General features: G+C 65.8%; 51 protein-coding genes and 1 tRNA gene (2 of these 52 only partly in view). 28 read left to right on the top strand and 24 right to left on the bottom strand.

All coding sequences use genetic code 11. The features are described 5' to 3' along the window. On the top strand, positions 1-10 hold the 3' portion of the coding sequence (locus tag ACZYZ9_RS03380) for a PPE family protein (protein ID WP_463824772.1). 1,190 nt of this gene lie to the left of the window's left edge; the window shows 10 of its 1,200 coding nt (coding positions 1,191-1,200); the start codon falls outside the window, past its left edge; it ends in the stop codon at positions 8-10. Positions 11-106: 96 nt separating this feature from the next. Here the strand turns inward: ACZYZ9_RS03380 and ACZYZ9_RS03375 are convergent, their stop codons facing one another. Further along, positions 107-802, bottom strand: a complete 696-nt coding sequence (locus ACZYZ9_RS03375) for a GAP family protein (protein WP_463824771.1) — start codon at positions 800-802, stop codon at positions 107-109. A 486-nt stretch (positions 803-1,288) separates the two neighbouring features. On the opposite strand from ACZYZ9_RS03375, the gene ACZYZ9_RS03370 reads away from it, so the two are divergent. The 3 genes from ACZYZ9_RS03370 (at position 1,289) to ACZYZ9_RS03360 (ending at position 2,392) form a co-directional block, all read left to right on the top strand. Next, positions 1,289-1,618 carry a hypothetical protein gene (locus tag ACZYZ9_RS03370; protein WP_463824770.1) on the top strand — a complete coding sequence of 110 codons (330 nt, stop codon included), beginning with the start codon at positions 1,289-1,291 and terminating at the stop codon, positions 1,616-1,618. Positions 1,619-1,747: 129 nt separating this feature from the next. After that, the gene (locus ACZYZ9_RS03365; protein ID WP_463824769.1) at positions 1,748-2,044 is read left to right on the top strand and encodes a WXG100 family type VII secretion target; all 297 of its coding nucleotides are present in this window, start codon (positions 1,748-1,750) and stop codon (positions 2,042-2,044) included. Between the two features lie 63 nt (positions 2,045-2,107). Continuing rightward, on the top strand, positions 2,108-2,392 hold the full coding sequence (locus tag ACZYZ9_RS03360; RefSeq protein ID WP_463824768.1) for a WXG100 family type VII secretion target: 285 nt from the start codon (positions 2,108-2,110) through the stop codon (positions 2,390-2,392). Between the two features lie 111 nt (positions 2,393-2,503). Here ACZYZ9_RS03360 and ACZYZ9_RS03355 read toward each other — a convergent pair whose 3' ends face one another. Beyond that, positions 2,504-4,522 (bottom strand): TPM domain-containing protein, encoded by a 2,019-nt coding sequence (locus tag ACZYZ9_RS03355; protein WP_463824767.1) that lies wholly within the window; start codon positions 4,520-4,522, stop codon positions 2,504-2,506. Positions 4,523-4,623: 101 nt separating this feature from the next. Beyond that, the gene (locus ACZYZ9_RS03350) at positions 4,624-5,544 is read right to left on the bottom strand and encodes an esterase family protein (protein WP_463824938.1); all 921 of its coding nucleotides are present in this window, start codon (positions 5,542-5,544) and stop codon (positions 4,624-4,626) included. Positions 5,545-5,831: 287 nt separating this feature from the next. Here ACZYZ9_RS03350 and ACZYZ9_RS03345 point away from each other — a divergent pair, with 287 nt between their 5' ends. Further along, positions 5,832-7,115: a deoxyguanosinetriphosphate triphosphohydrolase gene (locus ACZYZ9_RS03345; RefSeq protein WP_463824766.1), complete on the top strand. Its 1,284-nt coding sequence runs from the start codon at positions 5,832-5,834 to the stop codon at positions 7,113-7,115. A gap of 4 nt (positions 7,116-7,119) precedes the next feature. After that, positions 7,120-9,093: a DNA primase gene (dnaG, locus tag ACZYZ9_RS03340; RefSeq protein ID WP_463824765.1), complete on the top strand. Its 1,974-nt coding sequence runs from the start codon at positions 7,120-7,122 to the stop codon at positions 9,091-9,093. Here dnaG and ACZYZ9_RS03335 read toward each other — a convergent pair. Beyond that, the gene (locus ACZYZ9_RS03335) at positions 9,083-9,355 is read right to left on the bottom strand and encodes a hypothetical protein (protein ID WP_463824764.1); all 273 of its coding nucleotides are present in this window, start codon (positions 9,353-9,355) and stop codon (positions 9,083-9,085) included. The genes dnaG and ACZYZ9_RS03335 overlap by 11 nt on opposite strands. Positions 9,356-9,507: 152 nt before the next feature. Here ACZYZ9_RS03335 and ACZYZ9_RS03330 point away from each other — a divergent pair. Further along, positions 9,508-9,580 (top strand) — tRNA-Asn (locus ACZYZ9_RS03330). 162 nt (positions 9,581-9,742) lie between these two features. On the opposite strand, the gene ACZYZ9_RS03325 is transcribed toward ACZYZ9_RS03330, so the two are convergent. From ACZYZ9_RS03325 to ACZYZ9_RS03310, 4 genes are all read right to left on the bottom strand, one after another. Further along, the gene (locus tag ACZYZ9_RS03325) at positions 9,743-11,098 is read right to left on the bottom strand and encodes a hypothetical protein (RefSeq protein ID WP_463824763.1); all 1,356 of its coding nucleotides are present in this window, start codon (positions 11,096-11,098) and stop codon (positions 9,743-9,745) included. A 23-nt stretch (positions 11,099-11,121) separates the two neighbouring features. After that, entirely contained in the window at positions 11,122-11,640 is a 519-nt protein-coding gene (locus tag ACZYZ9_RS03320) for a hypothetical protein (RefSeq protein ID WP_463824762.1), read from the bottom strand. Position 11,641: 1 nt separating this feature from the next. Further along, positions 11,642-12,898, bottom strand: coding sequence for a molybdopterin-dependent oxidoreductase (locus ACZYZ9_RS03315; RefSeq protein WP_463824937.1), 1,257 nt, complete (start codon positions 12,896-12,898; stop codon positions 11,642-11,644). Between the two features lie 99 nt (positions 12,899-12,997). Continuing rightward, complete coding sequence (locus ACZYZ9_RS03310) at positions 12,998-13,711, bottom strand: methyltransferase domain-containing protein (protein WP_463824761.1); 714 nt, start codon at positions 13,709-13,711, stop codon at positions 12,998-13,000. A 517-nt stretch (positions 13,712-14,228) separates the two neighbouring features. Here ACZYZ9_RS03310 and ACZYZ9_RS03305 point away from each other — a divergent pair. Genes ACZYZ9_RS03305 through ACZYZ9_RS03295 form a run of 3 tightly spaced genes read left to right on the top strand, consistent with a single transcriptional unit; the run spans position 14,229 to position 16,613 of the window. Continuing rightward, positions 14,229-15,293: an NAD-dependent epimerase/dehydratase family protein gene (locus ACZYZ9_RS03305; protein WP_463824760.1), complete on the top strand. Its 1,065-nt coding sequence runs from the start codon at positions 14,229-14,231 to the stop codon at positions 15,291-15,293. A gap of 4 nt (positions 15,294-15,297) precedes the next feature. Further along, entirely contained in the window at positions 15,298-15,951 is a 654-nt protein-coding gene (locus ACZYZ9_RS03300; RefSeq protein WP_463824759.1) for a glycosyltransferase family 2 protein, read from the top strand. Then, positions 15,948-16,613, top strand: a complete 666-nt coding sequence (locus tag ACZYZ9_RS03295; RefSeq protein ID WP_463824758.1) for a TIGR04282 family arsenosugar biosynthesis glycosyltransferase — start codon at positions 15,948-15,950, stop codon at positions 16,611-16,613. The genes ACZYZ9_RS03300 and ACZYZ9_RS03295 overlap by 4 nt, the downstream gene beginning before the upstream one ends. Before the next feature lie 56 nt (positions 16,614-16,669). Here ACZYZ9_RS03295 and ACZYZ9_RS03290 read toward each other — a convergent pair whose 3' ends face one another. The 11 genes from ACZYZ9_RS03290 to ACZYZ9_RS03240 form a co-directional block, all read right to left on the bottom strand. Then, positions 16,670-17,476: a methyltransferase domain-containing protein gene (locus ACZYZ9_RS03290; protein WP_463824936.1), complete on the bottom strand. Its 807-nt coding sequence runs from the start codon at positions 17,474-17,476 to the stop codon at positions 16,670-16,672. 421 nt (positions 17,477-17,897) lie between these two features. Beyond that, positions 17,898-18,458, bottom strand: a complete 561-nt coding sequence (locus tag ACZYZ9_RS03285) for a hypothetical protein (RefSeq protein WP_463824757.1) — start codon at positions 18,456-18,458, stop codon at positions 17,898-17,900. A gap of 14 nt (positions 18,459-18,472) precedes the next feature. After that, positions 18,473-19,810, bottom strand: coding sequence for an FAD-binding oxidoreductase (locus ACZYZ9_RS03280; protein ID WP_463824756.1), 1,338 nt, complete (start codon positions 19,808-19,810; stop codon positions 18,473-18,475). Beyond that, positions 19,797-22,511, bottom strand: a complete 2,715-nt coding sequence (locus ACZYZ9_RS03275) for a cytochrome b5 domain-containing protein (RefSeq protein WP_463824755.1) — start codon at positions 22,509-22,511, stop codon at positions 19,797-19,799. Before ACZYZ9_RS03275 ends, ACZYZ9_RS03280 begins: the two co-directional genes overlap by 14 nt. An 839-nt stretch (positions 22,512-23,350) precedes the next feature. After that, positions 23,351-24,526, bottom strand: a complete 1,176-nt coding sequence (locus tag ACZYZ9_RS03270; RefSeq protein WP_463824754.1) for a CaiB/BaiF CoA transferase family protein — start codon at positions 24,524-24,526, stop codon at positions 23,351-23,353. Between the two features lie 168 nt (positions 24,527-24,694). Continuing rightward, positions 24,695-25,630 carry a LysR family transcriptional regulator gene (locus ACZYZ9_RS03265; RefSeq protein WP_463824753.1) on the bottom strand — a complete coding sequence of 312 codons (936 nt, stop codon included), beginning with the start codon at positions 25,628-25,630 and terminating at the stop codon, positions 24,695-24,697. An 81-nt stretch (positions 25,631-25,711) separates the two neighbouring features. Continuing rightward, the gene (locus ACZYZ9_RS03260) at positions 25,712-26,164 is read right to left on the bottom strand and encodes a DUF4395 domain-containing protein (protein ID WP_463824752.1); all 453 of its coding nucleotides are present in this window, start codon (positions 26,162-26,164) and stop codon (positions 25,712-25,714) included. Next, a complete protein-coding gene (locus tag ACZYZ9_RS03255; protein ID WP_463824751.1) occupies positions 26,164-26,604 on the bottom strand; it encodes a thioredoxin family protein in 441 nt (146 codons plus the stop codon). Before ACZYZ9_RS03255 ends, ACZYZ9_RS03260 begins: the two co-directional genes overlap by 1 nt. A gap of 35 nt (positions 26,605-26,639) precedes the next feature. After that, on the bottom strand, positions 26,640-27,323 hold the full coding sequence (gene cysE / locus ACZYZ9_RS03250) for a serine O-acetyltransferase (RefSeq protein WP_463824750.1): 684 nt from the start codon (positions 27,321-27,323) through the stop codon (positions 26,640-26,642). Positions 27,324-27,325: 2 nt separating this feature from the next. Next, on the bottom strand, positions 27,326-28,258 hold the full coding sequence (cysK, locus tag ACZYZ9_RS03245) for a cysteine synthase A (RefSeq protein WP_463824749.1): 933 nt from the start codon (positions 28,256-28,258) through the stop codon (positions 27,326-27,328). Beyond that, complete coding sequence (locus tag ACZYZ9_RS03240) at positions 28,255-29,535, bottom strand: thioester domain-containing protein (protein ID WP_463824748.1); 1,281 nt, start codon at positions 29,533-29,535, stop codon at positions 28,255-28,257. Before ACZYZ9_RS03240 ends, cysK begins: the two co-directional genes overlap by 4 nt. Positions 29,536-29,916: 381 nt before the next feature. Between ACZYZ9_RS03240 and ACZYZ9_RS03235 the strand changes: the two genes are divergently transcribed. From ACZYZ9_RS03235 to ACZYZ9_RS03170, 14 genes are all read left to right on the top strand, one after another. Continuing rightward, a complete protein-coding gene (locus tag ACZYZ9_RS03235) occupies positions 29,917-30,864 on the top strand; it encodes a family 2A encapsulin nanocompartment shell protein (RefSeq protein ID WP_463824747.1) in 948 nt (315 codons plus the stop codon). Next, positions 30,851-32,734, top strand: a complete 1,884-nt coding sequence (locus ACZYZ9_RS03230; protein WP_463824746.1) for a family 2A encapsulin nanocompartment cargo protein cysteine desulfurase — start codon at positions 30,851-30,853, stop codon at positions 32,732-32,734. Before ACZYZ9_RS03235 ends, ACZYZ9_RS03230 begins: the two co-directional genes overlap by 14 nt. A 236-nt stretch (positions 32,735-32,970) precedes the next feature. Next, positions 32,971-33,738: an MlaE family ABC transporter permease gene (locus ACZYZ9_RS03225; protein ID WP_463824745.1), complete on the top strand. Its 768-nt coding sequence runs from the start codon at positions 32,971-32,973 to the stop codon at positions 33,736-33,738. Between the two features lie 16 nt (positions 33,739-33,754). After that, positions 33,755-34,606, top strand: coding sequence for an ABC transporter permease (locus tag ACZYZ9_RS03220; protein ID WP_463824744.1), 852 nt, complete (start codon positions 33,755-33,757; stop codon positions 34,604-34,606). A gap of 5 nt (positions 34,607-34,611) precedes the next feature. Further along, a complete protein-coding gene (locus tag ACZYZ9_RS03215; protein WP_463824743.1) occupies positions 34,612-35,880 on the top strand; it encodes an MCE family protein in 1,269 nt (422 codons plus the stop codon). Next, a complete protein-coding gene (locus tag ACZYZ9_RS03210; RefSeq protein WP_463824741.1) occupies positions 35,877-36,905 on the top strand; it encodes an MCE family protein in 1,029 nt (342 codons plus the stop codon). The genes ACZYZ9_RS03215 and ACZYZ9_RS03210 overlap by 4 nt, the downstream gene beginning before the upstream one ends. Further along, positions 36,902-38,065: a virulence factor Mce family protein gene (locus ACZYZ9_RS03205; RefSeq protein WP_463824740.1), complete on the top strand. Its 1,164-nt coding sequence runs from the start codon at positions 36,902-36,904 to the stop codon at positions 38,063-38,065. Before ACZYZ9_RS03210 ends, ACZYZ9_RS03205 begins: the two co-directional genes overlap by 4 nt. Beyond that, complete coding sequence (locus ACZYZ9_RS03200) at positions 38,062-39,375, top strand: MCE family protein (RefSeq protein WP_463824739.1); 1,314 nt, start codon at positions 38,062-38,064, stop codon at positions 39,373-39,375. Before ACZYZ9_RS03205 ends, ACZYZ9_RS03200 begins: the two co-directional genes overlap by 4 nt. 11 nt (positions 39,376-39,386) lie before the next feature. Then, positions 39,387-40,499, top strand: a complete 1,113-nt coding sequence (locus tag ACZYZ9_RS03195) for an MCE family protein (protein WP_463824738.1) — start codon at positions 39,387-39,389, stop codon at positions 40,497-40,499. Continuing rightward, the gene (locus ACZYZ9_RS03190; RefSeq protein WP_463824737.1) at positions 40,499-41,968 is read left to right on the top strand and encodes an MCE family protein; all 1,470 of its coding nucleotides are present in this window, start codon (positions 40,499-40,501) and stop codon (positions 41,966-41,968) included. The genes ACZYZ9_RS03195 and ACZYZ9_RS03190 overlap by 1 nt, the downstream gene beginning before the upstream one ends. Before the next feature lie 11 nt (positions 41,969-41,979). Further along, entirely contained in the window at positions 41,980-42,609 is a 630-nt protein-coding gene (locus ACZYZ9_RS03185) for an Mce protein (RefSeq protein WP_463824736.1), read from the top strand. Continuing rightward, positions 42,606-43,223 carry a hypothetical protein gene (locus tag ACZYZ9_RS03180; RefSeq protein ID WP_463824735.1) on the top strand — a complete coding sequence of 206 codons (618 nt, stop codon included), beginning with the start codon at positions 42,606-42,608 and terminating at the stop codon, positions 43,221-43,223. The genes ACZYZ9_RS03185 and ACZYZ9_RS03180 overlap by 4 nt, the downstream gene beginning before the upstream one ends. Then, positions 43,220-43,702, top strand: coding sequence for a CAP domain-containing protein (locus ACZYZ9_RS03175; protein WP_463824734.1), 483 nt, complete (start codon positions 43,220-43,222; stop codon positions 43,700-43,702). The genes ACZYZ9_RS03180 and ACZYZ9_RS03175 overlap by 4 nt, the downstream gene beginning before the upstream one ends. Before the next feature lie 151 nt (positions 43,703-43,853). Then, positions 43,854-45,251: an MBL fold metallo-hydrolase gene (locus tag ACZYZ9_RS03170; RefSeq protein WP_463824733.1), complete on the top strand. Its 1,398-nt coding sequence runs from the start codon at positions 43,854-43,856 to the stop codon at positions 45,249-45,251. Between the two features lie 80 nt (positions 45,252-45,331). Here ACZYZ9_RS03170 and ACZYZ9_RS03165 read toward each other — a convergent pair whose 3' ends face one another. Continuing rightward, positions 45,332-45,604, bottom strand: coding sequence for a hypothetical protein (locus ACZYZ9_RS03165; protein WP_463824732.1), 273 nt, complete (start codon positions 45,602-45,604; stop codon positions 45,332-45,334). A 115-nt stretch (positions 45,605-45,719) separates the two neighbouring features. Next, the gene (locus ACZYZ9_RS03160) at positions 45,720-49,781 is read right to left on the bottom strand and encodes a molybdopterin-dependent oxidoreductase (RefSeq protein WP_463824731.1); all 4,062 of its coding nucleotides are present in this window, start codon (positions 49,779-49,781) and stop codon (positions 45,720-45,722) included. A gap of 422 nt (positions 49,782-50,203) precedes the next feature. Between ACZYZ9_RS03160 and ACZYZ9_RS03155 the strand changes: the two genes are divergently transcribed. Next, on the top strand, positions 50,204-50,662 hold the full coding sequence (locus ACZYZ9_RS03155; RefSeq protein WP_463824935.1) for an LppP/LprE family lipoprotein: 459 nt from the start codon (positions 50,204-50,206) through the stop codon (positions 50,660-50,662). Here ACZYZ9_RS03155 and ACZYZ9_RS03150 read toward each other — a convergent pair. Continuing rightward, positions 50,659-52,599: an acyl-CoA dehydrogenase family protein gene (locus tag ACZYZ9_RS03150; RefSeq protein WP_463824730.1), complete on the bottom strand. Its 1,941-nt coding sequence runs from the start codon at positions 52,597-52,599 to the stop codon at positions 50,659-50,661. The two genes, ACZYZ9_RS03155 and ACZYZ9_RS03150, sit on opposite strands and share 4 nt — an antisense overlap. Before the next feature lie 105 nt (positions 52,600-52,704). Between ACZYZ9_RS03150 and ACZYZ9_RS03145 the strand changes: the two genes are divergently transcribed. Continuing rightward, complete coding sequence (locus ACZYZ9_RS03145) at positions 52,705-53,271, top strand: methyltransferase family protein (RefSeq protein ID WP_463824729.1); 567 nt, start codon at positions 52,705-52,707, stop codon at positions 53,269-53,271. Next, positions 53,271-54,356 (top strand): esterase-like activity of phytase family protein, encoded by a 1,086-nt coding sequence (locus ACZYZ9_RS03140; protein ID WP_463824728.1) that lies wholly within the window; start codon positions 53,271-53,273, stop codon positions 54,354-54,356. The genes ACZYZ9_RS03145 and ACZYZ9_RS03140 overlap by 1 nt, the downstream gene beginning before the upstream one ends. Here ACZYZ9_RS03140 and ACZYZ9_RS03135 read toward each other — a convergent pair. Both ACZYZ9_RS03135 and ACZYZ9_RS03130 read right to left on the bottom strand, forming a co-directional pair. Then, positions 54,328-56,877 (bottom strand): ABC transporter permease, encoded by a 2,550-nt coding sequence (locus tag ACZYZ9_RS03135; RefSeq protein WP_463824934.1) that lies wholly within the window; start codon positions 56,875-56,877, stop codon positions 54,328-54,330. The genes ACZYZ9_RS03140 and ACZYZ9_RS03135 overlap by 29 nt on opposite strands. 125 nt (positions 56,878-57,002) lie before the next feature. After that, positions 57,003-57,479, bottom strand: coding sequence for a MarR family winged helix-turn-helix transcriptional regulator (locus ACZYZ9_RS03130; RefSeq protein ID WP_463824727.1), 477 nt, complete (start codon positions 57,477-57,479; stop codon positions 57,003-57,005). Positions 57,480-57,575: 96 nt separating this feature from the next. Here ACZYZ9_RS03130 and ACZYZ9_RS03125 point away from each other — a divergent pair, with 96 nt between their 5' ends. Next, positions 57,576-57,671: the 5' end (the start) of an ATP-binding cassette domain-containing protein gene (locus tag ACZYZ9_RS03125; protein WP_463824726.1), read on the top strand. The gene runs 1,950 nt beyond the window's last position; 96 of the gene's 2,046 nt are visible here — the first part of the coding sequence; its start codon is at positions 57,576-57,578; its stop codon lies beyond the right edge, outside the window.

Here is a 57,671-nt window from a genome sequence, read left to right as displayed (position 1 = left end):
AGTCGGATAACCAACGACGTCAAAGGCGCGGGTGACGCATCGGGGGATCTGCGTCGTCCGCGCCTTTGTCAGCTCAGGGGTCAGATCGCATGTGGTGCAAGCTTATTCAGCGGTAGGCCAATCCGCGGCTCAGCAGGAACGCGCCCAGCAGTGCGATGACGACTCCGAAGAGCTGTTGCCGGCGGGCTGCTGCCCACCGGGTCACCGCCGACATCACCTGATCGGTCTTGGCGGGTGCCGCCAGCCGACCGATCAGGGGGAGTTCGACGAAGGCCAACGCCACCAGGGTGTACAACCCGGCAGCGCCGAGCTGGATGCCTGCCGCGGCGCCTGAGGCGACGATCGCGGTGAGCGCGGCAAGCAACCGGAAGTCGATCAGCATCCCGACCCCCAGGGCGAACGCCACCGCAACCGGCCGGGCGAGCAAGGCGCAGCGGGCGCGGGACGACCACCTGGCGAAGGGCGTCGGTCGGGGTGCCGTCATCGGCAACCGCGAACGCCGCGACGCCAGGCCAACCGCGGTCGCTGCAATCAGTAAGGCCACGGCGCCCATTGCCACCTGAACGTGTCCGGCGGTGGAAGTGGCAGTGGCGATCTGCAGCCGGTGCACGACGGCGACTGTGCGATCGCGCAATCCGAACAACACCCCGACCGCCATGGTGGCGCTGATCGCGACACCGCCGAGCCAGAACGCGACCAGGGGGCCAACGGCGCGGGGACGCGCCGAAAGCGCCGCGCTGACCGCGATCCGAACCGGATCGGCGGTCGCCACAAGAGCTAACACCAGCACCGTGCACCACATCTCGAAGGACGTTACAACCGGCTGCCGGGGTAGCGGAACTCGTTCGCCGGCAGTGATTTCCCGCTGCCCAGGACTGGGCCGGCCCGTCGGTCAATCCTGGCGTAGCGCTGAGAAACACGGCGCAGCGACTGAGGCGCGACCACGCCGCTGACCACGTTGGACTGGGGGACCCGCGGCCCGAATTGCAGTCGCCGACCAGCTCTTTGAGAAATCGATCAGGAATGTGGGATTGACTAAGTTTTTTCCGACGGCCGCCCCCGACGGACACGGTGGGCCGGCTTAGCAGAGGCCCGGGCGGGGGCCACCGGCCCGGGGCGGCGCACCGGTCGGCAGCAAGGCCGGAAAGTGCACGCTGCGCCAAAAATTATTCCGAGATTTTAGGGGTATAGCAGCGTGGATTGTCTTAAGATTCGAGAGCTTGGTGGTTGTGCTTGCCATTGAGTGCGTGTGTTGACATCAGTTTGGAAGTCATTGGAAGGAGACAGCGTGCTTCTGCCTCTGGGTCCGCCCCTGCCGCCCGACTCTGTGGCGGCGAAGCGGGGCGAGTCGGGCATGCTAGGCGGATTGTCAGTTCCGCTGAGCTGGGGTACCGCTGTCCCGCCGGATGACTACGACCACTGGTCGAAGGACTCCGAAGCTGGTGTCGAAGACGTCGTCGTGGTGCCTGGTGCGGTCGATCCGGAACCGATCGAACCAACTAACGACGAGTGGGATGAGTGGGGTGAGTGGAAACAGTGGGAAGCGGAGAACGCCGAACCACGTTTCGAGATGCCACGCGGTAGCAGCGTGGTCCCGCATTCGCCGGCAGCCGGATGAGAGAAGGGGTCAAGACTGTCGTTGGCTACGGGTGATTGACGGCTTCGGGACGTCACGAAGCCAGTAATCACATCGATCGAACACTGGAAATCCGAAAACACTTCCACAACCAATAAGGAGAAAAGCAACATGGCAACTCGCTTTATGACCGACCCGCACGCAATGCGGGCCATGGCGGGTCGTTTCGAGACCCACGCCCAGACCGTCGAGGACGAGGCCCGTCGCATGTACGCGTCCTCGCAGAACATCGCGGGTGCGGGCTGGAGCGGTCTGGCCTCGGCCACCTCGCTGGACACCATGGGTCAGATGAACACCGCTTTCCGCAACATCGTGAACATGTTGCACGGGGTGCGCGACGGGTTGGTTCGCGACGCGAACAACTACGAGCAGCAAGAACAGGCTTCGCAGCAGATCCTGAGCAGCTAACTCTGACGGCGGCGAAAGCCGCTGCATCTTAACAACATTCACAGACCAAGGAGAACAGGTTCAATGACAATCAATTACCAGTTCGGCGATGTCGACGCGCACGGCGCTCTCATTCGCGCCCAGGCTGCCAACTTGGAGGCCGAGCACCAGGCCATCGTTCGCGATGTGCTGGCTGCCGGTGACTTCTGGGGCGGCGCCGGTTCGGTAGCTTGCCAGGAGTTCATCGCCCAGTTGGGCCGCAACTTCCAGGTGATCTACGAGCAGGCCAACACTCACGGCCAGAAGGTCCAGAGTGCCGGCAACAACATGGCGCAGACTGACAGCGCCGTCGGGTCCAGCTGGGCCTGAGAGAAGTTCCCGGTTCGGGGCGGCGCACCGCTGGTCGGTGCGCCCGCCACGGCCACTGACTGCGCACGCTTGCTCGCGGTAACGCGAGTGGGCGTGCGCAGTTCTTTCTGCTCAGAACCGGCCGCCGCCACCCAGGAAGCCGCCGCCGGATGATCCCGAAGAGCCCGACCCGCCGAAGGATGTCGGGCTCCAACCACCGAATCCGCCCCGCATGCCACCGCTGAGCAGATCGCCGATGATGATGCCACCCAGTACCGCGCCGGTGTCGCTGTCGTTGCGCCGGGTGAAGGCGCGCTGGGCCGCCTGCACGTCGGCGTTGGCCAGTGCCTGCGCCTCGGCTGCCCGGGTCGAGGCACCGTTGGCGTAAGCGATCGCATCGTTGAGGTTCGACGACTTTCGCTGCTGAGCGGCCTCGAGTTGGCGCCTGGCTTCCGCGAGCCGAGTCCTTGCCTCGGGCCCGATGCTGCCGCGCCGGGTGTCGATGTACTCCGATACCGCGTGTACCCGGGATTCCGCGGTGAACAGCGCCTGCTCCAGCGAGCGCCGGAGGCGTTCGGTGTTCGCCTGCTCCTGGGACACCGTGGCCACCAGCCGGTCGAGTTCGGCGTCGGCCTTGGTGAGCCGCGCGAAAGTACTCAGCGGGTCCGACGTGCCTCGCACCCCTGCCGGGCCGCCCGCACTGTCCACCGCCCTGGCGGCGGCGTCGCGCGCAGCGATGAGCTCACCGGTGTGCGCTGCGTTGTTGCCCGGCGCCTTCTGCAGCAGCTCGTTGGCGCGCCGGATGCCGGTCTGGATGTTAGACAGCAACGACGGCAAGTTGTCGACGGCATACCGGATGTCGTCGGCTGCGCTGTCCACCGCATCGAGTAGCGAACGCGCTTGTCCCAGCGCGGATTCGGCGCTGCGCACCGAATCCGCCAGTCGCGTCTGCTGGCCGCTCATCGCGTGGCCGGCCAATTGGCGGGCCGTGGCGATGTTGCGGTCGGCGAACTCCAGCCGATCTCTGGCGGTGTCCACGTTGGCCGAAACCGAAGCCAGCGCCGCGGCACCGAATTCTTTGTGCAACTCGGCCAGGTGCTGGGTGGCGGGCTCCACCCGGCTGGTCAGTTCCACATACACCTGGGTCAACGTATCCAGCCGCGACGACGCGTTGATCACCAGATCACGCAACTGCTCGAAGGCTTCGGTCTGGGACTCCAACTCACGGTCCGCGGCGGCCGCGGCGACGATCACCCGGGTGAGCAGTTCACGTCGTTGTGCAGGCGTTTCGGGGATACTGTCGTCGAGTTGGTGGCGCACCGTGAATGCTTGCGCCAGTGCAGCTTTGGCGTTGTTCACGGCCTGGGTGAACGGTGCGGTGCGTTGTTCGCCGAATTCCTCGATGGCCAGTGCGAGCTCGTTGGAACTGGTGCGTACCGCATTGTCGACTTCCACCACCTTCGAGCGGGACAGCTCGTCGAGGATGTCCAACGGGACCGCGGCCAGCGCGGTCGCATCGGTGGGATCCACCCGTCGCGCCGCCGCCAGGGCATCGGCCCGGCGCCGCCGCGCACGCCGGCGCATCACCAGCAACAGGATCAGCAGCAGCACCCCGATGGCCGCGACGATGGCCGCCAGCGTGATGAGCAACTGCGGTGACCACGTCGACTTCGGTGGCTTGTTGAGTCCGTCCGCGGCGGCCACCGCCGCCCCACTCCAGTCGCTGTTGTGCAGCGCCGGTTCGATCTGGTTGCGGCGCAGGTCGTCGACCCGTCGGGCGCTGACGCCCGGCAAGCCGCTGCGCGCCAGGAAGGCGTACGCACGGTCGGTGGTGGCCACCGCCAGCAACGCGTCGCTGCTGTGCAGATCGCTGGCCCGGAAGGTCTGCTCGGCCCACGTCTGACTGTCCAGCCCGGAGAAGGTGTCGACATAGACCACCCACAACCGGATGCGCCGTTCGCCGTAGAGCTTGATGGTCGCCGCCGTCACCGCGGCCCGACCGGACTCCGACAGCGCGCCCGCGTTGTCGGTGACGTAGCCCGGCAACCGGAACGGTGGCTGCGCCTGCGCCTGCGGCGCTGCCAGCAGCCCGCCGGTCAGGCCGACGGTGACGATGGTCAGGATCACGCCCAGCAGGCGAACAATGCGCATAGCGCTAACTTAGCTCCGGCGACCGTCATTTCGACCATTGCGGCCCCGTGGACGGGGTGCGGTCCGCGCAGGGCCCGCACCCCATCCCGGCCGGCCAGCAGTCAGGCCTGCCCGCCACCGGCTCCCAGCGTCCGCTGCATGTCGGATTTCATCGCGACCAACTGTGCGTTCCAATAGCTCCAGCCATGGACACCGCTGCCGTCGATGTTGAAGGTGGCGTTGCGTCCGCCGGCCGCGGTATAGGCGTTCTTGAAGTCGACGTTGCTCTGCAGTACGACCTGCTCGATGACCTGGCCCGGGAGGCTGTTCTGCCCCAGTTCCGAGGGTGTTCCGTTGCCGCTGTACACCCACAGGCGGGTGTTGTTGCCGGCCAGTCGCCCGGCCTGAACGGTGGGATCGTGCCGCTGCCACCCGGGTCCGCCCGACGGGCCCCACATGTCTTCGGGGTTGAAACCGCCTTCGTCGTTCATCGCGAACTTGATCAGCGTGGGTCCGTTGCCGCTGGACGGTGTCAGGTACGCCGAAAGCGAACTGGCATAGGCAAATTGACTGGGATGGTAGGCGGCGAGGATCAGTGCCGACGATCCGGACATCGAGACGCCGACGACGGCATTGCGCGTGGTGCGGACGCCCTTGCCCGCCAGGTAGGCCGGTAGCTCACTGGTCAGGAAGGTTTCCCATTTGTAGGTGGCGCCGTTTGCCGACCCGTACCAGTCGGCGTAAAAGCTGGAGCGTCCGCCGACCGGCATGACCACCGACATACCGGACCCCTGGTACTCGTCGAACGCGTTCGTTTCGATGTCCCAGCCGTTGCGGTCGTCGCGGGCCCGCAGTCCGTCGAGCAGGTAGACCGCCGGGGCACCACCCTGCTGGAACTCCACGGTGATGTTGCGGCCCATCGCCGCGGAGGGCACCTGCAGGAATTCGGGCGCAGCGGCCCGCGCAGCCGGTTCGTTGCCGACCACCCCGAGTAACGCCGGGACGGTGGCCGCCGCGCACGCGGCGGTTGCCAGTCGGCGCATCCAACGTTTGTTGTGCACGTACTTCGTCACTATTGATCCACTCCTGAACTGCGCAAGGGATTCGCCCGGCGGCACACTGTGGGCGGGCCGGTCGGGCGCACGAGCGGGGAATGTCAAGATCAGGTCTGATCGCGGCGACGACGCACCGGAAACCTGTCGAGACCCGCCAGTTTTCTTCAACCCTGGATCCGACCCAGTGAGCCTGTTGATACCCCTGACCGTCCTGCCTAAACCGGTATCCGGCTGGCTGGGAAGAGTGACATCGACCGCTGGCAGACTGTGGGGCGGTGAATACAGATCGGGACGACCCTTACGACGACTTCGACCGCGAGCGGCGGGTACTCGAAGCGCCGAAGAGTGCGGGTCTGCCCGGTACCGAAGGTCAGCACCGCACCGACTTCGCCCGCGACCGGGCGCGCGTGCTGCACAGCGCCGCGCTGCGCCGGCTGGCCGACAAAACCCAGGTGGTCGGGCCACGGGAAGGCGACACGCCGCGCACCAGGCTCACCCACTCGCTCGAGGTGGCCCAGATCGGGCGCGGGATGGCGATCGGCCTGGGCTGCGATCTGGATCTCGTCGAGTTGGCCGGTCTGGCCCACGACATCGGCCACCCACCGTACGGGCACAACGGTGAGCGGGCGCTCAACGAGGTCGCCGACGCCTACGGCGGTTTCGAGGGAAACGCGCAGAACTTCCGTATCCTGACCAGCCTGGAGCCCAAAGTTCTTGACGGACAAGGGCGTAGCGCGGGGCTGAACTTGACCCGCGCCGCGCTGGACGCGGTCACAAAGTATCCGTGGTCGCGCAGCGCCGGAGAGCGCAAGTACGGCTTCTACGACGACGACCGGGAGGCTGCCGCCTGGGCGCGCGCCGGCGCCCCGGGTCGGCGCACCTGCCTGGAGGCCCAGGTCATGGACTGGGCCGACGATGTCGCCTACTCCGTGCACGACGTCGAAGATGGTGTGGTCTCCGAACGCATCGACCTGCGGGTGCTCGCCGACGAGGACGAAGCCGCTGGATTGGCCAAGCTGGGGGAGAACGAGTTTCCCCAGGTTGGAGCCGACGACTTGATGCAGGCCGCGCGCCGGCTGTCCGGGCTGCCGGTGGTTGCCGCCGTCGGTAAGTACGACGCCACATTGGCGGCGGCGGTCGCGCTCAAGCGGCTGACCAGCGAGCTGGTCGGACGGTTTGCCACAGCTGCCATCGCGACTACCCGCTCGGCGGCCGGGCCAGCGCCGCTGGTGCGTTACCAGGCCGAATTGCACGTGCCGGATCTGGTCCGGGCCGAGGTTGCAGTGCTGAAAATACTTGCGCTGCAATTCATCATGTCCGACCCACGCCACCTGGAAACTCAGGCCCGGCAGCGCGAGCGGATTCACCGGGTGGCGCACTGGCTGCAGACCGGCGCCCCGCAGACCCTGGACCCGATGTTTGCCGCGGCGTTCAATGCCGCGGCCGACGACCAGGCGCGGCTGCGGGTCATCGTCGATCAGATCGCCTCCTACACCGAGGGGCGACTGGAACGCATCGACAGCACGGCCGGTAAGCGTCCGGGCAACGGCCTACACTGAGCCCGTGTCGAGTCCGGCGGGTTCCAGGGACGCCGGCCGTCCCGGCGGTCGGTCCCGAATATCCGATCGCGACATCGCCACCATCAGGGACGGGGCCGCGATCGAGGACGTCGTCGGCGACTATGTCCAACTCAAGCGCGCCGGTGCCGACTCGCTCAAAGGTCTCTGCCCGTTTCACAACGAGAAATCGCCGTCCTTTCACGTCCGCCCCAACCACGGCCACTTCCACTGCTTCGGGTGCGGCGAGGGCGGCGACGTCTACGCCTTCATCCAGAAGATCGAGCACGTCAGCTTCGTGGAAGCCGTCGAGATGCTGGCCGACCGGATCGGCCACACGATCAGCTACACCGGCCCGGCCACCAGCGTGCAACGCGACCGCGGCAGCCGTAGCAGACTCGTCGCCGCCAACGCGGCGGCCGCGGCGTTCTACGCCGAGGAGTTGGAGTCCGCTGAGGCCGCCCCGGCCCGCCAATACCTGACCGAGCGCAGCTTCGATGCCGAGGCCGCCCGCCGTTTCGGCTGCGGATTCGCCCCCTCGGGTTGGGACAAACTGACAAAGCATTTGCAGCGCAAAGGTTTTGAGTTCAAGGAGCTGGAAGCTGCGGGACTCTCCAAGCAGGGGCGCCGCGGCCCCATCGACCGGTTCCACCGGCGACTGTTGTGGCCCATCCGCAGCTCGGCCGGCGAGGTGATCGGGTTCGGTGCGCGCCGGCTGTTCGATGACGACCCGATGGAAGCCAAGTACGTCAACACCCCCGAGACCGTGCTGTACAAGAAGTCCGCGGTGATGTTCGGGATCGACCTCGCCAAACGCGATATCGCCAAGGGACACCAGGCGGTGGTGGTGGAGGGTTACACCGACGTGATGGCCATGCACCTGGCCGGGGTCAGCACCGCGGTCGCGTCCTGCGGCACCGCGTTCGGCGACGAGCACCTGGCCATGCTGCGCCGGCTGATGATGGACGACAGCTTCTTCCGGGGCGAGTTGATCTACGTCTTCGACGGTGACGACGCCGGTAAGGCCGCCGCGCTCAAGGCTTTCGCCGGCGAGCAGAATCTGGCCGGCCAGTCCTTCGTGGCGGTCGCGCCCGACGGCATGGACCCGTGCGACCTGCGGCTGAAGGCCGGTGACGGTTCGCTGCGCGATCTGGTGGCCCGGCGAACCCCGTTGTTCGAGTTTGCGATTCGCACCGCACTGGCCGAGATCGACCTGGACAGCGCCGAAGGCCGGGTGGCCGCGCTGCGTCGTTGCGTGCCGATGGTGGGCCAGATCAAGGACCCGACGCTGCGCGATGAGTACGCACGCCAGCTCGCCGGCTGGGTCGGGTGGGACGACGTCGCGCAGGTCATCGACCGGGTGCGGGGTGAGGCCAAAAAATCCCGCAGCGGCGGCGGGTCCGTCGGCGCGAAGCCGTCCCGGCGTCCGGCGCGGGACCCCGTTGCGGCCAACCCGGACGCGGCGGCCGCCGATCCCGGCGTGGCCCGGCCCGATCCGCGTGACCCGACGCTGTGGCCGCAGCGTGAGGCGCTCAAATCGGCGCTGCAGTATCCGGCGCTGGCCGGTCCGGTGTTCGACACCCTGACCGTCGAAAGCTTCACGCATCCGGGTTATGCCGCCGTGCGGGCCGCGATCGAGACGGCGGGCGGCACCTCGATCGGCGTCAGCGGCGGCCAATGGCTGGACATGGTGCGCCAGCAGACCAAGTCGTCCCTGACCGCCGGTCTGATCAGTGAGCTGGGCGTCGAGACGATCCGCGCCGACGACGAGCAGTTGCCGCGCTACATCTCCGGGGTACTGGCCCGGCTGCAGGAGGTGTGGATGGGTCGGCAGATCGCCGAGGTGAAGTCCAAACTGCAGCGCATGTCGCCGATCGAACAGGGCGACGAATACCACGCGTTGTTCGGCGACCTGGTCGCGATGGAGGCCTACCGGCGCAGCCTGCTGGAGCAGGCCAGCGGCAACGACCTCACCGCGTAGGTTGCGCCTCGACCGTTGGATTCAGGTCCTGCGCGCTGCGTTCGACGACGGTGGTCCCGGCGTCGATCTCGGCCAACGTCACGAATCCGGTGTCGGGGGAGATTCGGTTGGCGATCTTGCGCCGGCCCCCCTCGATCAGCGATCTGGTCACGGGGCTGCTGGTCACGGCCCGGTAAGTGCCGGCGATCTGCTCGTAGCGGCGACGTCCGGCCTTCGTGCCCAGCACGTAGCCCACCCCCAATACGGCGACATACCCGATCAAAGCGATCCCTCCGAGATGAAATGCATTGGCTCCATCCTGCCTCATCTGTTCGGCAACGGCTGCGCAAGCGCCGGTTGGGTCTAATTGGGTACAGCCCTGCCAGTACGCTAGAGTCGTCCCGCGGTCAGCGCCAGCGTTCGTTGGACTGATAGTCCCCTGTAGCTCAACTGGCAGAGCATTCGGCTGTTAACCGAAGGGTTGAAGGTTCGAGTCCTTCCGGGGGAGCCTGGTCAACACGCCTTTGCCGACGGTTCGCCGCGAGTGCGGCCAAGTCTCGGTGCGGCGTTCTGAACGACCTCGGGGTCGAGCTCGTTCACGTCAGCGATCTCTGTGCGAGTAACGCCTCGGCTCGGGCAACGCGCCGCGCTGCTTGGCGAACGTAGCGGGCTACCAGTTGGTCAGGATGACGTGGTTGAGCACCAGCGCGCCGACCACGTTGAGCGCCAGCCACCAGCGCTGCGATGATCGCGGCAGCAGCGCCGGAGCCGCCGTCAACCACACCGTGAACGGCAGCCAGATGCGTTCGGTCTCGGCCTTGCTGAGCATGCTCAGATCTGCGCACAGGATCGCGGTTAGTGCCGCCAGCACCAGCAGATGCAGACCGGATAGCCGCCGAATTGCCGGCAGGTCGAAGACCCGGCCCAAGCCGGCGACGCTGCCGAGGCCCACGGCGCAGACGACTGAGGCGAAGTTGGCCCAACCCCAGTATTGGAACGGCCGATTCATCGCGATGCCCTGCCAATAACGCTGCTGGACCAGTGTGTAGCCGTCGAACCACCAAAAGCCTGTCACGGCAAAGGTGAGCGCTACCGCCATCGCCGCCGGAACCGCCACAGCCAACGTGGTCAGCGCCGCTCGACGATTGCGCACCGCAATCAGCACCGCCACCGCCGGCAAACCCAGCAGCACCAGCCCGTAATTCAGGAAGACGGCCCAGCCCAGCAGCAGGCCGGCGCCGGCCGCCGCCAGCAGCGGCCGGCGCACGCTGCGACTCGCCGCCAGCGCCAGCAGGGCGATGCCCCAGCTGGCGACACCGGTGAAGTAGCCATCGGCGGACACCGCGATCCAGATCGCGGTCGGCGCGACCGCAACGAACGGCGCGGCCAACCGGGCGGTCGGCTCGTCGGCCACGGCGCGCACCGCGACGATCACGGCGGCGGCCGCGCTCGACCCGACCAGCAGGCAGAACGCACCCGCCCACGCACCACCCCCCAGTCCGATGCGGTCCAGCCAGACGAAGGTGAGCAGGGCGCCGGGGGGATGGCCGGAGACGTGGGTGATCCACGAGTTCGGCTGGAAGTCCACAATGCGGCTGGCGAACGTCCGCAACATCTCCGGGATGTCGGTGACGGCCGGTACCTGCCGCAGATATTCGTGTTGGGTGACCAGCCGTCCCGCGAACCCGAGTTGCCAGCCGTCGATCATCGCCAGCGCGAACGCCCACCCGCACGACGTGGCCCACGTGGCGAGCGTGAGCGTCCGCCACGACAATCGCTGCGCCAGGCCGGTCCCCCAGATGACCGCGGCAAGACCGATCGCGAGCGCGGCGATGCTGCCCCAGCCCACATGGGCTTTCCACCAGCCGAAGATCGGTGCGGTGTCGGCGACCGCGTGGATCGCCTGCGCCGAACTGTTCTTCAGCGGTGTGACGATGCCCAGGTGCAGGAAGGGCACCAGGAAAGCCGCGACCACCAGCACGATGCCCAGCGAGACCGCGATGACTTCGCGACGGCCGGTTTTCACAACACCCCACCTTATGGCCATGGTCAGACGGTGAGGTCGGTCGATTTCGCGCGACGCCCCAGTATTGCGAGGCGAGCGGCGTAGGCCAGCGCGCTGAGTCCGTATACCGCGGCGACGAGCAGCAGCCAGCGCCCGAGGAAGGGTTGCTGATCCTGCCCGGTGGCCGCGGCATAGCTCGGCCCACCCTGCTCGATGATGCCGGGGAAGAACAGTAGTAGCGACAGTCCCGCGGCCAGGGTCGGAACGCGCAGGTAGTTGAGCGGCGAGACGCGCGGCGCGGGCGCTGAACGTTGAATACGCACGGCGGCAAGGGCTTTGATCAGCGACCGGTCGGCCAGCGCGTAGAGCGGAAACAGGATGAGATCGTGTGCAACGATCGCCGCCAGGAACCAGACGCCGATCGATTGCCACCAGACGCTGGAATTCCATAGCCCGTTCGGGCCCAACAGGATTACGACATAACCTGCCAATGCCAACGCCGCGACCGTGCCCAGGAGATGCAGTGGGTCGGCCCCGTAGCACGCGGTGAACCGGGCACGCATTTCAGGATGCTCCGAAGTCGATGGACCGTACCCACTTGGTGTTGTGCACCCCCGGCAGCGCGGGCACGATGATGCGCGCGGGATAGCCGTGATCCGCCGACAGGTCAGCGCCGTTGACCCGAAGCGCCAGCAGCGAGTCGGGATTGCCGATCTGGTTGGCCTGCAGCACGGCCTGATTGAAGGCACCGGCGCGTTCCAGTGATCGCACCGTGGCCCGGGTGGGGTTCGGCGTCCCGACCAGTGCGGCCAGATCAGCCAGGCGGACTCCGGTCCACGTCTGCGTCGTCGACCACCCTTCGACGCAGGCGATCGGCAGTTCGGCGGTGTATTGCGCCATCGACTGGAGGGCGGCCCTGTCCATTATGAGCTTTCGTCCCGGCCCGCGCAGGGTGAGCCGCCAGTCCGCGCCTGTGTCGGCGGGCGTGATGGCCGCGGCCGCAGCGGTTCTGTTGACCTGGAAATCACCGTCGCGGCTGCGTCCCCGCGGCAACAGCAGGGCCGTCCTGCGGATGCCGCCACCGAGGGTCTGGCCTGCGGTGAGTGCGGCAACGAACAGCGCCCCGCCGGAGACCAGGGCAAGTGCCCCGCGGCGACTCAGCGTGGGGGGAGCGGGGTCGGCGGCCACCAGCCCGCTGGCGTCGGGAGGTTCCGGACGGGTGTCGGCGCGCGAGGTGCGCAATATCTCGCGAATTGACCGAGACCGTAGTCCGGCCAACATCTTTGGCCATTTGATCACTACATGGACGACGAAGCCGGCGATGAACACCCACGCCCCGTAATAGTGCGCGGTGTAGAAGCTGAATCCGAAGAGGTAGTCGTACTGGATGTTGAGCACCCCGGTGGCGAGTTCGAAGAGGATGCCGCCCACCAGCATCAACAACGACACCCGCTCCAGCAGTTGCGCGATCGAGCGTAGCGGCGGCCACGCGAACAGCCGCGGAATCACCGACCAGAGCTTGGCCAACACCACCGGCACGAGTATCAGGCCCAGACCGACGTGCACGCCCTGAGTCAGCCGGTACAGCCATGATGGCCGGCTCGGCCAATCGAAGGTCGGTAGCTTGAGCCAACCCACATCCTGCGGGAACGCCTGACCGAACTGTGGACCGTAGGCGATATAGGACAGCAGGCCGGTCAGGATCACCACCGGTAACCCGATCAGCAGCGCTGCACCGAACACCGACGTCAGCCACGGGCCGCGCAGAGGGCTGCTAAAGAGTTGCAGCCGACGCGATCCCGGGGGAGGGTGGCGCTCCAGTGCGCGCCACAGCGGAGCCGGAAATGCGTGACGCGCCCCGTTCTCGGGTGGCGAATCAGTTTCTGTCACAGCAGGTTCAGTGCCTTGATGATAAAGGCTTCAAGCGGGGATGCCGGCGCTGGCGCCGAACCGCCGACGCGCTGCATCCGTCAGGACGGCGAACACCCGACCGTGCACTTCGATCACCTCAGTGACGAAGAATTCGGCGGCGTAAGCGATCCCACCGAGCGCCTGGATTCCGACGCGCGACCACGGAAACCATTGGCCGAGATGATGTTCGGTTTCCCAACGCAGGATCTCGAAGCAGACCGTGGTCGTCGGCGAATCGATCTCGGCGATCACGACACCGCCGGGGGCGAGCAGGTCGGCGGCCCGTCTGAGAGTCCGGACCGGGTTCCCGCCGATGCCAATGTTGCCGTCAATCAACAGGATCTGCTGCCAGCTGCCCTCGGCCGGCATCGGGGCGAACAAGTCGCGCCGAATCGCGGCGCCCCCGCGACGTCGTGTCATCTCGACCGCGGCCGCTGAACTGTCGACTCCGAGTGCAGGTAGGCCGCGCTCCTGCAGCGTTGCGGTGAATCGTCCCGGGCCACAACCCACATCGAGAGTGGGCCGGGGCGAGCACAGGCCCAGGACGTGCTCGTCAGCGAGCCGGTCCTGCGGCGTGGTCTGCTGCCCACCCAGCCAGCGCACCATCGGCAGATCGCGGCGCTGGCCGCGATGGTCCCGCGCCCAGCACAAGCGGCCTGCTGCAGCCGAGCGATAGATCAAATCGGCTGATCTGGACACCGCCTCGCGCGCGTCGACGCTCACTGTGGAACTCGCAGAGCGTCCGTGGCCAGCGGGGTCACCGGCGCTGTCCGGGTTGTTCTGAAGACGTACATCACCATGCCGTTCGCGTCGTGGGTGCATTCATCCGGTATTCGGAACCGAGCGCCGGGTGGATTGCCGTCAGCTTGATTTCAAAACACGAAATTTTCGCTCGCGGCTCGCCACAACCCTGTGATCAGGTGTTTCGTATCAGGCGGAGTCGGGCACAGGGGACGGATGACAGGTGACCGCGCGCTGTTCGGGCTTGCCGACGAGCCGCGAGCGGTCAGCCCCGCAGCCACCCTGCCGCGGGCGTCACACCCGGATTCGCCGTGACGGCAGCGTGGTAACCCACCACACCGCGCCGGGTCGCTGCCGCGCGGCCGAAAGGAGTCGAGATCTCCCACGCAGCAAGCACTTTGGCGGCCGGCCCACGCGGACACGTACGGTGGGGCTGGTCCGACGAGAACGACGAGGAGAAGATGGAGTTGTTCAACCCCCGCGTGCCGCTGGCACAGCCGTGAGGATATTGCTGACCGGGGCCGCCGGATTCATCGGGTCCCGGGTGGGCGCCGCTCTGCGCGCCGCCGGCCACGAGGTGGTGGGCGTCGACCTCCTGTTGCCGGCTGCCCATGGTGTCGATGCGCAGTTGCCGTCGGGATGCCACCGGGTCGACGTCCGGGACGGCGAGGCGTTGGCCCCGCTGCTCGCCGGTGTCGATCTGGTATGTCATCAGGCTGCGATGGTCGGCGCCGGGGTGAACGCCGCCGACGCGCCCGCCTACGGCGGCCACAACGACTTCGGCACCGCGGTACTGCTGGCGCAGATGTACGCCGCCGGGATCCGACGTTTGGTGCTTGCTTCGTCGATGGTGGTGTACGGGCAGGGGCGCTACGCGTGCCCCGAGCACGGACCGGTCGATCCGCTACCACGCCGCCCGGCGGACCTGGACGCCGCCATATTCGAGCACAGGTGTCCGGTGGGCGGTGAGCAACTGCAGTGGCGACTGGTCGACGAGGACGCACCTCTGCGCCCGCGCAGCCTGTACGCGGCGAGCAAGACCGCGCAGGAGCACTACGCGCTGGCCTGGTCGGAATCGGCCGGCGGTTCAGTGGTGGCGCTGCGCTACCACAACGTCTACGGTCCCGGAATGCCCCGCGACACCCCGTATTCCGGTGTCGCGGCGATCTTCCGCTCGTCACTTGAAAATGGTGCGGCACCAAGGGTATTCGAGGATGGTGGCCAGATGCGCGACTTCGTTCACGTTGACGACATCGCCGCCGCGAACCTGGCGGCAGTGACCGGCTGCACGACCGATCGCGGCGATTTCACGGCGGTCAACGTCTGCTCCGGACGGCCCATCTCGATCCTCGAGGTGGCCAACGCGCTGTGCGATGCCCGCGGTTGCGAGTTCACCCCGGTCGTCACCGGCCAGTACCGCAGTGGCGACGTTCGGCATATCGTCGCCGACCCCGGCCGGGCCGCCGAGGTGCTGGGCTTCAGCGCGGCCGTCGACCCGCTCGTGGGGCTGCGCGACTTCGCGTTCGCCCCGCTGCGCCAGCAGGCGGTAGGTCACATTGGCTAACCCGATGGCACCCGAGGTGACGGTGGTGTTGCCCTGCCTCGATGAGGAGGAGTCGCTGCCGGCGGTGCTTGCCGCCATTCCGGCCGGCTACCGGGCGCTGGTCGTCGACAACAACAGCACCGACGACACGGCCGGGGTGGCTCGCCGCCACGGTGCGGACGTGGTCGTCGAACCGCAGCCGGGTTACGGCTCGGCGGTGCACGCGGGAGTCGTCGCCGCGACTACCTCGATCGTGGCGGTCATCGACGCCGACGGTTCGATGAACGCCGCCGACCTGCCTCGGCTGGTCGACGAACTGGGTCGCGGTGCCGACCTGGTGATTGGCCGGCGGCGACCGGTGCCCGGGCTGCACTGGCCGTGGGTCGCCCGGATCGGCACCGTGGTAATGAGCTGGCGGTTGCGGACCCGGCACGGCCTGCCGGTGCACGACATCGCGCCGATGCGGGTCGGCCGCCGGGAAGCGTTGCTGAATCTGGGTGTCGTGGATCGGCGCTCGGGCTATCCGCTGGAGTTGCTGGTCCGCGCCGCGGCCGCCGGTTGGCGCGTGGTCGAACTCGACGTCAGTTACGGCCCCCGCACGGGCGGCAAATCGAAGGTCAGCGGTTCGCTGCGGGGCAGCATCACCGCCGTGCTGGATTTCTGGAAGGTGATTTCATGACGGCGATGCCGGTGACCCTGCTGGTGGTCGCCAAGGCGCCGGAGCCCGGCCGTGCCAAGACTCGCCTGGCCGCATCCGTCGGCGAACAGACCGCCGCCGAGATCGCCGCCGCCGCGCTGCTGGACACGCTGGATGCGGTGGCCGCGACACCGGTGGCAGCCACGGTGGTGGCACTGGTCGGCGACCTGGACGCGGCCGCCCGAGGCGACGAGATCCGCCGTCGGCTCGAGTCCTTCACCGTGATCGGGCAACGCGGGGTGGACTTCGCCGACAGGCTCGCCAATGCGCACGCCGACGCAGGCGCCGCGGGGCACGCGGTGCTGCAGATCGGAATGGACACGCCTCAGGTGACCGCGCCGCTGCTGACCAGTTGCGCGCAACGCCTACTTCGTGCTCAGGCCGTGCTGGGGCCCGCGCGGGATGGCGGTTGGTGGGTGCTCGGACTGCAGGCACCCACCGACGCCGAATGTTTGCGTAGCGTGCCGATGTCCCAAGCCGACACCGGTAATCTCACGCTGAAAGCATTGCGCGACAACGGGATCGAGGTCGACCTCGTGGAGGTTCTGGACGACGTCGACATCGTCGGTGATGTCGCGGCGGTACGGGATGCCGGTGCGCCCGACAGCCGCTTCGCTCGGGTCACCCGCGACGCCGGCCTCTGACTAATCAGGCCCGACGCCGCGGGAACGACCGCGCTGCACCTATTCGGAGAAGATGCTCACGCACTTCCCGGGCGATAGTGATCGGGCTTGCGGGCTTCAACGAGCATGCGAACGGAGCGCGTGACGAAGGGACCGTTGTCCTGCATAGATTGGTGAAGTTCGAACAGGCGGTCAGAGTAGCGTTCGATGGTGAAGTCGGGGACCGCCCAGATCACCTTGCGCAGCCAATAGATAACTGCCCCGATGTCGAAGAACTCCACGCGCAGCCGCTCCAACCGCTGATCGACGATCTCCAGCCCGGCCGCCTCCGCCTGCCGCTTTTCGACCTCGGGCTGGCGCTCGGCCCCTGCACCGGGCTGCGGCCCGAGGAAGAACTCGATGAGTTCGACCATCGTGTCGGCACCGTTGTGTTGGGCGAAATAGGTGCCGCCGGGCGTGAGCACGCGCGCGATCTCAGTCCACCAGCCCCCGACGTCGTGCGGGTGGCGGCTGGTTACCAGGTCAAACGCCTCGTCGGCGAATGGCAGGACCGGCTCGTCGCTGGTGGCGACCAGCACCACGCCGCGCGGATGCAAGATTTTTGTCGCAAGGGCTACGTTGGGCGGATACCATTCGGTGGCGGCCATGGTCGGCGGAAACTTCTCCGCCCCCGCCAGCACCTCGCCACATCCGGTCTGCAGATCCAACGCCGCTGACGCGCCGGCCAATCGCTCGCTCATCAATCGCTGATACCCCCAGGATGGGCGTTCCTCCGTGGCGCGGCCTTCGAGCCACGAGAAATCCCAACCCGGCGTAGGCGCAGCCATGGCCTCTGCGATGAGATCTTCGAAAGTCTTTGTCTTCTCTACATTTTGGGTTTGCATGCGTGCACTGTACCGCATCCCGGACCAGGTTGATGCAGATCTGTCGAAGATCATCTGATTTGACTAGTGTTATGCCGCAACAGCTTTCGATCGGATAAACGCGCAACGACACGGCTGGCAGCCCGGACTCGTCACAGGCGGGGTATGTGAATATCACTGCAGCACAGACTGTTAGGTATCAGTACGCACTGCCCATATCTTTCGGCATGATCGACGACGAGTAGTGTTGCAGCACAGACACGTCGGACGATGCCGCGATCTCGATCCGCACTGTACGAGAGTGCCCGACGTGTCGACTCCCGTCGGTACGTTAACGCCCCGTAGGGCTGGTCAGCGCCGAAACCTTCTGAATCGTCGTCGAATTGAACCTATCCGGTGCAATTCGAGTGAACGACACGGCGGCGGCGCGGGCGAGTCTTCCTCAGATCACCCACGATTCGCCCAGCAGATGATATTCCTCGACAGGATCGTTGGGGCCGATCAGGCGGACATAGCTTTCCGGCTCATCGCAGTACGTCTCGACAATCGACACCTCGGGCACCTTGAAGCCGAAGTCGCCGTCCAGATCGGTGTGCAGAATTTGGAAGGTGATCGTCACCATGCACAATTTTTCCAAGCCCGCGTCACTGTTGGCGAACAGAACCATTTGTGAAACACGGCCGCTCGGATGCCGTGGCGGTTGACGACCGTTCGTGTATTCATCTTCGATGTCGTAGTAACCGGGGAACCAGGCGTTGGTGTGAACACCCATCTGCAGCAGGAGGTTCATCATCGGTATTCCGACGAAGCGTGCCGCGAATTCGTACGGCGCGTGCGGCAGCCGCTTGCGGTGGACGTGCGTGTACTGCTCGTCCGCCCAGAGAAAGTCGTGGTATTCCCTGCAGTAGTCAAGGAATTTGCTCTGCCGGAAATCTTCCAAGCCCTTTTCGAGGGCCGACTGCATGAGGCCTTCAAAGGTTGAATAGAAGTGGGTGGCGTTCACAGCATGGTGCCTTTCTAGATGTCGGCGAACTGTCTGTTGCCGCTGAATCGTTGGTGCGGATCAAATCTGAGTTTCAGTTCGGCCAGCCTTGTGTAGTTGCCGGCGTAGATCGCGCGCGCATCGCCGCTTCCGTAATTTTGGTAAAGCGCCTTGCCTAACAGGTAGGGCGACATCGCCTGCCAGAAATCGTCGGCATACCGCACATGGCGCGCAGATTCCTGTCCGCGCGACCACGCCGAACAAATGAGGAGGTTGTAGGCCGCATCTCGATGGGGGAAAGCAGTTTCCGATGATGCGACGCGGTTGATCTGTCCGCCCACGTGCTCCAGTGAAACCAGACTTTGTGGCGACGTAATCTGCGTCAAGTTCTCTATGAGGGTTTTCGTCGCCGTGCTGGTCAGCGATCCCTCACCCAGGTAGCCGGCACGCCAATAGTATTGCCCGCCATGCGGCACATCATTGTCGAGCATGCTTTGCAACGCCGAGTAACGCACCAGGCCGATTTGGTCCCGGATGGGCGTGCCGAGCGAGCGCAGGCACCCAGCCAACCGGTCGTTGTCCCCGGCGGAAAGGCTGGACAGCAGCGTCAGCACACAAGCGAACTCACCGTCGAGATGCATGAAATAGAGATAGAGCGTCACGTCATCGTTGCAACCCTGGGTGAAGTCCCGATAGAAATCGAGGATCGTCGCTGCGTCTGCGATCGGAAATGCAATCGATCCGCCGAACACGTCCGGTCCCACGTCATGCAGTGCGTACTTGAACGAGGTGACGATGCCGAAGTTCCCGCCGCCGCCGCGGATCGCCCAGAACAAGTCTGCGTGGGTGTCGCGATCTGTGCGGATGTAATCCCCTTGGGCGGTAACCACATTCGCCGCCAGAAGGTTGTCCGAGGCGAGGCCGTGGCTGCGCGACAGCCAACCGTAGCCACCGCCCAGGGTGAGACCCGATATGCCCGTATGTGAAACGGTGCCGAGCGGCGTCGCTAGGCCGAATTGCTGTGTTTCATTGTCGAGTTCGTTTCCCAGCAGGCCCGCTTCAGCCCACGCCGTTTTGGCCTCCCGCGCAACGACAACTCCCTTGAGGCCGCTCAAGTCGACAACGATTCCCCCGTCGATCATGGCGTGTCCGGCGACGCTGTGTCCGCCGCCCCGCACCGCAATCTGAAGCTCCTGCGCATTGGCGAAACGCACTGTCTCGACGACGTCGGACACGCCGCGGCATTGAATGATCGCACCCGGATGTTTGTCGATCCGACCGTTCCAGATCCGTCGTGCCGAGTCGTAGTCTTTGTCGCCCGGCACGAGCAGGCGGCCCCGAAGTTTTCCCCGCAAATGTTCAACGCTCGGCATGCGTTGACCTGCCGAATCGGAGGGTGTCAAAGCAACTCGCCGCGAATCGCCCCAGCACGTCGTGGATCTGCACGGCAGCATCCTCGGCGACAGTGGTGGCGCCGTCGGGTTCGGCGTACGCGCGCCGCAGTACGTCGCAAAGCCGCAGCGTCAGCATTCGGCCATAATCTTCGTACGTGGCGACACAGCAGGCTAAATAGTCTGCCCACCGCTCAAGCGAATCCGGATCTGCCATACATCGCTTGATGAAGTCGATGGTTTCCTTGTGCTGCGTCGTGCACATATCCGTCAGGGCGGAGAGACGTTGGGAATCGATTCCCAGCTGCTCCGCAAGTTCCTGACCCCACATAGTGGTTTCCGGCCACAGTTCGAGCGCGTTCGATAGACCACAAGCCTGCACGTAGAGATCCGCTTCATTGTTACGCAGCACCTCGGCCTGCGTGACCGCGAATGCGTTGGTGTAGCGGACCACTTTATAAATGAATGCCGTCAGCGGTTGCAGGGTAGTCGGCATCGGCACAGCTGTGCCTTCGACAAACACGTCGGGCATCCCGAGCGTCTTCGCCGCATTCCCATGCGCGATCTCGAACTCCCTGGTGATGTCGGTGCCGGCCAGCATTGACAAGATCGTGTCGCCGCCGAGGTGAATTGCGAGAAATGACGTGATGTTGAGCACTTTGCTTTTGCAAATGACGCGCACTCGACGGCGTGGGTCGGTTGCGGTAGCAATATCCCACGGATAGAAGCGTGCATTCGGTACGACCGGACTGGAATCCACCTGCACGCAGAAGTTCAGGCGACGCTCTTCCCGCAATCGCCGCATCGTGTCGTCAACCAGGGCTGAGTGCAGTCCAATGGCATGACGCAGTGCGGCATGGATTCGGCGCACGAACGCGGTACCGCCGAGCACGTACACGTGGGCCCCGCAATCGAGCAATCGCTGCAGGTCTCGAGCCTCACGCGGAAGTACGACAGAGAGGTCCCGGTGGGGTTGAATCGTCGTGCCGAGGTTCACCATCGGGAGAAGATCGCGGGGAATTTCCGCGCCTTCCAGGAAGATGGCCGGCGTGCTCGCATACTCGTGACGTGCAATGGCCAGCGCAATGCCCACGCAGCTCAGGTCGGCGAAGACGACGACAGGCGCCGGCCGCTTGGGCGGACGGCAAAATGCGCTGGGGCGCCGCTCAACTGAACGGACCCGTCCGACCTCGATCGGATCGGGTAGCCAGAAGAAGGTTCTGCCATTTTCGCGATCTTCGGACACGAAATTTGCCAGCACCGACACCGATGTCCCGTCGTCGCGTTCGACAGCGATCTCGGCACGGTCGCCCGGCAGCCAGCCGAGGTCACGCGACGGCAACGCCAAGAGTTGGGCATTCCCATGGCAGGTGGGCGACACCTCGAAGGGGAGATGATTTCGCCGTGGCCCACTCAGCCGTTCGTTGGCGCTGACCCGTAGGTGCCGGTTTGCAAGTTCCCAGCCCGGCGTCGCTGCAGTGCCTTCGATTCCACCGTTGCTTCTTTCGCGACCGCTGAGAATCGCTTGATACGAATACGCGAATACCTTCCGGTGATGTGACTGGAAAAAGTATCCATAACTCTGACAGAGGAAGTGGTAGGCCTCGTCCAGTTGAGCGCACTCCGCACGATGTTCAGCGACGTATTCGGAAACAGGCATTTCACCGACAGCGGCGACGAGCTGTTGCCAGGCGGGTGGCAACATCGCTCTGGTCCGAATCATGATCTGGCCGAGGAACGAGTCGTATTTCGTGCGACCGATGAGCTGATCCATCACATGCCAGGCAGGGGAGAACAATCCCGAGAAGCCTTCTTCGCCCTCCGACATGGCGGCAGTCCAGCGGGCAGTGGTGTTGCCCCATTCGATGGCACTGACTCGGGTGTCAGCCGAAGCAAGAACGTCTTCGACAATCGATTGCCAAAGTTGTGCCAGCCGAACCAGTTCGGCCGCCACCCGTGCGTGATCGTGTGCCCGCATCGCGCGCTGCAACTCGAGTGGCGCGCTGACCCCTGGGAAACGAGAACAGATTTCGACCACAGAGAACCAGAATCGGTGCTCGGTGCGGGTTGCGAAGAACGGAACCAGCAACTTCGCGTTGTCCCCGGTGATGTTGTTCGATGCGTAGGGCGCACCCGTGGCGCAGACGAAGTTGGCGACGAACAGATCGCTCTCCACGCAAGATCGGTGCCGGCCCATCCGGCGCCAGACCGCCTCCCATGGCTCGATGATTTGTCGGCGGATCGGGTCGAGCACATTGTCGCCCGCGGCCGTAATCTGGCGCCGCAATGCCGCACTGGCATCCTGACCGCTTTCGAACATCTCTTGCCAGGAATATTTGAAGCCAAGAGCCAGAACGCCCAGAACCATGTTGGCGCGAACCAGGTATTGGTCGGGCAAGTCGGCCGGATCCAAGACGGGTAGGTCGACCAGCTGCTTACACACTCGTCCGGCTCGATACCAGTCCGGTATCTGTTGCACGTACTCATCCCATACGGACCACTGCGCAGGGAGGCCCTGGGGCATCGGTGCGTGCGGGAAGAAATTGTGTGTTTCACTCACAAATCCACGGTGACCATAGATGTCGAGTTCGCAGGTACGCAATAGCTGCTCGATGGGAGTAGCCGCTGGCTCGACATTCGCCAGCGTAAAGGCACGGTCTTCGACTGAAGATGAAATGATCATCTCTTTTCTTCCTTTTAGCTGCTATTGGGCAAGCCAACATCGCTTGTCCCCGGAACGCTTTTTACTAGATGCTCTGCGGACGCTTTATGTGCGACCGCCCGCGGTTTCTTCAATAATCACGCGATTGGTGAGAATGATCGACTGGTGAAACACTCCGCATCCATTCGACCGGGAGGACGAACCACCCAGACGGTCCTCGCGCCATGACCTCCAGGGGATAATAAGTGCAGTTCAAGCCATGTTTTGTCAACGGTACTCGGGCACCCGCACAGCCAGGAGCCGGTTTCTGCCCGACTGGGAATCCGCGCGGGTAGAGGGGGATACAGCTACGCCAGGGCTAATGGACCCACACCTCCTAATGGTGATGCATCGACCGACGGTAAAGGCAAACATCACGCCACGTAGCCACAACAAACCTCCGATTCGTCAAAGCTATCGTGGTACGCGACTCGGGAAACGCGAGACGATCATGTGACGCATATCAACACTGCAGACGCATGGTACCCAGACGCACCCGATGTCGGGAGGAAATTCATTGAAATGACATTACATCCAGCGATGTATCCGGATTTAGAAATGTATTCGGTGATTGCATGGATCGACGCGCCCACGAGGTCGGTGACGAACCGGGAAGGACCGGCACGCCATTCCGGGGGACCGGTCGGCTCAGCGACTGGGCGACGTCGCTCGGCAGTCGATGACTGCGGCGAGCAACCGAATCCCGCGCTCGGTCTTCGCCCGGAAAATCGCGGCCGCCACGAGGACCACGACAACCCGGGCTGACGTGATCATTTCCTGCGCGGTGGTGACCAGACGGCTCAACCAACAGTCGGCTGCAGTCATTTCTTGGTTGCGTGCAGCGCAAGGTCGGTAAGCCAGTCACGGATCTCGTCGCTGTGCTCGCCTAGTCGCGGCGCTCTGGTTCGGTAGGTCACTGGTGTGGCGGACAGATTGATTGGGCTGGCCACTTGGCGGCCCACGTCGTCTCCATCGGCGGTGTTGCGGACCGGGCTCAATCCCAACTGTTCGGCTAGGGCAAAGGCTTGGGCGACGTTGTTGACCGCGCCGGCCGGAATTCCCTTCTTCAGCAGTACCGACGACCAGTACGCCGCCGAGTTGGTTGCCAGCGCGCGTTCCAATTGCTCCCGCAGGGCCGCCCTGTTGCGCACCCTCAGCTCATTGGTCCGAAACCGCTCATCCTGGGCCACATCCGCAAGCCCCCAGACATCGCGGAGCAGCCCGAACTGCTTGTCGTTGCAGATGGCCAGCACCAGCGTGCCCTTCGCGGTGGCGTAGCAGCCATAAGGCGCCATGCTTGCGTGACCATCACCCGAAGTGCGGGGAACCTGTTGTGCAACAACGTAACTGGTGGACTGGTCGGTCATGGCCGCCAAAATCACGGACAACAGGTTGACCTCAACGTGCTGCCCGCGCCCCGTAAGATCTCGATCGCGCAGTCCCGCCATGATCCCGACCGTTGCGAACATGCCCGCCAGCGAGCCCACCAGCGCAGCGCCGACATGCGTCGGTTGGTCGGAATCGGGTCCGGTGATGCTCATCAATCCGCCCAGCGCCTGGATTGATATGTCGTAGCCGGCCCACTGGGCCCCGGCGTTGGCGCCGAATGCCGAGATGCTGCAGTACACCAGGCCAGGATTCGCCCGGCGCACTGTGGGCTCGTCCAAGCCGAACCGGGCCATGACGCCGGGCCGGAAGTTCTCCACCAGCACGTCGGCGCGCTCAGCGAGAGTCCGGGCCAGATCGAGATCCTCGGATTGGCGCATGTCGAGGACGACGCTGCGCTTGTTGCGGTTCACGCCCAGGTGATAGGTGCTCTCGCCGTCGACAAATGGCGGACCCCAGACCCGAGTGTCATCGCCGCCCGGACGCTCCACTTTGACGATCGTGGCGCCGAGATCGCCGAGTGTCATGGTGCAGAACGGTCCGGCGAGAGCGTGCGAGAAGTCGGCCACCAGAAGCGACGAAAAGGGGCCAGTTGTGGAAGTCTCGCTCACTCGGTGATCTCCTGCGCTCGTTGACTCCGACCACCGTATGACGAGCACATCATCATGTCTAAGACAAAGTAAGACCACTAAAATATTCTGTAGATATAATACCGAATAGCGGGAACCCGCGAATCGCCCGCACCGAGAGCTACTTCAGCGGCAGGCCCGGCGCGCCAGTTACGTACTCAACTGGGGGTAGTGCTTTCCGAGGTCTTGCACGTAGCGCGGGGATGCCTGCAGTGTGACGTCCAGGAAACAGCGCACGGTCGGCGACCGGTCGACGGTGCGCCAGGCCAAGATCAGCGGGCGGTGTGGCAGCTCACCGGATAACGGAATGAAGCGCACATCCTTCCGATTGAGGTTGATGAAAGACGTTGGTAACAAAGCGATCCCGGCACCTGAGGCGACCAACGCCAGGATTGTCTGGATATGCTGCACTTCGTCGACGATCGGTGGGTCGATGTCATACATCCGGAACAGCTCGACGACGTCGGCGTAGGTGGTGGTTGCCGCGGCCCGGGTCCACAGGATGGTTGGTTCGTGGGCTAATTGTCTCGGGTCGATTCGCTCTTGATCGGCCAACGCGTGGTCCACGCAGACGACCGCGGCGAGCGGGTCGGCGATCAGCGTCTGGATGGTCAACGACGGTTCGTCGATCGGTCCCCGCAGGAATCCGACGTCGATGCGGTGATCCACGAGTTGCTCGACCTGCTCGACGTTACCCAGCTCGATGAGTTCGAGCTTGACGTCCGGATACTGCAGCCGATGAGCCCGCATGACATAGGCCAGGACGCCGTTCACTGCCGCCTGCATCGCACCGATGTAGACACAACCGAGCTGGCCGTTGGCGGCCCGTCGTGCCGCCGCGTACGCCCGCTTGGCGTAGGTGAGCGCAAGGCGTGCCTCGGCGAAGAGCGCCTCCCCCGCGTCGGTGAGCTCGATGGGACGGCGCGACCGGTCGAATAACTCGGTGCCCAGCCGACGTTCCAGTTTTTGGATCTGTTGGCTCAACGGTGGCTGGGCGATATGCAGCCGCCGGGCGGCATTGCCGAAGTGGCGTTCCTCCGCGACAGCCACGAATAGACGGAGCAATCGCAACTCAGGCTCGTCCATATTCCGAGAATATAAGAGCTGATTGGATATAGCTTCAAAATTAAAAACACCGTCGAATCTCGGTGTGTCGCGCAGCGCGCTCTACGCAGCGGGGGCGCGGCGCCAGCGCGCCACCATCGGGTACAGCTGGCAGCCGAGGCAGATGCCGAAAGCTGCGTTGAGAAACGCAGCGAATAAGGCGAACCCGGTGGCGATCACGCCCAGCAGCGAGATCCCGGCGGCGAACCCGATCACCCCGGCGACGGCGAACACCAGCCCGACCACTTGGGCAAACTTCAACGGCGGCACGGGTTCCCGTTCACTGGCCGGGCTGAGCCGGGGCGCCACCACCTTGGCGAACACCAATCCGTACGGAGAATTTCGCGGACCGCGTACCGCGCTCACCGCAAAGACGATCGCTTGCAGGCCGAGCAGGACGGCCGCGGCGGGTTGACTGAACACCGAGACCACCAGCGTCGCCACCAGCACCGTGCTGGTGACCCATGCGGCGAAACGCGGCCCGCGGACATCCACGTGGTTGACATCGGGGGACATCAACTGTTCCTCTCCTGATCGACGGTCATCAGCGGGCGCAGAGCCGACTGCAGGTCGGCGGCTTTCGGAACACCCGCGCTGCGATATTGTTGCCGGCCAAACGCGTCGAAGATGAACGTAGTCGGCAACGACAACACCGAAAGGCGTTTGGCAGCAACGGGATTCTGGTCGATGTCGAGCTCGATATGGGCCACCTCGGGCAATTCCGCGCACACCTGGTCGACCACCCGCCGTACCGCAGCGCACGGGCCGCACCACTCGGCACTGAAGTGCACCACCGTCGGCCCGGTGTCGGACAGGCCCAGGTCCGAATTGTCCTGGTCGTCGGCAGCAGCGGCCTTGCGCACCACCCCGGATCGGCGGTTGACCGCAACTCCGATAACGCTGGCACCCCCCAGAGCCGCGACAACCGCGATGCTTGCGATTACAACCGAACTCACTTGTGCACCAACACTTTCACCGACGCAACGGTCCCCTAGATCGAGAAATCCTCGCCGTACCAGACGCCGGCCTCGGGGGGCCGGATGACGCGCTCGGTCGCGGCTCCGTTGGATTTGCCTTCCAACCGGGACACCCGGGTGAGCAGCGACTTGAGGCTGACGCCGACCAGGTCGGGCAGCTTCGATTCGTCCTCGCTGGCCGGCCCGGGTCGGCTCACGATCTGGCCGGGCACTCCGACGACCACCGCGCTGGCCGGGACCTCCTTGACGACGACGGAGTTGGCGCCGATCCGGCTGTCGTCACCAATCTTGATGGCGCCGAGCACTTTTGCTCCCGCGCCGATGGTGACCCGATCACCGATGGTGGGGTGACGTTTGCCGGTTTCGCTGCCGGTGCCACCCAGGGTGACCCCGTGGAAAATCGTGACGTCCTCGCCGATTTCCGCGGTTTCCCCGATCACCACCCCGGTTGCGTGGTCGATGAACAGCCCGGGTCCGAGCACGGCGCCGGGATGGATGTCCACACCGGTCAGGATGCGGTTCAGTTCGGCCAGTGTCCGGGCCGCCAGTCGCCGGCCGCGCCGCCACAGCCAGTGCGTGATCCGGTGTCCCCACACGGCGTGGACGCCCGGGTAGGCGAAGACGACCTCCAGCACGGTGGGGTTGGCCGGGTCGCGTTCCCGGGCCGCCTGGATGTCGCGCCGGATAGCCGCCAACATGACTAGTCGCTCAGATCCTTGAACAGCACCGTGCTCAGGTACCGCTCGCCGATCGATGGCAGGACGACCACGATCAGCTTGCCGGCGTTCTCCGGTCGCCGGGCCAGGTCGAGGGCCGCGGCCACCGCGGCGCCCGACGAGATGCCGACCAACAGCCCCTCTTCCCTGGCCAGGCGTCGGGCCAGGTTCAACGCGTCGTCGTTGTCGACGGTGACCACCTCGTCGACCAGACCCATATCCAGCACCGGCGGCACGAAGCCGGCGCCGATGCCCTGGATGGGGTGCGGTCCCTTCTGGCCACCGGACAGCACCGGCGATGCGGCCGGTTCGACGGCGACGAACTGCACCGACGGCTTGCGCTCCTTGATGGTCTGTGCCACACCGGTGATGGTGCCGCCGGTGCCGACCCCGGAGACGAAGATGTCGATCTTGCCGTCGGTGTCTTTCCACACTTCTTCGGCGGTGGTGACCGCGTGTACTGCCGGGTTGGCCGGGTTTTCGAACTGCTGCGGGATGAAGTACCGCTGATCGCTTTTAGCCAGTTCCTCGGCCTTGGCGATGGCCCCGGGCATGCCCTCGGAACCAGGCGTGAGGATGAGGTCGGCGCCGTAGGCGCGCAACAGGATTCGGCGCTCGATGCTCATGGTCTCCGGCATGGTCAGCACCAGCTTGTAGCCACGGGCAGCGGCGACCATCGCGAGCGCGATCCCGGTGTTCCCACTCGTGGGCTCGAGGATGATGGTGTCCTCGTTGATCAGGCCGGCCTTCTCGGCCGCGTCGATCATCGCCACGCCGATGCGGTCTTTCACACTGCCGGCCGGGTTGAACGACTCCAGCTTGGCGACGACGTCGGCGACCGCGCCGTCGGTGACCCGGCGCAACCGGACCAGCGGCGTGTGGCCGATGAGTTGGGTGATGTTCTCGGCAATGGTCATCCACATTCTCCAACGGTGTCAGTGCGGGCCTGGCCGGCTTCCCAGGTGATGTCGAACTCCATTGTCACGTGCGAGGGGGTGGTCAAAGCAACCGGAGTCAGTCCCCGCGCGGGCCCGGCCACCGCCACCCCGGTCAGTACCCGTCCGCTGCCGTGATCAGACGTGGTTGCGTGCAGCGTTATTCCCGAGCGGCCCGGTGTGACCCGAACGTAGAAGTCGGTGCCTGGTCGGACCGCTCCGTCGATCACCGCGCCGAAGGCGTCGACGATCACCTGGCCGCTGCCGGCGGCCAAGGTGAGGGGTGCGCTCACCTGGAACGGGCCGACGAGCCCGCCCTGGGCCACTGCCTCGCCGTCGATCAAGGGTTCCTCGGCGTCCCGAAGCGCCGGGTAGGCCCCGGCGAGCAGGTAGTTGTACAGGTGGACGATGCGGTCGGCATTGCGGTAGTGACCGGACCCGGTCAGCCAGAAGTCGACGTGGTCGATCGCGGCTTCCGGTGCGGTGGTGAGTAGTCGGTAGTACCGGTAGCCGCGGGCGCCGCGGCCGTGGCGGTGGCTGGAGGTGGTGCTGCCAACCCCGAGGGTGCGCTCGTAGCGACCCTTGCCCGCGTCGGTGACCAGTGTCGATCCGGAGACGTCGTGCCACGTCAGGCCGTCGGCCGATTTTTGCAGCGTCACGGTGACGGGGGAGTCGGACGCGGTCCACAGCGCATACCCACCGAGCTGGGGCTGGCCGTCGAACTCGAACGTCAGCGTCGAATCCGGACCGCGGTGCACCGCGGTGGGTGCGTTCAACGGTCGGGTGTCCAGGGCCATGCCGTTGGTGAAATGCCAGATCGCGGCCTGGGTTCCTGCGATGGCCTCGTGTTCGCTGATGTTGGCCGCTCCCAAGGGATATCCGGCCCGGCGCAGTCGGTCACTCAGTTCGGACACTGCCAAAACCGGGAAGGAGTGCCGCAGGATCCAGGCGACTTCGGCCTCGCAGCCCCGGGTGTGCAGATGCGGCAATGCCGACCAGGCGCCCAGCCGGTAGGGCGACGGGTGGTACGGAGAGATTCCGGCGAAGTCCAACGAGTACGCCTGCAGGCCGGGATTGAGCCGGATCAGGTCGGTACGTGCGGAGGTGCCGTCACTGAACACGATTCTGTCGACGGTGTGTGAATAGGTACCGCCGCGGTAGCGCGTCATGCGGGTGGGCGCGTCGGCCGGCCGCACCCGGACGCGCCTGCGGGTTGTCACACGCGCCAGCGCACGATCGGGGATGGACACAACGGTCATGGGGACTTGTTCTTCCTGGAAGGTGGCGCGCCTCACACCGAGGAGGTGAGCCCTCCGGGCGGTGGCTGCGGCGATTACTGAGCGGTCAGCGGGCGTCAGAAATCAACAGGAACAACAACAGATCACGGCGATGCAGCGCGTGCGGACAAAACGCAGCTGGTCGGCCTGTTGCATGCGTCCCACTATAAAGCATCGACAAATCGGCCAGGCTGGGAACAATCTGGGAAACCAGCCCAGAGTCGGTTCGGCTCAGTCGAGGTTTAACTCTATGTCGCGGCGTCGCCATCTGCCTACTCTCGGCAGGCATTCACGCAACTTGTGAGGCATGATGGCTCTGCTCGATACCCGGCGCAGCTCTGATCACGCATGGAAAGGACGACGATGGCCGCTTCTACTCAGGGGTCGGATCCCGGAGCACAGAACGAATCCCAGGCCCTCGGCGACCTTGCGGCACGCCAGCTTGCCAACGCCACCAAGACGGTCCCGCAGCTGGCGACGATCACGCCGCGCTGGCTGCTGCATCTGCTGAGCTGGGTGCCCGTCGAAGCCGGTATCTACCGCGTGAACCGGGTGGTCAATCCGGAGCGGGTCGCGATCAAAGCGGAGGCCGGTGCCAGTATTGATGAACCGCTACCGGAGACCTACGTCGACTACGAGATCAGTCCGCGCGAGTACACGCTGCGCAGCATCTCCACGCTGCTGGACGTCCACACCCGGGTGTCCGACCTCTACTCCAGCCCACACGACCAGATCGCGCAGCAGCTGCGACTGACCATCGAGACCATCAAGGAGCGCCAGGAGTCCGAGCTGGTGAACAACCCCGAGTACGGGTTGCTGGCCCAGGTGACTCCGGAGCAGACCATCCAGACCCGGGGCGGTCGGCCCACGCCGGACGACCTGGACTCGCTGATCACCAAAGTCTGGAAGACTCCGAGCTTCTTCCTCGCGCACCCGCTGGGCATCGCCGCGTTCGGCCGCGAGGCCACCCGCCGTGGCGTGCCGCCGGTGGTCGTGAGCCTGTTCGGCGCGCAGTTCATCACCTGGCGCGGTATTCCGCTCATCCCGTCGGACAAGGTCCCGGTCGAGGACGGCAAGACGCAAATCATCCTGGCCCGCACCGGTGAGGAGCGCCAGGGTGTGGTCGGCCTGTTCCAGCCCGGCCTGGTCGGCGAGCAGGCGCCGGGCTTGTCGGTCCGGTTCACCGGCATCAACAAGTCGGCGATCGCTACTTACCTGGTCACCCTGTACACGTCTTTGGCGGTCCTCACCGACGATGCGCTTGCCGTGCTCGACGACGTCGCCGTGGACCAGTTCCATGAGTACGAGTGAGTACCGTTCGGTAGACGCCGAAAGCGAGCTGCCAGTCAGCGCCACGGAACTCGCGGTGCTGGCAAGCCAGCTCTACGCGGCCAGCATCCGGCCGGGACCCGACAGTCCGCCGCAGACCGCCCCGGTCGCCCCGCGCGGCAACCTGCCCGACACGACGGCCGCGACCTCGGCCGGCCGGACCGCAGCCGGCACCTCCGACCCGCTCACCGCCGGCGTGCCTGCGATCGCGTTTTCCGACATCTACGTGCCGGCGCCGACATCACCCGGGCCGGAAGCCACCCCGCCGCAGACGGTGCCGGTGGCGCCGCGTGGCAACGTGCCGGACAGCACGGCGGGCCCGTCCGCGGGTGCGCCCGGTGTCGCGGTCGCCGACCCGTTCCTGCCGCCCGGTGTCGGCGACCTGAGCGCCTTTGCGGTGCCGACGGGCATCGTGCCGACCGTGCCCGGCGTGCTGGCCGGCGCTCCACCCAGCGTGCCGGTGGCCCCGCGCGGCTCGGCTCCCGGCTGGCACCCGCAGGCGCCGACGGTGGCCGACCTGGGCTGGTCGGACGCACCTGCGGCAGCGCCGACCGGTGACGAGGCCAACTACTACTTCCTGGCCATCCCGCGGGAGCCGGTGCCGCAAGTGCCGGACGACCACGAGGTCTTCGAGGTCAATGCGGTACGGGCCGACTTCCCGATCCTGCAGGAGACGGTCAACGGCAGACCGCTGATCTGGTTCGACAACGCGGCCACCACCCAGAAGCCGCAAGCGGTGATCGACCGGCTGGCGCACTTCTATGCCCACGAGAACTCCAACATCCACCGCGCCGCGCACGAGTTGGCCGCCCGTGCCACCGACGCCTACGAAGATGCCCGCGAGACGGTGCGACGATTCATCGGCGCTCCCCGGGTGGAACAGAACATCTTCGTGCGCGGCACCACCGAAGCGATCAACCTGGTGGCCTACGCGTGGGGTGGAAAACATCTGGGTCGCGGCGACGAGATCGTCATCACCCACCTCGAGCACCACGCCAATATCGTTCCGTGGCAGTTGCTTTCGCAGGCGACGGGTGCGGTGCTGAAGGTCGCCCCGGTGGACGAGGCCGGCAACCTGCTGCTGTCGGAGTTCGAGGATCTGCTCGGTCCGAAAACCAAACTGGTTGCGGTGACTCACGTTTCGAACGCACTCGGCACGGTCACACCGGTCGAGAAGATCGTCGAGCTGGGTCATCGGTACGGTGCCCGGGTGTTGATCGACGGCGCCCAGTCGATTCCCCACCTACCCATCGACGTCGCGGAGCTGGGCGTCGACTTCTTCGCGTTCTCCGGTCACAAGATCTTCGGTCCGACCGGCATCGGTGTGCTCTACGGCTCCGAGGAGGCTCTTGCCGAGACGCCGCCGTGGCAGGGCGGCGGCAACATGATCGCCGACGTCACCCTGGAGCGGTCGCTGTATCAGGGGCTGCCCAACAAGTTCGAGGCGGGCACCGGCAATATCGCCGACGCCGTCGGACTCGGGGCGGCGTTGCGCTATGTCGAGAAGGTGGGTGTCGAGCGCATCGCGGCCTACGAGCACGCCCTACTGGAGTACGCGACACCGCGCCTGGCCGACATTCCAGGCGTCCGGCTGATCGGCACCGCGCAGGAGAAAGCCAGCGTGCTGTCCTTCGTGCTGGCCGGGCACGAACCGCTCGAAGTCGGTAAAGCCTTGAACGCCGAGGGCATTGCGGTACGTGCCGGACATCACTGTGCCCAGCCGATTTTGCGGCGCTATGGTCTGGAGGCGACCGTGCGTCCCTCGTTCGCGTTCTACAACACCCGCGACGAGATCGATGTCTTTCTCAAGGCGGTGCGGCGCATCGCTGAGGGCGGTACGACCGTAGGCTGACCGGTGCGGGCTTCCGACCTTTGTTTCCGGGTGATTGCAAGTCTCGGAATCGATTTTCGATGCTCGTAAGCTGGCGGCATGTTTCTATCTGCAGCCAGGCGACCCAGTCTCGCCACTCCTGTGGATGGCGTTAACCCGTTGCCGTACAACGTATTACGACACTCTTTGATGTCCTTGACGGCGTCGGCGTAACCGCATGGACCGAATGCTCTGGTGGGTCGGGGGTGAGCCGAACGATGGACGCGGCAACCCTGGCTAGGCCGATGAACGCATTGGGCGGGTTCTTCTCGTTCTGCGCCGAGACATTTCTGGTGCTGGTCCGACGGCCATGGAACTGGCGCGAGATTCTGGAGCAGATCTGGTTCGTTGCCCGGGTGTCGATCTTTCCGACCATCATGTTGTCGATCCCGTACACGGTCCTCATCGTGTTCGTGCTGAATATCCTGCTCGTCGAGATCGGTGCCGGCGACCTTTCCGGCGCCGGTGCCGGGCTCGCGTCGGTGACCCAGGTGGGTCCGGTGGTCACCGCCATGGTCGTCTCCGGCGCCGGTTCGACCGCTATGTGCGCCGATCTGGGGGCCCGCAAGATTCGCGAGGAAATCGACGCGATGGCGGTGATCGGCGTCAACCCCATTCAGGCCCTGGTGGTTCCACGCCTGATCGCCGCGACGTTCGTTGCGGTGCTGCTGTTCTCATTGGTATCGGTTACCGGCCTGGTCGGCAGTTACATCTTCGTGGTGTACGTCCAGCACGTCACACCGGGGGCTTTCGTTGCCGGAATGACGCTGCTCGTCGGATTGCCACAGGTGGTCATCTCGCTGATCAAGGCGACGCTGTTCGGGATCTCCGCCGGTCTGATCGCTTGCTACAAGGGCCTTTCCGCCGGTGGCGGCCCGGCCGGTGTCGGCAGCGCCGTGAACGAAACCGTGGTGTTCTCCTTCATGGCACTGTTCTTCATCAACATCCTGACCACGGCGCTGGGTGTGAAAGTGACCGCCAAATGAGTCGGGTGTGGCGCCCATGAGCGACGCCGTGGTCGACGAACCGTCGCGGTTGAGTACAGCCGGTCCCAGGACGGTGGCTGCCACCCGCAAGCTGGGGGAGCAGACCGCGTTCTACGGTCGGTCATTACTCAACATCGGCGAGGCGGTACGCCGATACCCCGGTGAACTGCTGCGGCTGATCGCCGAAATGGGCATGGGCACCGGCGCTTTGGCGGTGATCGGCGGCACCGTCGGGATCATCGGTTTCCTCACGCTGACCACCGGAGCGCTGGTCGCGGTACAGGGTTACGACACGCTGTCCAACATCGGCGTCGAGGCGATGACCGGATTCCTCTCGGCGTTCCTGAACGTCCGGATGATCGCGCCGTGCACGGCCGGCCTGGCACTGACGGCCACCATCGGCGCCGGCGCCACGGCGCAACTGGGTGCCATGCGGATCAACGAGGAGATCGACGCGCTCGAGGTGATGGGCATCCGCGCGATCACCTACCTGGCCTCCACCCGGATCATCGCCGGTGTGCTGGTGGTGATCCCGCTCTATGCCGTCGCCGTGCTGATGTCATTCATCGCCGCCAAGTTCCTCACCATTTCCGTGTACGGCCAGTCCCGTGGCGTCTACGAGCACTACTTCGCCACCTTCCTGCATCCCAACGATCTGCTGTGGTCGTTCCTGTCGGCGCTGACGATGGCCACCGGCGTGATGGTGGTCCACACCTACTACGGGTTCACCGCGACCGGTGGGCCGGCCGGGGTCGGCGAGGCGGTGGGCCGGTCGGTGCGGTCGTCGATGATCGTGACCGCCTTTGTGTGCCTGATGATTTCGCTGTCGGTATACGGGCAGCACGGCAATTTCAACCTGTCGGGTTAGCCGGTATGAGCGACGAGAAGTATCGAGGAGCCTTCCGGGCCAACCGGGTCCGCACCAGCCGGATCGACCCGATCTGGTACGCGCCGACCCTGTTTCTGGTGGTGGCTGGTCTGGTGGTGATGACGACCGGCATGTTCGCCGGCAAGTTCGACGAATCGATCCCCCTGACCCTGGTCTCGGACCGCGCGGGACTGGTGATGGAACAGGGCGCCAAAGTCAAGTTCCGCGGAGTGCAGGTCGGGCAGGTCGAGTCGATCGGCACCGACGTCAAAGTCGCCGAGCTGAAGCTGAAGATGCAACCGGACGCGTTCAGGTATCTGCCCAGCAACGTCGAGGCCGAGATCAAGTCGACCACCGCGTTCGGTTCCAAGTACGTCGACCTGACCGCGCCCGGGCGGCCCAGTCCCGCAGCCCTCAAACCCGGTGCCGTGCTGCACTCACGGAATGTGACCGTCGAGGTGAACACCGTCTTCGAGAATCTCCAATCCCTGGTTCAGGCAATCGATCCCGCCAAACTGAACGCGATCCTGTCGGCCTTCGCGCAATCGGTGCGCGGTAAGGGCGACCGGATCGGGCAGGCCATCACCGACGCCAACAACGTGCTGCTCGCCGTGAATCCCCGACTGGACACCATCCACCGGAACTGGAAGCTGTTCGGCCAGGCCGCGGCCACGTATTCCACTGCGGCGCAGGATATTCTGTCGATCCTGGACTCGGTGACGACCACCAGCGTCACCCTCACCGAGAACCAGCAGTCGCTGGACGCCATGCTGATGTCAGCCATCGGTTTCAGCCGGACCGGTATCAGCGTCATCGGCCGCACCGAATCCGACATCGTACGAGCCATCAATCTGCTCGACCCGACCACACGACTGCTGGACATGTATTCCCCGACCTACACCTGCCTGTTCCAGGGCGCACAGTGGTACGTGGAGCACGGCGGCCGGGACACGTTGGGCGGCAACGGATATTCGTTCATCATGGACGCCGGACTGCTGTTCGGCGACGACCCGTACCGGTACCCGAAGCACCTGCCGAAAGTCAATGCCACCGGCGGCCCCGGCGGCAGGCCGAGTTGCGGTTCGCTGCCGGACCCGAGTGCCAACTACCCGGTGCGCGCGCTGGTCACCGACACCGGCTGGGGTACCGAGCCCAACGAGATCCGCACCAACCTGGCGGTCGGTAATCCCTGGTGGTCCAACTACTTCCCGACGACCAAGAACCCGCCTGAGCCGCCGCGCTACTTCTACCGCGGGGGGCAGCCGCCGCCATGAGACGAAGCATGCCGAGCATCATCATCCGGGTCGCGCTGTTCACAGCGGTGTGCCTGGTCTTCACCTTCGGGTTGGTCACGGTCTTCGGGCAGTTCCGATTCGAGGACCGCACCGACTACCACGCGGTCTTCACCAACATCTCGGGGCTGAAGTCCGGCAACTTCGTCCGCATCGCCGGTGCCGAAGTCGGCAAGGTCGGCGACATCACCCTGCACCGCGACGGCACGGTCAGTATCGACTTCGCGATTGACAAGGGTTTGCGACTGACCGAAGGTACCCGCGCGGTGGTGCGCTACGAGAACCTGATCGGTGACCGCTTCCTGGCTCTGGAAGAAAGCTCCGGATCGCCGCACCGGCTGCCCGCGGGCGCGACGATCCCGCTGGCGCGGACATCGCCGGCCCTGGATGTCGACGTGCTGATCGGCGGTTTCCGCCCGTTGTTCCGCGCGCTGGACCCCGACCAGGTCAACGCGCTGTCCGGGCAGTTGCTGCGGATCTTCCAGGGCCAGGGCGGCACGCTGTCCTCGGTGCTGGCCCAGACCGCGACGTTGACGTCGACCCTGGCCGGGCGCAGCGAGTTGATCGGCGAGCTGATCACCAACCTGAACACCGTGCTGCACACCTTCGCCGCCCGCGATCACGAATTCGCCGACGGATTGGACAAATTGGCCGAGTTCGTCGAGGGCCTGGCGCAACGCAAGGACGACATCTCCGCCGGCCTGGCCTACGTCAATGCCGCCGCCGGTTCCATCGCCGACCTGCTGGTGCAGGCACGGCAACCGATCAAGAACGTGGTGCACGAAACCGACCGGATGGCGACCCAGGTGATGGCCGACCGCGACTACGTCGACCACCTGATCCACACCCTGCCCGACGTCTACCAGGTGCTGTCCCGGCAGGGCCTCAACGGCGACTACTTCGGCTTCTACTTCTGCGAGGTGCTGCTCAAACTGAACGGCAAGGGGGGCAACCCCATCTACGTCAAGCTGGTGGGTCAGCCCTCCGGACGGTGCACGCCGCAATGAGTCGATTCCGCGGCAAGCCGGGCAAGAACCGCAGTCCCTTCCTGTTGGGAGTGATGGGCACGGTCATCATGACGTTGGTGGTGGTCGTCGCATTCCAGTACAACAAGCTGCCCTTCGTCAACGGCTACGACAACTATGCGGCCTATTTCTCCGAAGCCGGTGGCATCAAACCCGGTAACCAGGTGCGTGTTTCGGGTGTGGGAGTCGGTCGGGTGTCCGATGTGAGTCTGGAGGGCACCAAAGTCCGGGTCGGCTTCACCGTCCGCAAGAGCGTCGAGTTGGGCGAGCGGACCGAAGCGGCGATCAAGACCGAGACGATTCTGGGTTCCAAGATGCTCGAGCTGACCCCGCGCGGGCAGGGCCGGCTGCGGATCACCATTCCGCTGGAACGCACCACCTCGCCCTACGATTTGCCGGACGCACTGGGCGACTTGACAACTCAGATCAGCGGCCTGAACACCACCCAATTATCCTCAGCCCTCACGACTTTGGCCGACACGTTCCACGACACACCACCCAATCTGCGGCCGGCGCTGGACGGGGTCGCCCGGTTCTCCGACACCCTGAACAACCGCGACGCACAGCTGCGCAGCCTGCTGACTAACGCCAACAGCGTTGCCGGCGTGTTGGGTCGGCGCAGCCAGCAGATCGCCGGCCTGGTGTCCAATTCCAACGCGTTGCTGGCGGCGCTGCTACGGGAACGCAGTTCCATCGACGCACTGATGAACAACCTCACCGCGGTGTCCCACCAGATTTCGGGGCTGGTCGATGACAACCGCAGCCAGCTCAAGCCGGCTCTCGACAAGCTCAACGGCGTGCTCGAAATCCTGGACAACCGCAAGGAAGACATCCAGCGGACACTGCCGAAGTTCAAGCGGTACGCCATGTCCTTCGGCGAGGTGCTCGGGTCCGGTCCGTTCTTCAAAGCCTATGTGGCCAACCTGGTTCCCGGCCAACTCAGCGGACCGATCCTCGACTCGCGCATGTATGACCGGTATCTGGACCCCAACCAGCATCTGCCGTCCGAATCGGTGGACCCGCCGATCGGATCCCCGCCGGTCCCACCCGAAGCCGCACCGACACCGCTGTGGTCGCAACCACCGTCGCCCGGACCCGCACCGGGGCCGCCGCCGGAGCCCGCGGGAACGGGGGGCCCGTGAACGTCAGCCCCACCGCACGGAAAACGCTGCGGGCCGCAGCCGCTCTCAGTTTGGTGGTCACCCTGGTCTTCTCGTTGTTCCTTCTCGGCAAGCAGCTGTGGAAAGAGGTCGACAAGAACACGTACTCCGCGTATTTCGTCAACGCCAACGGTCTATTCGTCGGCGACGAAATCCGGATCCTGGGCGTCGCCGTCGGGACCGTCGACAAGATCGAGCCGCAACCGGCCAGCTCCAAGGTGACGTTCTCCGTCGACAAGAAGTATCCGATTCCCGCCGCGGCCCGCGCCGCGATCCTGTCCCCGTCGTTGGTGACCTCACGCGCTGTGCAACTGGTCCCGGTCTACAACGGCGGCCCCAAACTCGCTGCCGAAGCAATCATTCCGCTGAGCCGCACCGCGGTACCGGTGGAGTGGGACGACTTCCGCAAGCAGTTGGAGAAGCTGACCGAGTCCCTGCAACCGGCGACACCGGGCGGGGTGAACTCGCTGGGCGAATTCATCAACTCGGCCGCGGACAACCTGCGGGGTGAGGGCGACACGGCTCGCGACACCATCATCAAACTCTCCGCGGCACTTTCGGCGCTCGGTGATCACGCCGACGACATTTTCAGCACGGTGCGCAACCTGCAGCTGCTGGTCTCGGCGCTGTACTCCAGCAGCGACCTGCTGGCCGCGTTCAACCAGAACCTGGCCAGCGTGACCACGATTCTGTCCAACTCGCCCAACGAGATCGCCAACGCGGTGCAGGGTCTGGACGCGGCGCTGGTGGACCTGCGCGGATTCCTTGCCGAGAACCGGGAATCCATCGGTGTCACGGTCGACCGGTTCACTTCCATCACCACTGCACTCAACGACAGCCGTGCCGACATCAAGCAGATCCTGCATGTGGTGCCGACGGTGTTCCAGAACTTCATGAACATCTACCAACCAGCGCAGGGCGCCATGACCGGCATCATCGCGCTGAACAACTTCGCCGATATCCCGCAATGGATTTGCAGCTCGATCGAAGCGGCCTCGCGGCGCGGATTGGACCGGGTTTCCAAGCTCTGCCTGCAATATGTCGAGCCGATCATCAAAAACCGCATCTATAACTACGTGCCCGTCGGGCTCAACCCGTTCGTCGGACCGCAGGCCCGCCCGGGCGAGATCACCTACAGCGAGGACAGATTGCGCCCCGGCGCCCTGCCACCGCCAGAGGCGGCCCCGCTGCCGGCCGAGCAGCCGGCGCCGGCAGCGGCGCCCGGACCCACCGTGGTCGATCCAAAGCTGGGCCTGCCGGGCCTGATGGTCCCCCAGGGGCCGTCCTCATGATTGGGCGGCAGATGATCACGGCTGCGGTCAGTGTCGCCTGCATGACGGTCCTCGGTGGGTGTGACTGGCACGGCCTGAATTCGCTCACGCTGCCCGGCACGTCCGGTGGCGGCGCGGGCTCCTACACGGTCCAAGCCCAGTTACCCGATGTGGTGAATATCCAAGAGAACACCCGGGTCCGGGTCGATGACGTCAACATCGGCAATGTCACCAAGATCGAGGCCCAGGACTGGCACGCGCTGGTCACCATGCGGATCAACGGCGACGTCCAGCTGCCCGCCAACGCCACCGCCAAGATCGGTCAGACCAGCTTGCTCGGGTCCATGCACATCGAGCTCGCCCCGCCCAGGGACGAGCCGCCGGTCGGACAACTGCGAAACGGATCGGTCATCCCGCTGGCACACGCGAGCATGTATCCGACCACCGAGCAAACCCTGGCGTCGGTATCCGTGCTGCTCAACGGCGGTGGCCTGGCTCAGCTGCAGGAGATCACCCAGGCGGTCGCCAAGGCTTTCGCCGGACGCGAAAACGACATGCGCAGCCTGCTGCGACAACTCGACGAGTTCATCGCCGGCACCAATAAGCAGACCGACGACATCATCGCTGCCGCTGAGAATCTCAACTCGTTGGCCGGTCAGTTCGCCGCCAAGGACGCGGTTGTGGACCGGGCGCTGCTGACGGTGCCCAAAGCGCTCGCGGTCCTGGCCAATGAGCGCACCCAGATCGCCGACGCCATCGACCAGCTCGGCAAATTCAGCGCGATCGCCGCGGACACCGTCCGCCAGAGCAAAGAATCGTTGGTGAACAACCTGCGCCAGATCGCCCCGGTGCTGCGCAGGCTCGCCGACGCGGGACCGTCGCTCACCAAGGGACTGGACGGATTGGCGACCTACCCGTGGCCGACGTCGACGGTGACCAACTGGTTCCGCGGTGACTACGCGAACCTCACCATGATCGTCGATCTCACGTTGAGCCGCATCGACACCGGGATATTCACCGGCTCCCGGTGGGAAGGCAATCTGACCCAACTCGAACTGCAGTGGGGACGCACCATCGGCATGCAACCGAGCCCGGCCACCGGCGGGAATCCGCTGACCTTCCCTTACCACTTCGAGGGATACTGATGCTGCGCCTGAACCGCAAGACCTGGATCCAATTGGCAGTGCTGACGGTGGTGACGCTGATCTCTTGTGGCTCAATGGCTTTCAACTACATGAAGATACCTGAGACGCTGTTCGGAATCGGCGAATACAGCGTCACCGTCGACCTGCCGCAGTCGGGCGGGTTGTACGAGAACTCCGTGGTCACCTATCGCGGCACCGACGTCGGTCAGGTGCGGTCGGTCAGTGTCACCGCCGAGGGGGTGCGCGCGGTGCTGGCCATGCGGTCCGGCGTCAAGGTGCCCGCCCACGTGCAGGCATCGGTGCACAGCCGGTCGGCGATCGGGGAGCAGTACATCGAACTGACCCCGCAGCCCGGTGGAGACGGCCGACAGTCAAGGTCGCTCAGGGCCGGTGACGTCATCCCGGCCGGACAGGTCGATGTGCCGGTCGACATCGGGCGGCTGCTCGACATGACCAACCGTGCGCTGCAAGCGATTCCGCGCAACAATCTGCGCACCGTGATGGACGAGGCCAATCGTGCGGTGGGCGGGCTGGGACCCGAGCTGTCCCGGATCGTCAACGGGTCAACGGCATTGGCGAACGCCGGCGGCCGCACCGTCGACCCGCTGGCCACCATGATCGACCAGGCCCCGCCGGTGTTGAACTCCCAAGTGCAGACATCGGATGCGATAGCCACCTGGGCCCGTCGAACGGCAGCCATCACCGCGCAGTTCCAGGCGCAGGATGCGGCTCTGCGAGACCTGTTGGCGCAGGGCAGTTCCGGGCTGGAGGAGGGCCGTGCGCTGTTCGATCGGGTCGCGCCCGCGGTACCGGTGCTGTTCGCCAACCTGGTGAGCCTGGGTGACATCGCCTTCGTCTACCGGCACGACATCGAACAGATCCTGGTGCTGCTGCCGCAGGGCATCGCGGTGATGGCGGGCTCGCTGGTGCCCAACGTCGGCACCAAGCAGGACTACAAGGGCTTCTACCTGGATTTCAACCTCAATATGAACCTGCCGCCGCCCTGCACCACCGGCTTCCTGCCGCCCACGCAGCGGCGTTCACCGGCCAGTGTGGATGCGCCGGACCGGCCGGCGGCCGAACTGTATTGCCGACTGCCGCAGGATTCCGAACTCAATGTTCGTGGCGCGCGCAATATTCCGTGTGAGACCAAGCCGTGGAAACGTGCCCCGACCGTCGAGTTGTGCGAGAGCGACGAGGAGTACGTGCCGCTCAACGAGGGCTACCACTGGAAGGGCGACCCCAACGCCACCACCACCGGCCAGGGTGTCCCGCAGTACCCGCCCGGCCAGGATCCGCGGCTGCCGCCACCGCGCGGTACCGCGCCGCCGCCCCCGCCGGTCGCGGTCGCCACCTACGACCCGGCCACGGGTGAGTATGTGGGGCCCGACGGGCGTCGTTACACCGAGGCCGATTTGGCGCACCCGCGTGCCAAGAACTGGCAGTCACTGCTGGTGCCGTCACCGTAGTTAGGAGCAACATGGCTGAGCAGCCCGAAGAGCAGAAGGTCAGCTTGTCGAAAGAGGCTGATGACGTCGACAAGACAGATGTCGGCGACAGCGTGGCGGAGGAGGCTGTCGAAGACCGTGACAGACCGTCGGTCATCCGGTTGCCCAACCCGTTCGGGCGGCTCTCCCGGGTCGGGCGTGCGCTGGTGGCCGCCGCGCTGGTCGTGGCCGCGCTCACCGGGCTGACCGGTTGGCTGGGCTACCGCGACTACGCGCAGCACCGGGCGCAGGCCCAGCGTGAGCTGTTCATCCGGGCCGCTCGGCAGGGCGCGGTGAATCTCACCACGCTGGACTACACGCAGATCGACACCGACGTGCAGCGCATCATCGACCTGGCCACCGGGGCGTTCCGGGACGATTTCGAGCGTCGTTCCAAGCCGTTCGTGGAACTGGTCAAAGTGGCTCAGTCGAAGTCGGAGGGCACGGTCACCGACGCGGGACTGGAATCCCAGCGCGGCGACTCGGCGCAGGTGCTGGTGGCGGTCGCAGTGAAATCGCGGACCGCGGCCGGCGAGGAGGCGCCCCGGGAATGGCGGATGCGAATCGAAGTCCAGGCCGTCGGTGACGAAGCCAAGATGTCGAACGTGGTGTTCGTGCCATGACGACACTGAGCGAACGGATCGTCGAATCAGGGCCCGCAGACGAGGAATCGCTGGACGACGACACCACACCGGAACCCGACGACGACGACGCGGCCGAACCGACCGCCGGCCGGGAGCGGGTGAGGACTCCGATCCGGTGGTCGCGGGTACTTGCTTTCACGGTCCTGCCGGGGATCGCGTTGCTGCTCGCGGTGGCCGCCGGCTACTTCAAGTGGGACGTGTCGAACACGGACGTGGGTGCGGCCGCAGCCGAGTCGGTGCGGGCCGCCAGCGACGACGCGGTGGCCATGCTGTCCTACACCCCCGAGTCGGCGGATAAAGATCTCGGCGCCGCCCGGGACAGGTTGACCGGGGAGTTCAAGGACGCCTACACGGCGCTGACTCGCCAGGTGGTCATCCCGGGTGCCAAGGAGAAGCGCATCGCCGCGGCCGCGAAGGTCACTGCGGCGTCGTCGGTGTCGGCGACCGCAAACCACGCTGTGGTGCTGTTGTTCGTCAACCAGACCGTCACCATCGGCGACGGCGGCACCCCCACCGATACCCAGCCGGTGATCCGGGTGGTGCTGGATAAGGTCGACGGCCGCTGGCTCGTGTCACATTTCGACCCGGTATGAACCGGCTGCACGCCCCGGCGGTTGCCGGCCTCATCCTGCTGGTGACGGCCCCCAGCGCCGTCGCAGATAACAAGCGGCTCAACGACAGTGTCGTCTCCGGGGTGTACACGGCTCAGCATCAGGCGGGTTGCACCAACGATGTGAACATGAACAACTCGTTGTATCTGGCCGCCCAATGGCACGCCGACGACCTGATCAACAACCGAAACATCAACGCCGACATCGGGTCTGACGGATCGACGGCACAGTCCCGGGCCGCCGCGGCGGGCTTTCGCGGCAAGGTGGCCGAAACCGTCGCGATCAACCCGGCGTTGGCCATCAGCAGCCTCGAGGTGTTCCACCAATGGTTCGACAACCCGGACTATCTGGCGATCATGCGCGATTGCGCCAACACCGCGATGGGGGTGTGGTCCAACAACAGCCTGGACCGCAGCGTGGTTGTCGCGCTGTACGGGCAGCCCGAACCGCGGGGCCGATGACTTCGGCTCACCGCGATTCCAGTCACCGCGTGCTGCGCGAACGGGGTGAACGTCCCGGGTTCGGCGTGATCGTCGTGGCCCGGGGTTACGGCGCCGCGTCGCGGGGGAACCCTGCGTTAAATCTGCCTCAAGGGCTCAGGAGGAAGACTCGATGATCTTCACACAGCACTATCTGGAATGCCTTTCGCAGGCTTCGTACTTCATCGGCGACGAAAGCTCGGGACGTGCCGTGGTTGTCGATCCCCGCCGCGACATCGACGAATACCTGCAGGAAGCCGCCGAACACGGCCTGACGATCGAACGGGTGATTGAAACCCACATCCACGCCGACTTCCTCAGCGGCCACTTGGAACTCGCGGCCGCGACCGGGGCGGTGATCTCCTACGGCAAGGACGCCCGGGTCGAGTTCCCGGTCGAGCCGCTGCACGACGGGCAGCGAATCTCGTTGGGCGAAGTCACTTTCGAAATCTTGGCGACCCCGGGTCACACCCCGGAGTCGATTTCCGTCGTGGTCTACGAGTACCCGGACGACGAGGTGCCTTACGGGGTCTGCACCGGCGACGCGCTCTTTGTCGGCGACGTCGGAAGGCCGGATCTGCTTGCCGATGAAGGCATTTCAGCCGAGGACCTGGCCCGCACACTCTACGAGACGCTGCACGGCAAGCTGCTCACGCTGCCCGACGCCACCCGCGTATTTCCCGCGCACGGGGCCGGGTCGACGTGCGGCAAGCAGCTTTCCAGCGAAACTTACTCCACGATCGGCGAACAGCGGGAGACCAACTACGCGGCCAAGATCGACAACGTAGCCGAGTTCGTCGCATCGCTGACCTCGGATCAGGCGACCCAACCGCGCTACTTCGAATACGACTCGCACCGCAACCGAGAGCGGCGCCCACTGCTCAACGACGGCCCGCCGAACGTGTTCGGCATCGACATCGTGGAAAAACACGCGGCAGCAGGCGTGACGTTGCTGGACAGCCGCGAGCCCGAGGACTTCGCGGCCGGTCACCTTCGCGGTGCCATCAACGTCAGCCTGGCCGGGCGGTTCGCCGAATGGGCCGGCGGCGCAGTGGAAATCGACCGCGACATTGTCTTAGTAGGCGATCCGGAGAAAGCGGGGGAGTCCCGGCTCCGCCTGGCGCGGGTGGGGCTGGACCGCGTGCTGGGTCAATTGGACGACCTGTCGGCGGTGTCCGACGAGCGCCCGGAGCTGATCGCGACCACCCGCCGCTACCGCGCCGCTGAGCTGGAGCAACGGCGCGACTCGACTCCGAACCTGCAGATCGTCGACGTGCGCGGCAAAGCCGAGGTCGAGGACGGCGTGGTGCCGGGCGCCCGCCACGTCCCGCTGCCCGCGCTGGTCGATTCCCTCGACGAGTTCGACAAGTCCGCTCCGGTGGTGACCTACTGCGCCAGCGGCACCCGTTCGATGATTGCGGCCAGCCTGTTCCAGGCGGCGGGTTTCGACGTCGCGGATCTGCTCGGTGGATTCGGCGCCTGGGCGGATGAGGGCCTGCCGGTGGCGGACGCCGAAAATCAGTGCGCCTGAGTCACATCCGTCTCGTCTTTCACAGCCGTAACCCGAAGGTGGCTGTGGGATCTTCCCGGAGTTGGTAGCACCGGCGCGCGCTACATGGCTGCGGCGTCGGCCCGCCCGTAGTCCGACATCTCGCAGACGCAGTCCTGCGTGACGTCGGCGGACGCACGGCGCAGCAGCGTGCCACGCCGAAACTTCAGGTGCTGCGCATAAACCTTGTCCCGCTGGCTCGGCGAGAACGCGAAGTCCAGATTGACCGGCAGTCCAGCCCAATCGACCTGGTCAGCGGGGGCGTCATCGTTGCGCGCACCGCAGTGCAGCGGACATGACGCACCGTTTTTCGGACCATTCGAATCCCGACCCACGTCTGCGACCCTCCCTTGAGTGCGCGAACTCCTGGGTGAAATGGTGCGACTCCGATGTTTCAGCTACGGCCTCGTGACGTTTCCGTCAAATTACGGAGTTACCCAGAATCGCGTGTCAGTACACGTCGCGGTGGTAGCGCCTGTCAGTTCGCAGCGAACCGACGAAGGCCCGGGCGTCTTCGATACAGAGGTTGCCGTGCTCGGCAGCGATGTCGCAGATGGCCTGGTCCACGTCTTTCGCCATCGGATCGGCGCTGCCGCAGACGTACAGCTGGGCCCCGTCCTGCAACCATCGCCACAGTTGCGCACCCCGCTTGCGCATCAGGTGCTGGACGTACACCTTCTCGCGCTGGTCGCGGGAAAACGCCAGGTCCAGCTCGGTGAGCAAACCGTCGGCATGCATCGCCTGGATCTCGTCGCGGTAGTAGAAATCAGTGGCGGCATGCTGCTCACCGAAGAACAGCCAGTTAGGACCGCTGTGGCCGAGCGCGCGCCGTTCCTGCAGAAATCCGCGAAACGGAGCGATCCCGGTGCCGGGGCCCACCATGATCATCGGGGTCTGCGGGTCGCTCGGCGGCCGGAAGTTCTTCGATGTCCGCACATACACCGCGATCCGGTCACTGGGGGAGCGGTCGGCCAGATACGTCGAGCACACTCCGCGCCGCGGCACGCCCGCAAAGTTGTAGCGCACCGGCGCCACCGTCAGGTGCACCTCGCCCGGATGCTCTTTGGGACTGGACGAGATCGAATACAGCCGCGGCTGCAGGGGCTTGAGGATGTCGAGCCATTCCTCGGCGGAGGCGGTGACGGGCGCCCAGGCGAGCAGATCGACCGACTGGCGTCCCCAGGACCAATCTGCCAGTGCGCCTTTGTTTTCCGGCTTCATCAACGCGGCGAGCTGCATGGCCGCACCCGAATCCGCGGTGCGATCGCACACGAAGCGCAGCAGGTCCGGGCTGATGTGGGCGATCTCGAACCGGTCGGTCAGGGCGGCACGCAACGACATCGAACCGTGTTGGGCGACCTGCACTTCAGTGTGTCCGTCGAGGCCGGTGACGGTCAGCCATTCGTCGACGAATGCGTCGCTGTTGTGCGGCCACACACCCAGCGCATCACCCGCCTCGTAGCACACCGTTCCCTCGGGGACGTGAAAAACCAACTGGCGCACATCTTTTGCCGACTCCGGCCGACTCAGCGTGGTGTTGCGGATGAGATCGGTAACCAACGGCTGCTTCTTGGAGTACTTCGTGGCGGCTCGCACCGCAACGGTCGGTGTGCGGGCGAAGGACCCCAGGATGTCGGTCACCCAGCGCGCGGCGGCGTCCTCGTAGTCGGGTTCGCAATCGACGCGGTCGATGATGCGGGTCGCGCCCAGTTCGGCGAGTCGGGCGTCGAGTTTGCGACCGTGCCCGCAGAAGTCGTCGTAGTTGGAATCACCGAGCGCCAGCACGGCGTATCGGGTGTCGGGCAGGCGGGGGGCGTCCGGTGCGGTCAGCGCCTGCCAGAACTCCGCGCCGTTGTCCGGCGGGTCGCCGTCACCAGTCGTGCTGGTGATCACCAGCAGTTCAGGGGTGGACGCCAGGTCCCCGGTGGGGAAGTCATCCATGCCGCGCAGCTCAATCGACATCCCAGCGGCACGCAACCGCCCGGCGATGTCGGCAGCGAGTTCCTCGGCGTTGCCGGTCTGCGAAGCCCACAGCAGCACGGTCCGGGACCCGGCCGACGATGGCTGCGGCGACCACATGCCCGCCAGCACGCCGTTTACCCACATCCGGGCACGGTCGTCGAACGGTGCGCTGTCGGGCAGCGTGGGCGGTTGAACTGTCGGAGTGCCTTTCGTGCCCAGCCCGGTCAGCAGCCCGGCGAGGTAGGCGCGACCATGCGCGTCGAACTCGGGTATCGCCTCGGCCGCCACGCCGAGGAACTCGGCGATGGCGTCGATCTGGGCCAGACCGCTACGCGGGACGCGGTAGAGCTCGTCGACCGGGTCGCCCTGCACGGCGGCCACCTTGGTCAGGTTTACCGCGCAGGCCTTGTACTCCGGTTGGCGCGATACCGGGTCGACGGCGTCGTTGGTGACCGCGTTGATCGAGAGGTACTCGCCGAACACGTCGTTCCAGTGGAACGGCGCGAAGCAGTTGCCGGGCAGTACGCGGTCGGTGACCACGGCGGGCAGTACGGCGCGGCCCCGGCGCGACGCCACCTCGACGCGGTCGCCGTCGCAGATCTGCAACCGGTCGGCGTCGTCGGGGTGAAGTTCGACGAAGGGGCCGGGGTTCAGCTTGTTCAGCTTTGCGACCTTGCCGGTCTTGGTCATCGTGTGCCACTGGTGCGCCAGGCGGCCGGTGTTGAGCAGCAGCGGATAATCGGCGTCGGGCACTTCTTCAGGCAGCAGGTGCGGGCGGGCGAAGAACACCGCCCGGCCGTCCGCAGTCGGGAAGGTCAGCCGGGGCTGGTGACCGTCGTCACGGACGCGGCGGTCTTGGCTGACGCCGTCGTTGAGGTAGCGGATCGGATTGCGGTCCGCGGTGCTCCCGGGTGGGCATGGCCACTGCACCGGGGTGGTCCGCAGTCGCTGGTAGCTGACACCGCGAAGGTCGTAGCCGGTCCTGGGATTCCAGAACTGCTTGATCTCCTCGAAAACATCTTCGGCGGAGGCGTAGGTGAAGGAGTCGGCAAAGCCCATCGCACCGGCTATTCGGGCGATCAGCTGCCAATCCGGCAGTGCCTGGCCCGGCGGTTGCACGGCCGCCTCGAACAAGGTCAGGTTGCGCTCGGAGTTGACCATCACCCCGTCGGACTCGGTCCACAACGTGGCCGGCAGCACGATGTCGGCGTACTCGTTGGTCTCGGTCTCCAGGAATGCGTCCTGGGTGATCACCAATTCGGCTTTCTCCAGACCGGCCAGCACGGTCTTTCGATTGGCCACGGTGGCAACGGGATTGGTGCAGATGATCCAGCAGGCCTTGATCTGACCGTCGGCCATCCGGGAGAACATGTCGATCACCCCGTCGCTGACATCGGTACGCAGCGAGCCGTGCGGGATGCCCCACAGATCCTCGGTGAACTCTCGGTCCTCAGTGCAGGTCACCGACCGCTGCCCGGGCAATCCTGGTCCCATATAACCCATTTCGCGTCCGCCCATGGCGTTGGGCTGCCCGGTCAGGGAGAATGGGCCACTGCCGGTCTTGCAGATCGCGCCGGTGGCCAGGTGCAGATTGCAGATCGCGTTGGTGTTCCAGGTGCCGTGGGTGCTCTGATTGACGCCCATCGTCCAACAGGTGACCCAGTTGGCGGCTTCCCCGATCCAGCGGGCCGCCGTGCGGATGTCTTCGGCTGGGATGCCGGTGGTTTCGCTGACCGCGTCGACGGTGAACTGTTTCAGGAAGCCGGGCATCACCTCCCACCCGGTGGTGAACTCAGCGATGAAATCGTCGTCCGTGTACCCATTTTCGACGATCAGTTGTAGTAAACCGTTGAGCAGCGCGAGATCTGTGCCCGGCGCGATCTGCAGGAACAGGTCGGCCTTGGCGGCGGTGGCGGTGCGGCGGGGGTCGACGACGATCAGTTTGGCGCCCGCCTTGACCCGATCCATCATGCGCAGGAACAGGATCGGGTGGCAGTCGGCCATGTTGGATCCGATGACGAAGAACACGTCGGCGTGGTCGAGATCCTGGTAGGAGCCCGGCGGTCCGTCCGCGCCCAACGACAGCTTGTAGCCCGAACTGGCCCCGGCCATGCACAGCCGCGAGTTGGATTCGATCTGGTTGGTGCCGATGAAGCCCTTGGTCAGCTTGTTCGCCAGGTACTGCGCCTCCAGCGACAGCTGGCCGGACACGTACAGCGCGACGGCATCCGGGCCGTGCTCGTCGATGACGGCGCGCAGTCGCTGCGCGGCCGCGGTGATCGCGGTGTCGGTGTCCACTGCTTCCAGTGGTTGCCCCCGGTCGGTCCTGGTATACGCCCACTCTGTGCGACCCGGCGCGGTCATCAGGTCAGCGGTGGTCTTGCCTTTGGTGCACAGCCGGCCGAAGTTTGCCGGATGATCTTGACGCCCAACTGATTTCACGATGTGACGACGGCCGCTTTCGGGGTCGGTGGTGATCTGCAACACGAGTCCGCAGCCGACACCGCAGTACGCGCACATGGTGTGCACGGTGTCCTGCTCGGACTGCATAGTGCCCTCGTCCTCCCCGGATGGTGCAGCGGAATATGTGCAAATCGTGCTACGACGATGTTTCGCTTCGACGCATCCGAGGTTTCCGCCGCTTTACGGAGATCTCGCAACCCGCTGCACCGCACTGTGCGCTGCGGGGAACCTCGGGCTCACGTGTCGACCAGCGCCCTGCGCCCAGATTAGCGTCGAGCATCCCGAATTTCGGCCTGTAGCTGCGGTTTTGACGGAACCCGGAGTACATTCACAGGTCATCGCAAGGTCGGCGCCGGTGACCCACGAGCGCGTTCACCCTGCGGTGGTGGCGACAAAATGCGGGAACCCCGCCATCAGCGCAGAATCAACGCCCGGGGGAGGCCGACGCCGGGCCGGGACGAGTCGTTTAGGCTCGCGACGTGCGTCGTTGGAGCGCGATCGTCGTGTTGATGAGCCTGCTGGCTGTCGGCTGCGACGACAAACCGTCGCCGCCACCGGCCGCCAAACCGGACAGCTGCAAAGAATCCGACGGCCCCACCGCCGACACGATCCGGCAGGCCATCGCCGCGGTTCCGGTCGAGGTGGCCGGCTCGAAATGGGTGGAGATCGGCCGCGGCCGCACCCGCAAGTGCCGGTTGCACTGGGTGCAGATCATCCCGACCATCGCCTCCGAATCGACCCCGCAGCAGCTGCTGTTCTTCGACCACAACATCCCGCTGGGCTCACCCACGCCCGATCCGCGGCCCTACATCACCGTGCTGGCGCCCAGCGACGACACCGTCACCGTGCAATACCAGTGGCGCAAGGGCAACGACGAGGAGTGCTGCCCCAGCGGCCGCGGCACGGTGAAGTTCCAGATCGGACCCGACGGCAAGCTCAAAGCGCTCGGGCCCATCCCCCGAAGCTAGTCGGGCAGATTCTCCGGGTGCAGCATCTCGGCGTAGCGCAGCGGCTCAGGGATGCCGAACCCGTCGACCAGCGTCCGGGCGTGCGGACGCAGCACCCGGCACCGGTCGTTGATGCCGCGGGTCACGGCCTTGGCCCGTTCGGTCGACAGGTACGTGTGCTCGATGAACCAGGCCTTGTCCTCTTCGATCACCGACAGCGCGTAGAGGTCGCAGACCACGTCGAGCAGCTCGCGGGTCTCGCTGTCCGGGCACGCGTCGATGCCGGCGACGAACGCCTCCAGCACCACCCGGTCGATGTGCGCCTGGGCCGCATGCAGCACGTGATCCTGCACCGCGTTGAAGGCGTCGAAGGCCGACATCTCCTTGGACTTGCCCTGTAGCCGGCGGGCGACCGAGGACAACAGATAGTTCTCCCGGTCCTCGAACATGCTGACCTGAGTGCCGCGGTTGAACAGGCTGCCTTCCTCTTCGCTGTCCTGCCGCGAGTCGACGATGCGTTGCATAATCGCTTCGGCCGCAGTGCGTTTCATCACCCGGTCACCGACGGTGTTGGCCGCGAACCGCACCCATTCCACCGGGCTCATGCTCTTGATGTCGTCGGCGTACTGGGTCAGCAGCTCCTTGGCGACCAGCTGGGTCAGCACGTGGTTGTCGCCCTCGAAGGTGGTGAACACGTCGGTGTCGCCGCGCAGCGCGATCAACCGGTTCTCGGCCATGTATCCCGCACCGCCACACGCCTCCCGGGCCTCCTGAATGGCCCGCGACGCGTGCCAGGTGTTGGCCGCTTTCAGGCCGGCCGCGCGGGCTTCCAGCTCACGTTGCTCGTCGGCGTCCACCACGTCGGAGGTCTGCAGGTCGTGGGTCTTGGAGACCAGCTCGTTCTGCGCGAACTGCAGTGCGTAGGACCGCGCGATCAACGGGAAAAGCCGGCGCTGGTGCACCAGGTAGTCCATGATCAGCACTTCGGACTCGTCGTCGTCGGGTGAAGTGAACTGCCTGCGCTGCAACGCATATCGGGTGGCGATGTCCAATGCGACGCGAGCGGCGTTGCCCGCGCTGCCGCCTACGGTGACCCGGCCCCGGATCAAGGTGCCGATCATGGTGAAGAAGCGGCGGTTCGGGTTGTCGATCGGCGAGCTGTAGGTCCCGTCCTCGGCGACGTCGCCGTACTTGTTGAGCAGGTTCTCCCGCGGAACGCGGACGTGGTCGAACATGATGCGGCCGTTGTCCACTCCGGGCAACCCGCCCTTGTACTGGCAGTCCGAGGTGGTTACGCCCGGCAGGTCGTCGCCGTCCTCGTCGCGGATCGGTACCAGCAGGCAGTGCACCCCGTGGTTGACCGGCTCACCGTCTTCATGGGTGATCAACTGCGCGAACACCGCTGCCATACGGGCGGTTTCGGCCGCACCACCGATGTAGTCCTTGCGTGCCGAGGGTGTCTCGGAGTGCACTACGAACTCCTGGGTGTCGGCGTCGTAGGTCGCCGTCGTCTCCAGTGACTGCACGTCGCTGCCGTGTCCGGTCTCGGTCATCGCGAAACAGCCGAGCAGGTCCAGGGAGATGATGTCCTTGATGTAGGACCCGTGGCGCTCGGTGCCGAGGTTCTCCACCGCCCCGCCGAACAACCCCCACTGCACCCCGGCTTTGACCATCAGCGACAGATCCGACATGGCCAGCATCTCGATCATGGTGACCGCCGCCCCGACGTCGCCGGTGCCGCCGTGTTCTTTGCGGAAACCTTCGTCGGAGATGCCGGAGGCGGCCATCATCTGCATCTGCTCGGCCACCTTGGCCCGGGCGATGACGGTGTTGGGGGTGTAGTGCGGACGGAACGCCTCCTGGGACAGCTTGGCGCGTACCTCGTTCTTCACATCGCGCCACCGCCCGTCCAGCGCGTCGCGGAGATGATCAGCTGTGGTCTTGTTGTCTGACGCCATTCCACGACCGTAGCCCGTCGTCCGCGCTGCCGGAACAAGTCGCACTTCCCGGCCTTGCGGTGTCGTGGAATCGTTAGGTTTGCTGGGCGACAAAGGGGGTCGGCGATGCCGCAGTATCTGGCCGCACTCATGGTGGTGCTGCTGTTCGGCACGGTGGCCGGACGACTGATAGTGCTCAAGCGAACCGGCACACAGGCCCTGCATTTCGGGAACCTGGACAACAGCGATTTCGCGATCCCGCCGGTGGCGTCGTTCTACTTCTACACGATCTTCGCGGCGGCGTTCGGCTGGCCGCTGGTCAGTAATCAGCGGTTTTTCCAGTCCAGCGTGGCCGCTTGGGTCGGAGTGGGCCTGTGCGCGTGCGCCATCGGCGTGCTGGTGTGGAGCCTGGTGTCGTTCGGCCGCAGCTTCCGGGTGGGCATCGACGTCGACAAACCTGGCCGCCTGGTCACCTCCGGCGTCTTCGCGGTCAGTCGCAACCCGATCTACGTCGGCTTTTTCCTGTTCTTGGTGGGCCAGCTGTTGGTGTTCCCCAACTGGGTTCCGCTGTTCTACCTGTTCGCAGGAACCTGGCTGTTCCACCGCCAGGTGTTGCGGGAAGAAAAGTTCCTACGCGAGCAGCACGGCCGCGAATTCGACGAGTACTGCACTCGCGTCAGGCGTTATGTCTGATGCGGCGCCGGTTGGTGGCCCTGCTGCTGGCCCTGGGGCTGGCCGGCTGCGCTGCCGGGCCGCCTGCGTCGCACGCGGCGCCGCTGCTGAGTTATCTCGGCCAGATGCAGCTCGGTTCCGGCGCGGTGTGCGACGGCACCGTCGTCGGCGGGCTGTCGGGCATCAGCTACGACCCGCAGCGTCAGCTCTACTACGTCATCAGCGACGACCGCTCCGGGAAAGCGCCGGCCCGGTTCTATACCTTCCGGTTGTCGTTGTCGGACAACGGGATTGACGAAGCCACCTGCATCGGCGGGCGCCCTTTGCGGGACCGGTCCGGAGCGGTGTTCGGCCCGTTGGACCCGCCGGTGGTGCCCCCGGACCCGGAGGGCATCGCTTTCGACGCGGGCCGGCAGCGACTGTATTGGAGTTCCGAAGGGGAGCGACTGACCGACCCGAATCCGGTGCTGCTGGATCCGTGGGTGCGCATCGCCGGGCTCGACGGCGGCTATCAGGGGGAGTTCATCCTGCCCGCCAACCTCAAGATGTCCGCGGCACGCACCGGGCCGCGGCGCAACCTCGCGCTGGAGGGACTGACTCTCACGCCCGGCGGTGCGTCGCTGTTCGCCGCGATGGAAGACCCCGGCTACCAGGACGGGCCGGTGGCCGACGGCGAGCACCAGGTGTTGACCCGCATCACCAGATTCGATGTCGCCACCGCCGCGCCCACCGCTCAGTACGCCTACCCCATGGACCCACCCGGGCGCGGCGTCGACCGTAACGCGGTCTCTGACCTCGTGGCGCTGACCGACACCACGTTCCTGGTGCTGGAACGCTCCACCGCCATACCTGCGGTCGTGCGCATCTACCGCGCCGAAATCGGCGCGGCGACCGACATCTCGGCGCTGCCGTCGATGCGGGAAGCCGCGCTGACGCCGATGACCAAGTCGCTGGCAGTCGACCTGTCCGCGGTCCATCCGCTGGACAACGTCGAAGGCATCACTCTCGGACCGAGACTGCCCGACGGGCGTCAGTCGGTGGTGCTGGTCAGCGACGACAATTTCGCAGCCACCCAGATCACCCAGTTCGTGCTGTTGGCGATGTAGCAGGCACGCGCAACCGGTATCGAACCAGTCCGGCCCACGCCAACCCCAGGACCGCCAGCATCAGCATGTCGAACACCCACCAGCCGGAGTAGTGCGCCCACATGGCGTTCTGCGCGGCCAGTTTGTCGACCCGGCGCAGGTTGACCGTGGACGCCGCGGCCGCAAACCCCCACTGCGCCGGGATGAACCAGGACACCTGGTCATACACCCAGGTGCCCACCAACGACATCAGACCGCCGGCGAACAACAGCGAGGCCAGCAACGCCGGCACCGCCAGCGCCACCGCCTCGCCGACCGATCTGCCGAGCGAGGACAGCGCCAGCCCGACGATGGCCGAGACGACGGCCGTCGCGGCCACGCTGACATACAGCTCGAAATCCGCGCTGCCCAGCAGGACGGCGCCGTGCCTGGGTCCGCCTTTGCCCGCCAGGACGATGACGCTCAGAATTGCCGCCTGCACCGCGGCGACGACGCCGAACACGACGATCTTGCCCAGTAGGTACGCCGACGCCGACAACCCGACCTGCTGATCCCGCCGGAACACCCGCCGCTCGCTGACCAGGGCGCTGATGGTGGCGGTGGTGCCCAGCAGCACCGCGCCGAAGTTGAGGGCGGCCAGGATCTCGACGGCTTCGTGGGTGTTGCTCGACGACGAACCCGCTCGTCCCAGCCCGGAATTGCCGGGGATCAGCAGCGTCAGACAGCCCAACGCGACCGGCAGCAGCAGCAGGAACAACCCCTGCACCGGGTTGGCGGACACCATCCGGACCTGGCGGCGGACCACCAGCCGGACCTGCTGGCCGAAGCTGAGGGCGGGCGGGGTGCGTTCGGGATGGGCGACCGACGGTGGCGGGGGAGCAACCTCCTGCTGCCGGAGCTGGAACGCGTGGTGGGCGCCGTCGGGGTCGGCGGCCACGCGGGCGAAAATCTGGGACCAGTCGGTGGTGCCCAACACCGATTCCAGCTGCGCGGGTGGCCCGGCGAAGGCCAGCCGGCCGGCGGGAGTCAGCACTAGCACTTGATCGCACAGGCTGAGGTAGCCCAGCGAGCCGGGCGACGTCACCGCCATCACGACCACACAGCCCAGATCGGCCTGCCGGCGCAACATCGTCATCAGGTGGTGCTCCTGCTGCGGATCCAACCCGGCGGCAGGCTCGTCGACCACCAGCATCGTCGGCCGGGCCAGCAGTTCGACCGCCAGCGACGCGCACCGGCGCAGCTCGGGGGGCAGCTTGGCCACCTTGGTTTTGCGGTGCGGGGTCAGCTCGAGCTCGTCGAGAACCTGCTCGACGATCCGGGTGCGGTTTTCCACCGTGGTGTTCGACGGCAGCCGCAGTTCGGCGGCGTAGCCCAGGGCGCGTTCCACGGTCAGGTTGAGATGGACCCGGTTGTCGCGGGGCACCACGCCGATCCGCGTACGCATCGCCGCCGGGTCGCCGTGCACGTCGCGGCCGTCCACCGTCAGGACACCGGAGGTCAGCGGGCGGGTGCCGGCCAGCACTGCGGTCAGCGCGAAATTGCGGGCCGCTGACGGGCCGACGACGGCGATCAGCGAGCCCGGACGGGTCGTGAACGACACGTCGGCGAGCACCGGGTGGCCGTCGAGCGTCAGTCCGAGCTGGTGGGCGGTCACCCCGATGGTCCGCGCGCCGGATTGCAGCAGCGGCAACCGGCCGGTTTGTCGGGTGAATTCGCCGGGTGCAGGCTCGTCCTGGGCAGGGAGCAGTTTGCGCGTCGCCTCGCTCATCCGGCTGATCAGGCCCGGCGCCTCGGGCTGCTTGTCGAGGTCGACGGGTGCAGGCGCCGGCGGGACGGGCGGTGTCACGGGTGGCGGACTCGGCGCGACGGCGGGTTCGGCCCGGATGAAGCGGAACGGCCGGGTGGGCCGTTCCATCGGGGATTGCTCGGTGCCCGAGAAGTCGAGCGGCGCCATCGGAATACGGGTGGTAGCCGGCTCGTCGGCGACCGGCGGCGGCTGCACCGGGATGCGGCCGGTGGTCGGCTCGGGCTCGCCGGTGGGAGGCGTCTGCGCCGGAAGCCGCGTGGTTTCCGGCTCGTCCACCACCGGCTGCGCCGGGATGCGGGTGGTCTCCGGATCGTGTTCGGCCTCGGGCTGCGCGCGAAGCTGAGCAGTGGCCGGCTCCCCGTCCAGCCGTGATTCGGGTGGCAACGCGACCCCGTGCGGGTCGGTCGCGGACGCGGCCGCAGCCGGATCGTCGGCGGCAGAGACCTGGAAGGTCAGTCGCGGCCCGCGCTCCGCGTCGCCGAGCGCGATTGTCTGGCCATCCCGGATGTCCACTGTCGACAACCGGGTGCCGTCCACGAACAGGCCGTGCTGACTCTGATCGACGGCCAACCAGTGGGTGCCGGCGAACCGCAGCACCAGGTCGGGGACCGGTTGGGACGCATCCTCGACCCCACCCAGGCCGGGGCGGTCCAACCGGATGTCGCAATGCCCGCCGTGGCCCACGATCACGTCGCGGCCCGGCGTGAAGAAATACCGCAACGATCCGACCCACACGGTCAACGGGGAGGCATCAGGTATGGCCGGCACCCTTCTCTAAAGAGCGGTCCAGGGCGCACCATTCGCGCCCTGGAACCAGTGTCTACCCGCTGAGGCGGTACATCCACCTGCAAAATCGGGGCTCAGAGCGTGTTGCGTCCCGGCGCGCTCGCCGCGTTCTGCAACACCCGCCGCAGCACGTCGACGGCGTCGACCAGCACCTGGCGTTCGGCGGGTCGCAAGCGGGCCAGTTGCGGTTCGATGGCGGCGGCGCGGTCGCGGCGCACCGCGTTGAGCATGTGCAGTCCCTCAGGCGTGATTCGGATGCGGACCGCCCGCGCATCGCCGGGGTCGACGGTGCGCGAGACCAGTCCGGCCTCTTCGAGCCGGCGCACCTGGGTGGTCATCGTGGGCTGGGAACAGTGGTCGACGGCGGCCAGGTCGCCGATGCGAGCTTCGCCCTCGGCGTCGATGGTGGCCAGCAGCCGGGCCTGCGCCGCCGGCAGCGGCATCTGGATGCGCTGAGTTGCCAGCCGATTCAGCCGTGCGACCACGGCCAGCAGATCCGCTCCCAGGCCGTGCGGGACCTCGGCGTCATTTGCCGTGGCGGACGAACTCATGAACTCATCGTTGCATAGCTTTGCTATGCGCCACCAATCGCGGTTAGTCCTACGTGCTGCGCCGGTGCAGGGCCTGTGCCTGGCAGAATCGGTCGAGTGACACCGCCCGGCCCATCACCTTCGCGCCATCGGCGCGGACCCCTGCGCCCCCCTGAATTGGCGCAGGCCGCGGTGATGGCGGCGTTATGTGCG

The sequence above is a fragment of the Mycobacterium sp. IDUB_28 genome (assembly GCF_055419285.1).
Note: the sequence above shows the minus strand (reverse complement) of the source record. Positions and strands in the feature narration are given on the sequence as shown.

Bases quoted from the DNA above. Each gene is read 5' to 3' on its own strand.
- ACZYZ9_RS03375 (WP_463824771.1), bottom strand. From the start codon at position 802: ATGTGGTGCACGGTGCTGGTGTTAGCTCTTGTGGCGACCGCCGATCCG.
- ACZYZ9_RS03365 (WP_463824769.1), top strand. From the start codon at position 1,748: ATGGCAACTCGCTTTATGACCGACCCGCACGCAATGCGGGCCATGGCG.
- ACZYZ9_RS03360 (WP_463824768.1), top strand. From the start codon at position 2,108: ATGACAATCAATTACCAGTTCGGCGATGTCGACGCGCACGGCGCTCTC.
- ACZYZ9_RS03355 (WP_463824767.1), bottom strand. From the start codon at position 4,522: ATGCGCATTGTTCGCCTGCTGGGCGTGATCCTGACCATCGTCACCGTC.
- ACZYZ9_RS03350 (WP_463824938.1), bottom strand. From the start codon at position 5,544: ATGCGCCGACTGGCAACCGCCGCGTGCGCGGCGGCCACCGTCCCGGCG.
- ACZYZ9_RS03320 (WP_463824762.1), bottom strand. From the start codon at position 11,640: ATGCGTGCCCGGTTCACCGCGTGCTACGGGGCCGACCCACTGCATCTC.
- ACZYZ9_RS03300 (WP_463824759.1), top strand. From the start codon at position 15,298: ATGGCACCCGAGGTGACGGTGGTGTTGCCCTGCCTCGATGAGGAGGAG.
- ACZYZ9_RS03295 (WP_463824758.1), top strand. From the start codon at position 15,948: ATGACGGCGATGCCGGTGACCCTGCTGGTGGTCGCCAAGGCGCCGGAG.
- ACZYZ9_RS03290 (WP_463824936.1), bottom strand. From the start codon at position 17,476: ATGCAAACCCAAAATGTAGAGAAGACAAAGACTTTCGAAGATCTCATC.
- ACZYZ9_RS03280 (WP_463824756.1), bottom strand. From the start codon at position 19,810: ATGCCGAGCGTTGAACATTTGCGGGGAAAACTTCGGGGCCGCCTGCTC.
- ACZYZ9_RS03275 (WP_463824755.1), bottom strand. From the start codon at position 22,511: ATGATCATTTCATCTTCAGTCGAAGACCGTGCCTTTACGCTGGCGAAT.
- ACZYZ9_RS03265 (WP_463824753.1), bottom strand. From the start codon at position 25,630: ATGGACGAGCCTGAGTTGCGATTGCTCCGTCTATTCGTGGCTGTCGCG.
- ACZYZ9_RS03260 (WP_463824752.1), bottom strand. From the start codon at position 26,164: ATGTCCCCCGATGTCAACCACGTGGATGTCCGCGGGCCGCGTTTCGCC.
- cysE (WP_463824750.1), bottom strand. From the start codon at position 27,323: ATGTTGGCGGCTATCCGGCGCGACATCCAGGCGGCCCGGGAACGCGAC.
- cysK (WP_463824749.1), bottom strand. From the start codon at position 28,258: ATGACCATTGCCGAGAACATCACCCAACTCATCGGCCACACGCCGCTG.
- ACZYZ9_RS03240 (WP_463824748.1), bottom strand. From the start codon at position 29,535: ATGACCGTTGTGTCCATCCCCGATCGTGCGCTGGCGCGTGTGACAACC.
- ACZYZ9_RS03235 (WP_463824747.1), top strand. From the start codon at position 29,917: ATGGCCGCTTCTACTCAGGGGTCGGATCCCGGAGCACAGAACGAATCC.
- ACZYZ9_RS03230 (WP_463824746.1), top strand. From the start codon at position 30,851: ATGAGTACGAGTGAGTACCGTTCGGTAGACGCCGAAAGCGAGCTGCCA.
- ACZYZ9_RS03225 (WP_463824745.1), top strand. From the start codon at position 32,971: ATGGACGCGGCAACCCTGGCTAGGCCGATGAACGCATTGGGCGGGTTC.
- ACZYZ9_RS03220 (WP_463824744.1), top strand. From the start codon at position 33,755: ATGAGCGACGCCGTGGTCGACGAACCGTCGCGGTTGAGTACAGCCGGT.
- ACZYZ9_RS03215 (WP_463824743.1), top strand. From the start codon at position 34,612: ATGAGCGACGAGAAGTATCGAGGAGCCTTCCGGGCCAACCGGGTCCGC.
- ACZYZ9_RS03210 (WP_463824741.1), top strand. From the start codon at position 35,877: ATGAGACGAAGCATGCCGAGCATCATCATCCGGGTCGCGCTGTTCACA.
- ACZYZ9_RS03205 (WP_463824740.1), top strand. From the start codon at position 36,902: ATGAGTCGATTCCGCGGCAAGCCGGGCAAGAACCGCAGTCCCTTCCTG.
- ACZYZ9_RS03195 (WP_463824738.1), top strand. From the start codon at position 39,387: ATGATCACGGCTGCGGTCAGTGTCGCCTGCATGACGGTCCTCGGTGGG.
- ACZYZ9_RS03190 (WP_463824737.1), top strand. From the start codon at position 40,499: ATGCTGCGCCTGAACCGCAAGACCTGGATCCAATTGGCAGTGCTGACG.
- ACZYZ9_RS03185 (WP_463824736.1), top strand. From the start codon at position 41,980: ATGGCTGAGCAGCCCGAAGAGCAGAAGGTCAGCTTGTCGAAAGAGGCT.
- ACZYZ9_RS03180 (WP_463824735.1), top strand. From the start codon at position 42,606: ATGACGACACTGAGCGAACGGATCGTCGAATCAGGGCCCGCAGACGAG.
- ACZYZ9_RS03175 (WP_463824734.1), top strand. From the start codon at position 43,220: ATGAACCGGCTGCACGCCCCGGCGGTTGCCGGCCTCATCCTGCTGGTG.
- ACZYZ9_RS03170 (WP_463824733.1), top strand. From the start codon at position 43,854: ATGATCTTCACACAGCACTATCTGGAATGCCTTTCGCAGGCTTCGTAC.
- ACZYZ9_RS03160 (WP_463824731.1), bottom strand. From the start codon at position 49,781: ATGCAGTCCGAGCAGGACACCGTGCACACCATGTGCGCGTACTGCGGT.
- ACZYZ9_RS03155 (WP_463824935.1), top strand. From the start codon at position 50,204: ATGAGCCTGCTGGCTGTCGGCTGCGACGACAAACCGTCGCCGCCACCG.
- ACZYZ9_RS03150 (WP_463824730.1), bottom strand. From the start codon at position 52,599: ATGGCGTCAGACAACAAGACCACAGCTGATCATCTCCGCGACGCGCTG.
- ACZYZ9_RS03145 (WP_463824729.1), top strand. From the start codon at position 52,705: ATGCCGCAGTATCTGGCCGCACTCATGGTGGTGCTGCTGTTCGGCACG.
- ACZYZ9_RS03140 (WP_463824728.1), top strand. From the start codon at position 53,271: ATGCGGCGCCGGTTGGTGGCCCTGCTGCTGGCCCTGGGGCTGGCCGGC.
- ACZYZ9_RS03130 (WP_463824727.1), bottom strand. From the start codon at position 57,479: ATGAGTTCGTCCGCCACGGCAAATGACGCCGAGGTCCCGCACGGCCTG.